The 45,368-nt window shown below is 67.4% G+C and carries 49 protein-coding genes and 2 pseudogenes; 21 read left to right on the top strand and 30 right to left on the bottom strand.

Features of this window, described 5'->3' with window-relative positions; genetic code table 11:
- Positions 1 to 34: 34 nt before the first annotated feature.
- A complete protein-coding gene (locus HX774_RS17160) occupies positions 35 to 733 on the bottom strand; it encodes a murein L,D-transpeptidase catalytic domain-containing protein (protein WP_178828687.1) in 699 nt (232 codons plus the stop codon).
- 127 nt (positions 734 to 860) lie between these two features.
- On the opposite strand from HX774_RS17160, the gene HX774_RS17165 reads away from it, so the two are divergent.
- On the top strand, positions 861 to 2,177 hold the full coding sequence (locus tag HX774_RS17165) for an amidohydrolase family protein (protein WP_178828688.1): 1,317 nt from the start codon (positions 861 to 863) through the stop codon (positions 2,175 to 2,177).
- 45 nt (positions 2,178 to 2,222) lie between these two features.
- Positions 2,223 to 2,729, top strand: a complete 507-nt coding sequence (locus HX774_RS17170; RefSeq protein ID WP_178828689.1) for a DUF4136 domain-containing protein — start codon at positions 2,223 to 2,225, stop codon at positions 2,727 to 2,729.
- A gap of 4 nt (positions 2,730 to 2,733) precedes the next feature.
- Here the strand turns inward: HX774_RS17170 and HX774_RS17175 are convergent, their stop codons facing one another.
- The 7 genes from HX774_RS17175 to HX774_RS17205 form a co-directional block, all read right to left on the bottom strand.
- Positions 2,734 to 5,028 (bottom strand): CHASE2 domain-containing protein, encoded by a 2,295-nt coding sequence (locus tag HX774_RS17175; protein WP_178828690.1) that lies wholly within the window; start codon positions 5,026 to 5,028, stop codon positions 2,734 to 2,736.
- A gap of 3 nt (positions 5,029 to 5,031) precedes the next feature.
- A complete protein-coding gene (locus tag HX774_RS17180) occupies positions 5,032 to 6,399 on the bottom strand; it encodes a FecR domain-containing protein (RefSeq protein WP_178828691.1) in 1,368 nt (455 codons plus the stop codon).
- 11 nt (positions 6,400 to 6,410) lie between these two features.
- Positions 6,411 to 7,139: a response regulator transcription factor gene (locus HX774_RS17185; protein ID WP_114817859.1), complete on the bottom strand. Its 729-nt coding sequence runs from the start codon at positions 7,137 to 7,139 to the stop codon at positions 6,411 to 6,413.
- Between the two features lie 124 nt (positions 7,140 to 7,263).
- On the bottom strand, positions 7,264 to 8,283 hold the full coding sequence (gene lpxK, locus HX774_RS17190) for a tetraacyldisaccharide 4'-kinase (RefSeq protein WP_178828692.1): 1,020 nt from the start codon (positions 8,281 to 8,283) through the stop codon (positions 7,264 to 7,266).
- Positions 8,280 to 9,581 carry a 3-deoxy-D-manno-octulosonic acid transferase gene (locus HX774_RS17195; RefSeq protein ID WP_178828693.1) on the bottom strand — a complete coding sequence of 434 codons (1,302 nt, stop codon included), beginning with the start codon at positions 9,579 to 9,581 and terminating at the stop codon, positions 8,280 to 8,282. The genes lpxK and HX774_RS17195 overlap by 4 nt, the downstream gene beginning before the upstream one ends.
- 3 nt (positions 9,582 to 9,584) lie before the next feature.
- A complete protein-coding gene (locus HX774_RS17200; RefSeq protein ID WP_178828694.1) occupies positions 9,585 to 10,271 on the bottom strand; it encodes a lysophospholipid acyltransferase family protein in 687 nt (228 codons plus the stop codon).
- The gene (locus HX774_RS17205; protein ID WP_178828695.1) at positions 10,268 to 12,133 is read right to left on the bottom strand and encodes an ABC transporter ATP-binding protein; all 1,866 of its coding nucleotides are present in this window, start codon (positions 12,131 to 12,133) and stop codon (positions 10,268 to 10,270) included. The genes HX774_RS17200 and HX774_RS17205 overlap by 4 nt, the downstream gene beginning before the upstream one ends.
- Before the next feature lie 90 nt (positions 12,134 to 12,223).
- On the opposite strand from HX774_RS17205, the gene HX774_RS17210 reads away from it, so the two are divergent.
- On the top strand, positions 12,224 to 12,889 hold the full coding sequence (locus HX774_RS17210) for a beta-lactamase hydrolase domain-containing protein (protein WP_178828726.1): 666 nt from the start codon (positions 12,224 to 12,226) through the stop codon (positions 12,887 to 12,889).
- On the opposite strand, the gene HX774_RS17215 is transcribed toward HX774_RS17210, so the two are convergent.
- The 15 genes from HX774_RS17215 to folE form a co-directional block, all read right to left on the bottom strand.
- Entirely contained in the window at positions 12,890 to 13,090 is a 201-nt protein-coding gene (locus HX774_RS17215) for a hypothetical protein (RefSeq protein WP_114817865.1), read from the bottom strand.
- Positions 13,087 to 13,269, bottom strand: a complete 183-nt coding sequence (locus tag HX774_RS17220) for a hypothetical protein (protein ID WP_114817866.1) — start codon at positions 13,267 to 13,269, stop codon at positions 13,087 to 13,089. The genes HX774_RS17215 and HX774_RS17220 overlap by 4 nt, the downstream gene beginning before the upstream one ends.
- Before the next feature lie 98 nt (positions 13,270 to 13,367).
- Complete coding sequence (locus HX774_RS17225; protein WP_178828696.1) at positions 13,368 to 13,619, bottom strand: DUF4170 domain-containing protein; 252 nt, start codon at positions 13,617 to 13,619, stop codon at positions 13,368 to 13,370.
- A 14-nt stretch (positions 13,620 to 13,633) separates the two neighbouring features.
- Positions 13,634 to 14,428, bottom strand: a complete 795-nt coding sequence (locus tag HX774_RS17230) for a 3'(2'),5'-bisphosphate nucleotidase CysQ (RefSeq protein ID WP_178828697.1) — start codon at positions 14,426 to 14,428, stop codon at positions 13,634 to 13,636.
- Positions 14,425 to 15,771, bottom strand: a complete 1,347-nt coding sequence (locus HX774_RS17235) for a TldD/PmbA family protein (RefSeq protein WP_178828698.1) — start codon at positions 15,769 to 15,771, stop codon at positions 14,425 to 14,427. The genes HX774_RS17230 and HX774_RS17235 overlap by 4 nt, the downstream gene beginning before the upstream one ends.
- 43 nt (positions 15,772 to 15,814) lie before the next feature.
- Complete coding sequence (locus tag HX774_RS17240; RefSeq protein ID WP_178828699.1) at positions 15,815 to 16,210, bottom strand: MAPEG family protein; 396 nt, start codon at positions 16,208 to 16,210, stop codon at positions 15,815 to 15,817.
- Between the two features lie 2 nt (positions 16,211 to 16,212).
- Positions 16,213 to 18,048, bottom strand: coding sequence for a M14 family metallopeptidase (locus HX774_RS17245; RefSeq protein WP_178828700.1), 1,836 nt, complete (start codon positions 18,046 to 18,048; stop codon positions 16,213 to 16,215).
- Between the two features lie 108 nt (positions 18,049 to 18,156).
- Entirely contained in the window at positions 18,157 to 19,686 is a 1,530-nt protein-coding gene (locus HX774_RS17250; protein ID WP_178828701.1) for a UbiD family decarboxylase, read from the bottom strand.
- 10 nt (positions 19,687 to 19,696) lie between these two features.
- Positions 19,697 to 20,335 carry a Pr6Pr family membrane protein gene (locus tag HX774_RS17255; protein ID WP_178828702.1) on the bottom strand — a complete coding sequence of 213 codons (639 nt, stop codon included), beginning with the start codon at positions 20,333 to 20,335 and terminating at the stop codon, positions 19,697 to 19,699.
- Entirely contained in the window at positions 20,335 to 20,583 is a 249-nt protein-coding gene (locus HX774_RS17260) for a helix-turn-helix domain-containing protein (RefSeq protein ID WP_178828703.1), read from the bottom strand. Before HX774_RS17260 ends, HX774_RS17255 begins: the two co-directional genes overlap by 1 nt.
- Before the next feature lie 38 nt (positions 20,584 to 20,621).
- A complete protein-coding gene (locus HX774_RS17265; protein WP_178828704.1) occupies positions 20,622 to 21,476 on the bottom strand; it encodes an aldo/keto reductase in 855 nt (284 codons plus the stop codon).
- 46 nt (positions 21,477 to 21,522) lie between these two features.
- The gene (locus HX774_RS17270; RefSeq protein WP_178828705.1) at positions 21,523 to 22,389 is read right to left on the bottom strand and encodes an alpha/beta fold hydrolase; all 867 of its coding nucleotides are present in this window, start codon (positions 22,387 to 22,389) and stop codon (positions 21,523 to 21,525) included.
- Positions 22,390 to 22,440: 51 nt separating this feature from the next.
- Positions 22,441 to 23,241 carry a hypothetical protein gene (locus tag HX774_RS17275; RefSeq protein ID WP_178828706.1) on the bottom strand — a complete coding sequence of 267 codons (801 nt, stop codon included), beginning with the start codon at positions 23,239 to 23,241 and terminating at the stop codon, positions 22,441 to 22,443.
- Positions 23,242 to 23,380: 139 nt separating this feature from the next.
- Positions 23,381 to 23,821 carry a biopolymer transporter ExbD gene (locus HX774_RS17280; protein ID WP_114817878.1) on the bottom strand — a complete coding sequence of 147 codons (441 nt, stop codon included), beginning with the start codon at positions 23,819 to 23,821 and terminating at the stop codon, positions 23,381 to 23,383.
- 201 nt (positions 23,822 to 24,022) lie between these two features.
- The gene (gene folE, locus HX774_RS17285) at positions 24,023 to 24,640 is read right to left on the bottom strand and encodes a GTP cyclohydrolase I FolE (protein WP_178828707.1); all 618 of its coding nucleotides are present in this window, start codon (positions 24,638 to 24,640) and stop codon (positions 24,023 to 24,025) included.
- Positions 24,641 to 24,766: 126 nt separating this feature from the next.
- Here folE and cysS point away from each other — a divergent pair, with 126 nt between their 5' ends.
- Positions 24,767 to 26,218 (top strand): cysteine--tRNA ligase, encoded by a 1,452-nt coding sequence (gene cysS / locus HX774_RS17290; protein WP_178828708.1) that lies wholly within the window; start codon positions 24,767 to 24,769, stop codon positions 26,216 to 26,218.
- A 192-nt stretch (positions 26,219 to 26,410) separates the two neighbouring features.
- On the opposite strand, the gene HX774_RS17295 is transcribed toward cysS, so the two are convergent.
- Positions 26,411 to 27,694 carry a lytic murein transglycosylase gene (locus HX774_RS17295; protein ID WP_178828709.1) on the bottom strand — a complete coding sequence of 428 codons (1,284 nt, stop codon included), beginning with the start codon at positions 27,692 to 27,694 and terminating at the stop codon, positions 26,411 to 26,413.
- A 368-nt stretch (positions 27,695 to 28,062) separates the two neighbouring features.
- On the opposite strand from HX774_RS17295, the gene ykgO reads away from it, so the two are divergent.
- From ykgO to HX774_RS17320, 5 genes and pseudogenes are all read left to right on the top strand, one after another.
- Complete coding sequence (gene ykgO / locus HX774_RS17300; protein WP_006274063.1) at positions 28,063 to 28,188, top strand: type B 50S ribosomal protein L36; 126 nt, start codon at positions 28,063 to 28,065, stop codon at positions 28,186 to 28,188.
- A 219-nt stretch (positions 28,189 to 28,407) separates the two neighbouring features.
- Complete coding sequence (locus HX774_RS17305) at positions 28,408 to 28,686, top strand: DUF2312 domain-containing protein (protein ID WP_114817882.1); 279 nt, start codon at positions 28,408 to 28,410, stop codon at positions 28,684 to 28,686.
- A gap of 209 nt (positions 28,687 to 28,895) precedes the next feature.
- Positions 28,896 to 29,195: a hypothetical protein gene (locus HX774_RS17310; RefSeq protein WP_370523735.1), complete on the top strand. Its 300-nt coding sequence runs from the start codon at positions 28,896 to 28,898 to the stop codon at positions 29,193 to 29,195.
- Positions 29,196 to 29,757: 562 nt separating this feature from the next.
- Positions 29,758 to 30,623, top strand: a pseudogene (locus HX774_RS20435) (hypothetical protein).
- Between the two features lie 281 nt (positions 30,624 to 30,904).
- Positions 30,905 to 31,348: an acetyltransferase gene (locus HX774_RS17320; RefSeq protein ID WP_178828711.1), complete on the top strand. Its 444-nt coding sequence runs from the start codon at positions 30,905 to 30,907 to the stop codon at positions 31,346 to 31,348.
- Positions 31,349 to 31,400: 52 nt separating this feature from the next.
- Here HX774_RS17320 and HX774_RS17325 read toward each other — a convergent pair whose 3' ends face one another.
- From HX774_RS17325 to HX774_RS17340, 4 genes are all read right to left on the bottom strand, one after another.
- Positions 31,401 to 31,595, bottom strand: coding sequence for a hypothetical protein (locus tag HX774_RS17325; RefSeq protein ID WP_114818010.1), 195 nt, complete (start codon positions 31,593 to 31,595; stop codon positions 31,401 to 31,403).
- A gap of 32 nt (positions 31,596 to 31,627) precedes the next feature.
- Positions 31,628 to 32,395 (bottom strand): 7-alpha-hydroxysteroid dehydrogenase, encoded by a 768-nt coding sequence (hdhA, locus tag HX774_RS17330; RefSeq protein WP_178828712.1) that lies wholly within the window; start codon positions 32,393 to 32,395, stop codon positions 31,628 to 31,630.
- 67 nt (positions 32,396 to 32,462) lie between these two features.
- A complete protein-coding gene (locus HX774_RS17335) occupies positions 32,463 to 33,920 on the bottom strand; it encodes a sigma-54 dependent transcriptional regulator (protein WP_178828713.1) in 1,458 nt (485 codons plus the stop codon).
- Between the two features lie 114 nt (positions 33,921 to 34,034).
- Positions 34,035 to 35,837 (bottom strand): DUF4153 domain-containing protein, encoded by a 1,803-nt coding sequence (locus tag HX774_RS17340; protein ID WP_178828714.1) that lies wholly within the window; start codon positions 35,835 to 35,837, stop codon positions 34,035 to 34,037.
- A 188-nt stretch (positions 35,838 to 36,025) separates the two neighbouring features.
- On the opposite strand from HX774_RS17340, the gene HX774_RS17345 reads away from it, so the two are divergent.
- The 11 genes from HX774_RS17345 to HX774_RS17395 all read left to right on the top strand — a co-directional run bounded on the left by HX774_RS17345 (position 36,026) and on the right by HX774_RS17395 (position 44,058).
- Complete coding sequence (locus HX774_RS17345) at positions 36,026 to 37,834, top strand: M3 family oligoendopeptidase (RefSeq protein WP_178828715.1); 1,809 nt, start codon at positions 36,026 to 36,028, stop codon at positions 37,832 to 37,834.
- Positions 37,835 to 37,922: 88 nt separating this feature from the next.
- A complete protein-coding gene (locus HX774_RS17350) occupies positions 37,923 to 38,171 on the top strand; it encodes an aa3-type cytochrome c oxidase subunit IV (protein WP_114818006.1) in 249 nt (82 codons plus the stop codon).
- 230 nt (positions 38,172 to 38,401) lie between these two features.
- Positions 38,402 to 39,535 (top strand): Re/Si-specific NAD(P)(+) transhydrogenase subunit alpha, encoded by a 1,134-nt coding sequence (locus tag HX774_RS17355; RefSeq protein ID WP_178828716.1) that lies wholly within the window; start codon positions 38,402 to 38,404, stop codon positions 39,533 to 39,535.
- The gene (locus HX774_RS17360) at positions 39,535 to 39,861 is read left to right on the top strand and encodes an NAD(P) transhydrogenase subunit alpha (protein ID WP_178828717.1); all 327 of its coding nucleotides are present in this window, start codon (positions 39,535 to 39,537) and stop codon (positions 39,859 to 39,861) included. Before HX774_RS17355 ends, HX774_RS17360 begins: the two co-directional genes overlap by 1 nt.
- Entirely contained in the window at positions 39,858 to 40,142 is a 285-nt protein-coding gene (locus HX774_RS17365; RefSeq protein WP_114818002.1) for a hypothetical protein, read from the top strand. Before HX774_RS17360 ends, HX774_RS17365 begins: the two co-directional genes overlap by 4 nt.
- A gap of 11 nt (positions 40,143 to 40,153) precedes the next feature.
- Positions 40,154 to 40,531, top strand: coding sequence for a hypothetical protein (locus HX774_RS17370; protein ID WP_178828718.1), 378 nt, complete (start codon positions 40,154 to 40,156; stop codon positions 40,529 to 40,531).
- Between the two features lie 42 nt (positions 40,532 to 40,573).
- Positions 40,574 to 41,995: an NAD(P)(+) transhydrogenase (Re/Si-specific) subunit beta gene (locus tag HX774_RS17375; protein WP_178828719.1), complete on the top strand. Its 1,422-nt coding sequence runs from the start codon at positions 40,574 to 40,576 to the stop codon at positions 41,993 to 41,995.
- On the top strand, positions 41,992 to 42,711 hold the full coding sequence (locus tag HX774_RS17380; RefSeq protein WP_178828720.1) for a hypothetical protein: 720 nt from the start codon (positions 41,992 to 41,994) through the stop codon (positions 42,709 to 42,711). Before HX774_RS17375 ends, HX774_RS17380 begins: the two co-directional genes overlap by 4 nt.
- Before the next feature lie 104 nt (positions 42,712 to 42,815).
- Positions 42,816 to 43,193 carry a hypothetical protein gene (locus tag HX774_RS17385; RefSeq protein ID WP_178828721.1) on the top strand — a complete coding sequence of 126 codons (378 nt, stop codon included), beginning with the start codon at positions 42,816 to 42,818 and terminating at the stop codon, positions 43,191 to 43,193.
- A gap of 66 nt (positions 43,194 to 43,259) precedes the next feature.
- Positions 43,260 to 43,649 (top strand): cupin domain-containing protein, encoded by a 390-nt coding sequence (locus HX774_RS17390; protein WP_178828722.1) that lies wholly within the window; start codon positions 43,260 to 43,262, stop codon positions 43,647 to 43,649.
- On the top strand, positions 43,642 to 44,058 hold the full coding sequence (locus tag HX774_RS17395) for a DUF1801 domain-containing protein (protein WP_178828723.1): 417 nt from the start codon (positions 43,642 to 43,644) through the stop codon (positions 44,056 to 44,058). The genes HX774_RS17390 and HX774_RS17395 overlap by 8 nt, the downstream gene beginning before the upstream one ends.
- A gap of 30 nt (positions 44,059 to 44,088) precedes the next feature.
- On the opposite strand, the gene HX774_RS17400 is transcribed toward HX774_RS17395, so the two are convergent.
- A complete protein-coding gene (locus HX774_RS17400) occupies positions 44,089 to 44,667 on the bottom strand; it encodes an HdeD family acid-resistance protein (RefSeq protein ID WP_178828724.1) in 579 nt (192 codons plus the stop codon).
- A gap of 71 nt (positions 44,668 to 44,738) precedes the next feature.
- A complete protein-coding gene (locus HX774_RS17405; RefSeq protein WP_178828725.1) occupies positions 44,739 to 44,987 on the bottom strand; it encodes a hypothetical protein in 249 nt (82 codons plus the stop codon).
- Between the two features lie 114 nt (positions 44,988 to 45,101).
- On the opposite strand from HX774_RS17405, the pseudogene HX774_RS17410 reads away from it, so the two are divergent.
- Positions 45,102 to 45,368 (top strand): annotated as a pseudogene (locus tag HX774_RS17410) (DNA-binding transcriptional regulator); the annotation flags it as partial.

The raw sequence follows: 45,368 nt of genomic DNA on the forward strand, positions 1-45,368 counted from the left end.
CCTCGGGACAAGCCCGAGGGCGACGATAAAACGATCAGGCCATGGCGAACAGCAGCCGGCCCTCGCCCATGCGTTCGCGCAGGGGCGCCAGGTCGGCGTGCGACACCGAGAAGCAGCCGTAGGACCGGCCCAGCTTGCCTTCGCGGGCCAGGAAGGCCGGGTCGGCGTAGTCGGCGCCGTGGATGATGATGGCCCGCTCGCGCGCCCGGTTGTTGGAATACTCCAGCCCGTCCAGCAGCACGTTCGGCCCCTGTTGCGAGCCCCAGCTGGCGCCCGCCGTGGCGTAGGCGCCGATGGACGACATATGGCTGTCCATCTGGTTCGAGAAGCGCTGGGCGAAGCCCGAGTGCGCCGGGTCCGAGCCGCGCCCGTGGCTGGTGCGATAAGCCGTGACCCAGCCGCCTTCCAGATCGACCTCGTAGAAGCGGTCCTCGCCCGAGAACTTCTTGAAATCGACCAGATACATTCGGTCGCGCTTGGAGATCTTGTGTCCGTGAGTGTCCAGCGCGGCCTGGGCGCGCTCCATCAGGTCCTTGCGCACGATGCCGTGCGGGTCGATGGCGGGGCCGGTCGCCCTGGCCACGGAAACCGTCTGCGGCGTCACGGTCGGGACCGGAACGACAGGAAGGCTGGCAGGCGCGGCGCCGGCGAGCTGAACGGTAGAGGCGGCGGAAGAACATCCCGCCAGCAGGGCCGAACCGCCCAAGATCAAGCCACGTCTGGAAAGCCGCATGCGACGCCCCTCGCACGATTAAACAACTGTGACGGCTTGTTTCACGAAGGGGCGTAACGACGCAACCTGAGCCTTGGCGAAAGCCGCGAAGGGCGTAAGGTGAAATCTGGAGTTCTGGGAGGGACCGATGAAGAAACTGGCTCTGATTGTGACCGCTGCCGTTCTGGCCGCCACCTCGGCCCAGGCGCGACAAGCCCCTGCGGTCGCTGCCGTTTCGGCGGAACAGCCGACCACGTTCGTCCAAGTCGGGCGGCTTTTGGCCGATCCCGCCAACGGTCGCGTGCTGCGCGATAAAACTCTCGTGATCAGAGGGAACCAGATCGTCGAAATCCGCGACGGCTTCGTCGGCGACGGAAAAGTGGTCGATCTGCGCGGCGCCTTCGTCCTACCGGGTCTGATCGACAGCCACGTCCACCTGACTGGCGAATCCAGCCCCAATTCGCGGCTGGACGGGGTGACGCAGTCGGACGCGACCCAGGCCATGGTCGGCGCTCGTTTCGCGCGCCGCACCCTGAACGCCGGTTTCACCACGGTGGCCGACCTGGGCGCCAGCAACGAAGCCATCTTCGCCCTGCGGGACGCGGTGCGGCGCGGCGATGTGCCGGGGCCGCGCATCATCGCCTCGGGTTCGGCCGTGTCGATCCATGGCGGTCACGGCGACGCCAACGGCTATCGCGACGACATCCTTCACCTGATGTCGCCCGAGAGCATCTGCTCGGGACCTGAGGACTGCATGCGGGCGGTGCGCCTTCAGGTTCGCAGCGGCGCCGACATCATCAAGATCACCGCCACCGGCGGCGTCCTGTCCAACACCGCCGCCGGTCTGGCCCAGCAGTTCAGCGAGGACGAACTGGCCGCCATCGTCGCCTCGGCCCACCGCATGGGACGCCAGGTCACGGCCCACGCCCACGGGGTCGACGGCATCAACGCCTTCCTCAAGGCGGGCGGGGATTCCATCGAGCACGGCACCTATCTGGACGACGAGTCCATGCGGCTGTTCAAGGCGCACAACGCCTGGCTGGTCCCGACCCTGATGGCCGGCGACTATGTGGCCCGCATCGCCGCCAGCCCGGACAACTTCTTCACCCCGGCCCAGACCGCCAAGGCGCTGGAAGCCGGACCCAAGATGCTGGACATGGCCCGCCGCGCCCATGCCGGCGGCGTCCGTATCGCCTTCGGCACCGACACCGGCGTCTCGGCCCATGGCGACAACGCCCAGGAGTTCGCCCTGCTGGTCCGCGCCGGCCTGACCCCGCTGGAGGCCATCCAGTCCGCCACAGTCGGCGCTGCCGAACACCTGAAGATCTCGAACGAGGCCGGTCGTCTGGCGCCGGGCATGCCCGCCGACCTGATCGCCGTCTCGGGCGACCCGCTGAGCGACGTGACCGAACTGGAACGCGTCCGCTTCGTGATGAAGAACGGTCAGGTCTTCCGTCAGGACTGACCTGACGGCCATGGCTCGACCGTGTTCTGCGGGCTAGAGTGAGCCATGGCCCGTTCTTCCTCCCTCTTGATCGCCCTGGCCGCCGCCGCCCTGTCCGGGTGCGCCACGGGGCCGCGCATTGACGTCACCCCGCCTCCGGCGTTCCAACCCGGCGCGGCGACCTATCGGCTGGCGGTCCCCGACGCCGGAGCGCCGGATGTCACCGCCGCAACGGCCGCCGTGCGGCGCCAACTCCAGGCAAGGGGCTGGCGTGAGGGCGACAAGAGCGCCGACTGGCTGATCGAGATCGCCTATGGCGTGCGGCCCCAGCGTACCGGCGCCTTCACCGACGACGCGGCGCGTCAGGGCGAATGGACGGCGTCGCCGGTCCTGCCGCAATGGTGGTCGGCCCGGCGCAAGACCCATGTCCTCAGCCTGACCCTGAACGGACCCGGCGCCGCGCCGACCGCCTATCAGGCCCAGGCCGTGACCGTGGTTGGGGATCGTCAGACGGACGCCGCCCTGGACGCCCTGGCCCAGGCCGTGGTCGCGGAACTGCCCGCGGCCCCATGAACCCCTAGGCCGCATCCGCCTCGATGAACCGGGGCAGGGTGAGAACGAAGGTGGCGCCGACAAGCCCCGCCTCATAGATCACCTGACCGCCGTGACGCCGGGCCACCGTCCGCACGAAGGCCAGGCCCAGACCGGACCCGCGCGCATCGGCGTCGCCGTGACCGAAGGGCTGGAACAGACGCCGCTGCGCTTCTTCGGACAATCCAGGGCCTTGATCGCTGATCCGCACGATCAGGGTCGGACGCCCATCCTCTTCGCCGCCCTCAAGGGCGCAGGTGATGACGCCGTCCGCCGGACCGTATTTGAGCGCGTTGTCGAGTAGGTTGGTCAGCAACCGCCGCAGCAGGGCCGGGTCGCCCTGAACCAGATGCTCTTCCTCGCTGTCGGGCGTCTGGATGGTCACGCCCTTGGCTGAGGCCTGGGGCCACAGAGTGTCGGCGGCGTCCATCAGCACCTGGCCCAGATCCAGGACCAGGCTGCGATAGGGCTGGGACTCGGCTCGAGCCAGCTGGACATAGCCCTCGGCCAGATCCAGCGTCTGCCGGGCATAGTCGCCGATGCGCCGCTCGAAAGCGGGGTCGGCGCGGTCCTGTCTGCCTTCCAGCAGGGTCAGGATCGAGACCTGGGGCGCGCGCATGTCGTGGCTGAGCAGTTGCAGGGCCTGTTCGCGCTGGCGCTCGGCGACGCGGAAGCCGGTCATGTCGGCGAAGCGGACGATGTGGCCCACGGGTCGGCCTTCGGCGTCGGTCAATGGCGCCGCCGCCACCTTCAACACCTGACCGCCGGGGGCCAGGATATCGCCCAGGTCGTTCGCCTCGTCCGCGATGAAGCGACGCCATGACGGCTCGCCCAGCGTCAGGAACAGGTCGCCCAGACCGGCCTCCGTGCAGAGGGCGGCGCCGAACAGGGCGTGGGCCCGATCATTGGCCACCAGCACGCGCCCGTCGGGCGCAGCGACGACGGTGGCGTCGGGCAGGCTGCGCAGGGCGTCGGCGATGAAGCGGTCGAGGTCGCGCAACTGCTTCAGGGCCGCACGCAGGGTGTCCACCTGTTTGGCGACGACGTCGCCGTGACGCGGGGCGATGACGGCGGGGGTCAGGCCGGCGATCGGGATGGGCGCGGCCTCGCGCTGAAACGCCTCGACCTCGCTCTGCATATAGGCCGAGGCGGCGGCCAGGCGACGCCAGCTCCAGAAGGGATAGGCCGTGGCCAGGCCCGCGATGGCCGCAGCCGGCGGAAACCACAGGCCTGCGCTGAGAAAGGCGACGGCGCTGAGGCCCAGCGTCAGGACGATCAGCCCCGCCCCCAGCATCATATTGGCCAAGGGGCGCAGCACCAGAAAACCGCCGATCAGCAGGGCCAGCGGCAGCAAGGACAACCCCAGCACCCAGGGCGGGCTGAGCGTGCGCGGACCGCCGCCCTCCAGCAGGGTCTGCAGCAGGGCGGCCTGGATCTCGACACCGGGGCTCAGTTCGCCGTGCGGCGCGGCGGGCGTGGCGTAGCGGTCCCCCATTCCGGGCGCCGTGGCCCCGACCAGAACCAGCCTGTCCTTCAGGAAGTCGGCGGGCACCTCGCCATTCAGCACGTCGACGAAGGACAGGGTGCGGAACCGTCCAGGCGGGCCGCGATAGGCGATGGCTTCAGGCGTGGCGGCGATCAGGGCCTCGCCGCTTTCCGCGTCCGGGCGCGGCGCGGACGGCGCGACCCCCGCCGTCTCGGCCAGGGGCACGACCAACTGCGGCCAGCTGTGAGCGCCCGCCTGCATGTAAAGCGGCACGCGGCGGATCACGCCGTCGCCGTCGACGATCATGTTGACGTGGCCCAGGCTGGCTGCGGCGCGGGCCAGATCGGACGCCGGTTCGCTGACCTGCCAGGCGGCGCCGTTCTGGCCGGGGGCCTCGACCAGAAGGGGCAGGTGAACGTCGCGCGCGCGGGCCAGGGCGGCGGCCAGGGCGGCGTCGCCGGCTTCGGGCTCGGTGAACAGGACATCATAGGCCACGGCGCGGGGCTGGGCCTGGGTCAGACGGTCGATCAGGGCGGCGTGGACCGTCCGCGTCCAGGGCCAGCGGCCGAGCGCGTTCAGGCTGCGGTCGTCGATGGCGATGATGACGATGGACGGGTCGGCGGGGCCGTCCTGCAACCGGATCAGGCCGTCATAGACCAGGTTGTCGGCGCGGTCGGCGGCGGGGCTGAGCGCCAGCCAGCCGACCAGCAGGGCCGTGACCGCCGCCACCAGCCCCCATTCGATCAGGGCGCGTCGGCCTGTCAGGCCAGCGCCGAGCCAGCCTCGCGCCGGCACGGATCAGCGCCCGATGCGAAGTTGCTGGGGCTCTGACCAGGCCTGGAGCAGGCGGCCGAAGCGATGACGCGACCCCTGGACCCGCCAGGTATAGACGCCGGGCGGCAGGTCGCTGAGGGTGAAGGCCTGCTCGGCGACGCCCGGTTGATCAACCAGAGGCGGTCCTCCGGCCCGGCCCTCGGCGTCTTCACGCGACAGCTGGAAGCGGAAGCTGGCCTCGCCCTCGCCCTCGGCCTCCCAGCGGAAGCGATAGAAGCGGCGGTTGTCGCGGGTCTCGCTGCTCGAGGTCAGGCCGCCGACGCCGTTGCGGGCGCGGATGAAGCTGTAGGTGGTGTTGCGGCCTTCCATGCCTTCAGGCGACAGGGCGCCGAGACGCAGGAAGTAGGCGCCGTCCGCCAGATCGCCAAACGACAGGTGCGGCGTGTTCGGCGCGCTGTCGGCCTCGGCGAAGGCGTCGATCATGCCGGCATCCGTGGCCAGACGCCCGCGATAGCCGGCGGCGCCGTCCAGCGGCGTCAGGGTGAAGTCCACGACCGGGCCGGACTGAACCTCGTCGGGCAGCGCCAGGGCGGGCGCCGGCAGCAGAGGCAGCAGGCGTGTATCCGTCAGGCTGGTCGACACTCCCTGATCGGCGACGGCGACGGCTTCGCTCAGGCCATCGCCCGAATCGACTTCGACGACGCCCTTGATGACCTCGGTGGCCGATCGGTCGGCGGCGTCGTTGAAGGCGACGCGGAACTCGGTGCCGCGTACGGCGGAGACGGAGACGGGGGTGCGGACCACGAAGCCGCCGGGACGCCGACGCGGCGTGACCTGGGATTCAGCCCGGCCGGCTTCAACGGTCATGGCGTGATCCACCGCCCCGTTGAGTGCGTAGCGCCGCAAGCGGGAAAGACGAACGCGGCTGTTGGAGGGTACGACCACATGGCTGCCGTCCGACAGGGCCAGTCGGACAAAGGCGTTGGCGCCGGTGGTCAGGACGGCGTCCTCGGACACCGCCTGCCCCTGCGTCGGGGGCGCCGCGCGTCCGCTCTGGCTCAGGGTGACGGCGCCTCTGAAGCTGGAGATGCGGGCCTGATCGGGATCGGCGCGCAGCAGCGACACCGGAATGGCCAGGGTGCGCCCGACGGGCAGACGGCGCGGGTTGGCCACGCGATTGTCGCGCTGAACCCGGCGATAGTCGGAGGGGCGGTTCAGATAGGCCTCAGCCAGATCAATCAGGGTGTCGCCGGGCCGCACCACATAGTCGAGCGTCTCGACCGGCGCGACGGCTGGCGCGGATCGAGGCGCGGCTCTGTTCTGGGCGAAGCTGGGAGAAGCCGTGAGCAGCGCCGCCGTCAGGCCGACGATGATCATCCGGTTTCTGTTCATGGTGTCGCCTCTTATGCGTCCTCGGACGCGATGTCGCCCATGAGGGCCTCAACGGCGCTGACGCGTTCCAGACGATACCCGTAGCTGTAAATGGGCGTCAGGCGGAAGCCCTGTTCGGGGCGCAGCTCAAGCTTGGTGCGGATGCGCGAGATGTGCATGTCCAGCGAGCGGCTGTTCAGATTGGGCTCATTGCCCCAGACGGTCTCGAGAATATAGGTCCGCGACAGGGCGCGGTGCAGGTTGCGGAACAGCAGCTGGGCCAGGGCATATTCCTTGGCCGTCAGAACCACGGTCTTGCCGTTGCGCGTCACGGCGCTGGACGAGTCGTGGAAGACGGTGTCGCCGTGGATTTCGGCGCCGGGCGTCGAAGGCTGGGCGTAGGCGCGGCGCATCAGGGCGTTGATGCGCGCCTCCAGCACGGCGGGCGACAGGGGCTTGGGCAGGTAGTCGTCGGCCCCGGCGTTCAGACCGGCGACGATGTCCTCGTCCTCGGCGCGGCTCGTGACCAGCAGCATGGGCGGCGGCGGCTTCAGATTGGTCCGCGCCCAGGCCAGCACTTCCAGACCCGAACGATCAGGCAGGTTCCAGTCCACAATCAGAAGGTCGAAGGTATCCTTGCGCAGCGCCGAGATCAGCGCCTGCGCCCGCGAGAAAAGCACGGGACGATAGCCGGCCGCCTGCGCCACGCTGGAAATGGTCTCCAGCTGGACTGGGTCGTCGTCTAGAACTGCGATCTTCATTTTACTGGACGCTCCGAGAGGTCATTCACCCATAACGCTTAAGGTCGGGCTTGGGGCCGAAGACCAAGGTCAGGATTGTAAAATCTCGTCACTTTGGGATGGTTTTGCCCATCAAGATCCATTTTCAGGGAAGGCTAAGGCTGAGATTCCGCGTCAGGAAGGTTTGAAACGCCGCCTCGTCGGCGAATTGCGCCGTGACGGGCCAGGCGACGATCCTTTGACGCCATTCCGGCGGCAGCCGCACCCAGTCCTTCTCCGTCGTGACCAGACCGGCCTCGTACAGAGCCGCCCGATCCGTCAGCAGGGCGAAGTCGCGCTCTGACAAGGCCGCGTGGTCGGGGAAGGGCACGAACTCCTTGAGGTCGCAACCGGCGGCGATCAGCGACCGCTCCACCTTCCACGGCTTGGCGATGCCGGCGAAGCCGACCTGCGGCCCGGACGGCGGCGCGACGGCGGGCTCCAGCCGAGCGATGAAGACGGGCAGATCCCCAAAGGCTTCGATCAGTTCCGGGTCGGCCTCGGCCAGGTCGGCAGGCAGCAGGATGACGACCGCATCGGCGCGCGCCAACCCGGCCTTCAGCGGCTCGCGCATCGGGCCAGAGGGAAACACCGAGCCGTCGCCGAACGGCCATTCGTCGCCGCGCGTCTCGCCGTCCACGACGATCAGGCTGAGGTTCTTGTTCAGCATCGGGTTCTGATGGGCGTCGTCCAGCACCAGGGCCTCGGCGCCCGCAGCCACGGCGGCGCGCGCTCCGGCCACGCGGTCGCGCGCGATCCAGGCGGGGGCGTCGGCGGCCAGCATCAGCGGTTCGTCGCCCACCTCGGCGGCGGTGTGGAGGCTCAGATCCACCTGAACCGGGCCATCCAGCGTCCCGCCGTAGCCGCGCGACAGGGCGGCGGCCTTGATCCCTTGAGCGTGCAGCAGGCGCAGCACCTCGCGCGCGATCGGCGTCTTGCCGGAACCGCCGACCGTCAGATTGCCGATGGAGATGACGGGCGCGCCGGGATCAACCGGCGTGGCGCGAGCGATGCGGCGGGCGGTGACGCCGGCCCAGATCCAGGACGCGGGCTTCAGCAGCATCCGCGCCACCGGCGCATGGCGGCGGTCGCGGCTGTACCACCAGCGGGGGGTGTTCAGCTTCATCGACGGCCTCGTGAGGGGGCGGCGGGCAGGTGGGCCTGAAGCGCCAGCCACAGCCGGTCCAGCCCGGCGGCGGCCTCGGCGGCGGCGCGGCGGGCGCGCTCGCCCATGTCGCGCGCGGCGTCGGGATCGGCCAGCAGCGGCCCGACGATACCCGGCAGTTCTGAAGGCGACAGCACGGAAACCAGTCCGCCGGATTGCTTCAGCATCCGCGTCACGGCGGCCCAGTTGCTGGCGTCGGGGCCGGTGACGACCGGCTTGCCCAGACGGGCCGGCTCCAGCGGATTGTGCCCGCCGACGGCGCCGCCGCCCAGCGCCGGCGCGAACGACCCGCCCATGACCACCACATCAGCCAGCCGCATGAACAGGCCCAGTTCGCCGAGCGTGTCGGCCAGATAGATGTCGGTCTGATCCGTGATCGGCTGGCGCTGGCTGCGTCGGGCGAAGCTGTAGCCGTCCTGGCTCAGGGATCGGGCGATCTCGTCGGCGCGATCCGGGTGGCGCGGCACGACGATCAGGAACAGCCGGTCGGCCAGATGATCCAGCGCGCCGACGATGGCCATTTCCTCGTGCTCGTGGGTGCTGGCGGCGACCACGACGGGGCGGTCGTCGATCAGGGCCGACAGACGGCCGAACTCGCCCTGGTCATAGGGCAGGGGCTCGCCCGACAGCTTCAGGTTCACCTGACCGTCAACGCGGGCGCCCAGCAATGTCAGCCGGTCGGCGCTGGCCTGATCCTGGGGCCAGACGTGGGCGAAGCAGGCCATCAGGGCGCGGGCCATGCCGGGGGCCTTCTTCCATCCCTCGGCGGTCTTGTCGGTGATGCGGGCGCTGACGAGGGCCAGGGCGACGCCTCGCTTCTTCGCCGCCATCAGCAGATTGGGCCACAGCTCGCTCTCGACAAAGACGCCGACGGTGGGCCGCCAGTGGTCGAGGAAGGCGGCGACGGCGCCGGGACTGTCCACGGGTGCGAATTGGTGGATGACGCCGGGCGGCAGGCGCTTGGCCAGAACCTGGGCCGAGGTCAGCGTCCCGGTCGTGACCAGAACCGTCACATCGGGCCGGTCCTTACGGATGCGCTCGGCCAGCGGCAGGATGGACAGAGCCTCGCCGACGCTGACGCCGTGAATCCAGATCAGCGGCCCGGCGGGGCGGGCGACGCCGGCCAGCCCCAGGCGCTCGTCGACCCGCTGCGGGTCCTCCTTGCCCTGCTTGACGCGGGCGTCGAGCAGGCGCGGGGCCAGGGGCTCGATCAGGCGGGTCAGCAGGCGATAGGCGATCAGGGCGGGGCTGAAGATCACGGCCTAGATCCGCTCCAGGCCGACGATGGCGTCGGCGCGGGCTTCGACCGCCGTCAGCCGTTCGGTCCAGTCGGCGACGACCTCGGACATCTCGGCGCCTTCGGGATACCAGGCCTTGTCCCAGACGATGGCGCCCTTGCCGAAGGGCAGGGGCAGGACGGCGCGGTCCCAGCTGTTCAACCGGATGGCGGGCTTGCACGAAAGACCGATGAACAGGACCGGCGCGCCTGACAGCTTGGCCATCAGGGGCAGGCCCTCGGCCATCTGACGCGAGGGGCCGCGCGGACCGTCGGGGGTGACGGCCAGACCGCCGACCTTCAACTGTTTCAGACCGTCGCGCAGGGCCTGGGTGCCGCCCTTGGAACTGGCCGCCTTGTCCTTCTTGGCCGAGGAGCCGCGCACGGCGGGAATGCCTAGACGCGCCACGGCCTTGGTGAAGAACTCGCCGTCCGGGCTGAGCGAGACCAGCCCCTTGATCGGCTGCGCCCGTTTCATCGGCCAACTGGCAGGGCCAAGCGCCAGCCGCGAGTGCCAGAAGGCGCACAGCACGCCGCCGCCCTCGGCCCAGACCTCTTCGGCCGCCTGCTCGTTCTCATGCGTCCAGCGGATGGTGGCGTAGCAGAACCGCATCCATTCCGAGAGGAGCCAGGCCATCGAAGTCTGGACGACGGGGTTGCGCAGCGGCCTCATGCGCCGGTCTCGTCGGGCAGGGGCGAGGCGGTGACGGGAAGCGGGCCGTCCAGCGACTGCTGCCGCGCCAGTCGGGCGTAGAGGCCGCCCTTTTTGACCAGGCTGGCGTGGGTGCCCTGCTCGACCACTCGGCCGGCCTCGATGACATAGATGCGGTCGGCGTTCTGCACCGTGGACAGGCGGTGGGCGATCATCAGGGTGGCGCGGCCGTGCATCAGCCGCTCCAGCGCCGCCTGGACCAGGGCCTCGCTCTCGGTGTCCAGCGCGCTGGTGGCCTCGTCCAGCAACAGGATCGGGGCGTCCTTCAGGAAGGCGCGGGCGATGGCGACGCGCTGGCGCTGACCGCCCGACAGCCGCATCCCCCCCTCGCCGACGCGGGTCGCGTAGCCCTCGGGCAGGGCGGTGATGAAGTCGTGGGCGGCGGCAGACCGGGCGGCTTCGATGATCTGTTCGGCCGAGGCGCCCTTGCGGCCATAGGCGATGTTGGCGGCGATGGTGTCGTCAAACAGGAAGGGCTCCTGCGTCACCAGGGCGATATGGTCGCGCAGGGACTGCAGCTTCAGCTCGCGGATATCGCGGCCGTTGATCGTCACCGCTCCGGCGGTCACGTCATAGAAGCGCGGCAGCAACGACAGGATGGTCGACTTGCCCCCGCCCGACGGCCCGACCAGGGCGATGGTCTCGCCCGGCGCGACGTGCAGGCTGACGTCGGACAGGGTCGGTGCGCCGCCGTCCTCGCCTGTCTGATAGGCGAAGGAGACGTGATCGAAGGCGACCGTGACCGGGCCGGTCTCCAGCGCGATGGCCTCGGCCGCTTCACGGATTTCCGGCTCGATGTCGAGGGCGGTGAACAGGCGGCGCGCGGCGGTCAGGCCCTCGCTGAGGACCGTGGTCAGGTTCGTCACCTGACGCAGGGCCTGTCCGGCCAGCAGCAACATGCCGATGAAGGAGGCGAAGGCACCGACCGTCATCTGACCCTGGCTGGCGCTCCATCCGGCATAGGCCATGACGGCGGCGACGATGCCGTAGGCGACGATGTCGCTGGCCGGTCCGGCGAAGGCGCGGCTGTCGGCGCCCTTGATGATGTGGCGCTGGCGTCGGGCGATGACCTCGCCGACGCGGGCTTCCTCGGCAGCCTCGCGGTTCTCGATCTTGATGACGCGGACGCCGTCCAGGTTCTCCATCAGGGCGCTGGACAGGGCCTCGGTCTCGACCATGGCGCCGCGCGCGGCCTTGCGTGACTTCTGGCCGAAGCGGCGGATGATCCAGCTGACCACCGGCACGCCCAGCAGAACGATCAGGGTCAGCGGCAGGTCGATGAAGCCCATGGCGATGATGACGCCCAGCAGCATCAGGGCGTTCTGGGTGTAGTTGACCACGCCCGAGGTGAAGGCTTCGCGCACCAGGTTGGCGTCGAACAGGACGGACGAGACGAAGCTGCCCGAATGCTGGCCGCGCAGCCGCGACAGGTCGGCCCGGATCATGCCCGAGAACAGCTGCTTCTGGATGTCGCCGACAATGCCGTGACCCAGCCGGTTCACCAGGGCCGATTGCGCCGCCATGGCCAGTGACCGGATGACGGCCACCACAATGATGACCAGGGGGATGAGGATAAGCACCTTGTCCGCCGGAATGCTGACCAGGCCCCAGATATTCACCGGCCCTTCGTGCTTGGTGAACAGCAGGTCGATCGCCGGTTCCAGGAACTTCAGCAGCAGGGCGGTCAAGCCGCCCGACAGCGCCGCGCAGAACATGGAGGCGAAGAAGGCCGGCTTGTGCCGGGCCAGGTAGTCGCGCCATATCCGGCCCAGAAGCGGCCGCAGAGGTTCGCGGGTGTTGGATGCGGGCGCGGGGGTGGTCATGGCTCTCGGTCGAACGGGTTGGACGCCAAGTCAAGCCGCACGGCGAAGCCTGCAGGTGACGCGGTGCGGTTTCGTCGCTATCTGCGGCTTATGCAGCGCTATGATCTGACCACGGCGATGGGCCGATTCAAGGCGCATTGGGCCTATTTCTGGGCCGACCACGCCTTCCTGCGCACGGCCTTCACCAACGCTCATTGGCTTGGACCGGACCTCGTGCGCACCAATCAGCCGTCGCCTGGCCAGCTGGCCTATTGGAAGCGGCGCGGGATCAAGACGGTCATCAACCTGCGCGGCCAGCGCGACGAGGCCTATTACTGGCTGGAAAAGCACGCCTGCGAGCGGCTGGGCCTGACCCTGATCGACGCCCCGCTGGACTCGCGCGATCCGCCGGGCCGCGACCGCATCCACCGGGCGCGCGAACTGTTCCAGACGATTGAGTATCCGGCCCTGATCCACTGCAAGTCGGGCGCGGACCGGGCTGGGATGATGGCGGTGCTTTATCGCCACTTCCATCTGGGCGAGCCGATCTCGGCGGCCATGTCGGAACTGGGCAAGCGCACCCTGCACAGCCGAGAGGGCCTGACCGGCGTGCTGGACCATGTGCTGGAGAAATACGTGGCCGAGGTCGAGCCGACCGGCGTCAGCTTCGAAGACTGGATCGACAGCGACGCCTATGACCCCAAGGCCATCCGCGCCGAGTTCAAGGCCGGCTGGTGGGGCAAGCTGGTCGTCGACCGCCTGTTGAAGCGCGAGTAGTCAGCCCCAGGGACCGCGCTTGGGACCGTGATGCGCGGTCTCGGCGTCCCGTCGGGCCTTGCGGTCAGCCTCCCACTGGCGGAACCAGCGCGCATAGTTGCGCTCGCGGCCCAGGACGATCAGCCACAGGGCCAGAACGCTGACCAGGGAGAGGACGCCGAACAGCTGCTGTCCGTCGATGGTGTAGCCGAACAGGGTCAAGGTCGGGGCTCCGGGTCGTGGGGGCGGCTATGGGGTTCGGCCGGGGTGATCGGATCGTTCCAAGCCGTGTCCTGATCCTCGCCCGGACGCGGCGTGTGCGCGGGTCCCTTGCGCACGACCCAGACGATAGCGACGACGGCCAGGATCACCAACAACAGGACGATCAGGGTGGGCAGCATGTCGGTGACCTCTCCAGAAACGCCAAAGGCGGCTGACGAGAAAGCGCGTCAGCCGCCTGTGCGGTTCCGAAACGTCGCCGTGAGGCGCGCGCGATGGATCAGACGTCGGAGCGCGGGTCGATCAACTTGTGCGCGTGCAGGATGAAGTAGCGCATGTGGGCGTTGTCGACCGTGGCCTGGGCGCGGGCCTTCCAGGCCTGCTTGGCTTCGTCATAGCTGCCGAAGGCGCCGACGAACTCGACCTGGGTCAGATCGCGAAAGACCGGCTCGGCCGGGTGGCGCATCTCGCCGCCGATGACGAGGTGAAGCAGTTGCGGATCGTGGGCGTCAGCCATGGAGAGGGGGTCCATTGCGAGAGGGAGGTTCAGATGGCGAGCGGGATAGGCGCTGTGCGCCTCACGATCAACGGGTGAAGGGCCGGAGCGGCGCAGATCAGGCTGGTTTGTCGCGGATCGCGACGATTAAAGCACCATGGGCGCCCCATATGGTCGCTGACCCTGGCCCCGGCCTCCTCGGCGATCAGGGCGCCGGCGCAGACGTCCCAGTCCCATTTGGGGCTGATGGCGATGGCCGCGTCAAAGGCCCCGGCGGCGACCAGGGCCATGCGATAGGCCAGGGCGTTGCGCTTGGTGAAGCGCATCTCCGGCCAGGGCTCGGCCCATTCGCGCGCCTCCATCAGCCGGGCGTCGGCCAGAAGCTCGGCGTCCTCCAGGGTGTCGGTGTCCGAGGCGCTGATCGGGCGACCCTGCAACCGGGCGCCGCCGCCCAGCGTGGCCTCGAACATCTCGCCCAGCATGGGGGCGTGGATGACGGCGGCGACGGGGCGGCCATCCTCGACCACGGCGATGGGCACGCACCACCACGGCTTGTTCTTTATATAGGCGACGGTGCCGTCGATCGGATCGACCACGAAGATGCGCTTCTTCGACAGACGGTCGGCGTTGTCGGCCGTCTCCTCCGACAGCCAGCCATAGTCGGGCCGCGCCGTCAGCAGGGTGTCCCGCAGCAGTTGATCCACCGCCAGATCGGCGCTGGTGACGGGCGAGCCGCCCTCCTTGGACCAGACCTTCAGCCCCGCCTCGCGATGCTCCAGCGCCAGCTTGCCCGCCGCCAGGGCGGCGTCGCGGATCAGGTCGAGGTCGGAAGCGAGATCAGTCATTTGCCGGCGATAGCCACCGCGTCGAACATCAGGGAGGGGCTGTTGAAGGAACCCCGGAACTCCAGATCCGACCCGCGCACCAGTCGGGCGTAGAGGTCGATCAAATTGCCCGCCACGGTCACTTCGCTGACCGGATAGGCGATCTCCCCGTCCTCGAACCAGAAGCCTGAGACCCCCGCCGACCAGTCGCCGTTATTGGCGTTCAGCGAAGGGCCGAACATTGAGGTGATCAGCAGGCCCGACCCGGCCTCGGCCATCAGGCCCGCCTTATCGCGCTCGCCCGGCGCCAGATGCAGGTTGTGGGTCGAGACGCCGGACGGCCCGGCCAGACCGCGTGAGGCGTGGCCGGTCGAGGCCATCCCCAGCTGGGCGGCGGCGGCGCTGTTCAGCAGCCAGGTGGTGATGACGCCGTCCTCGACGATGTTGCGGCGTTCGACCGCCACGCCCTCGTCATCGAACGGGGTCGAGCCCAGGCCGCGCAGGCGGAACGGATCGTCGATCATGTCCACGCCCGCGGGCAGGACCCGCTGGCCCAGCTTGTCCTTCAGGAAGGAGCTGCCGCGCGCGATGGCCGGGCCGGAAATGGCGCCCAGCAGAGGCGACAGCACCTGGGTGGCGATGCGGTTCTCGAAGATGACCGGGGCGGTGGTCGAGGCGATCTTGCGCGGGCCGACGCGGGCTGCGGCGCGCTCGCCGGCTTTCAGGCCGATCTCGGCGGCGCCCGGCAGGTCGGACAGATAGCGGGTGGCCCGGCTCTCGCCGCCGCGCTCCATGGCCCCGTCCTTTTCAGCGATGACGCCGACGCCCAGCGAGAAGGCGCTGCCCTTATGGCGACCGTCAAAACCGTGAGATGTGACCAGCCGCCATTCGCTGGCCGACCAGGAAGCGTGCCCGCCCTCCGACCGGGCCACGCCCTCGACCGACAGGGCGGCGGCCTCGGCCTCGGCGGCGGCGGTTTCCAGCGCCTCGGCGGTGCGCTCGGACGGGTCGAACAGGTCGAGGTCGGCGTGCGGGCCCTTCGCCAGCCGGTCCCGCGGCGCCAGACCGGCATAGGGGTCTTCGGGCGCCAGCCGGGCCATGGCCACGGCGCGCTCCACCAGACGGGCGCGGGTGGCGTCGGACAGGTCCGAGGCGGACACCGTCGCCTGACGTCGCCCGACAAAGACACGCAGCCCCAGGTCGCGGGCCTCCTCGCGCTCGACCTCTTCCAGCTCGGCGTTGCGCACGCCGACGGACAGGGAGGCGCGGTGGGCGGAGACCGCCTCTGCGGCGTCGGCGCCGGCCTTCAGCGCGGCGGCGACCAGATCATGGAGGATGTCGGGGGAAGGCGTCTTATCGGACATGCCCCGATATGGCGGACCCGACCCGGCATCGCAACAAGAAGGCTTAGATCACCGACCAGGCGATCAGGCTGACCGAGGCCACCAGCAGGGCCAGCCAGGTCAGAACCATGCCCGTCACTCGGCCCAGCGACGGCCCCTGCTGGAACAGCAGACCCAGGGCGTGGATGACCCGGCCCGCGAACAGCACGCCGCCGACGCCGTGGATCAGCAGGGGCGGCGCGCCGACGAATGCCAGCAGGATCAGGCCGCAGATGCCCGCCGGGATGTATTCCGCCGCGTTGCCAAAGGCGCGAACGGCGGGCGTCATCTCGGGATTTCCGCCGTCCCCGAACTCGATCAGATGCCGACGCCGATGGCTGACCACCACGCTGGACAGGACCAGCAGCAGCAGGATCAGCAGCCCGCCCCACAGGGTCGCGGCCTGAATCGAAGGGACCATGCTCACTTCTCCCGTCCGACCGGATAGAGGCGGAAGCGCTGATCATAGAAGGGCGTGCGCTCATAGAACCAGGCCAGACGGGCGTCGCCGTCGGCGGCGAAGGCGGGCTCGGCCGCCAGCTTGGCCTCGAACTCGGCCTTCAGGGCCGGATCGGCGGCCAGCATCTTCTCGGCCAGGGGGGCGATGGCGTAGGCCTCGATATATTCGACGCGGTTCAGCACCTCGGGGAACATGCCCCAGGCGAAGAAGCTCTCGCTCGACTGCGGCTCCAGCAGCAGGATGGCGACGTCGCCCATCGGCTGATCGGTCGGCACGCGCACCGAACCGACGGGGAAGGTCCAGTCCTGGGCCTCGGCGCGAACCTCGCTGACCGTGATCGGCACATGGCCTTCATTGGTGCGGCCCGACACCTTGGGATCGACCAGACGCAGCATGTCGACGGCCACCGTGCGCGGCGCGTCCAGGGTCTCCATCTGCACGCCGTGCATCTTCAATCGCTCGATCAGGTCGGCGCGATAGGACGGCACCCAGTAGGCGGTCGGGCGCTTCAGCGTCAGCGTCGGGCTCGAACCGAAGTAGGGCACCTGCCACAGCTCCGGGTCCGGCTGGCCCAGCCAGCGCAGTTCGGGACGGCCCGAGGCGGCGCTGTCATAGGTGTCATAAAGGATGCCCTTGAACGGGCGCATCCGCGTCGGCTGCTCATCGCCCTTGAAGTTGGCGGGCAGTTCGGCGGGGCGCAGGGCGCGGTCGGCGCTGATGGCGGCGCGCAGGGCCTGGGATTTCTCGGCCAGAACCTTCAGGGCTTCTTCCAGGAAGACATAGGTGCCCAGCACCCGCTGCTCATGCGGCTTCAGGCTGTGATTCTCGATCAGGATGGTCGGGACGTGGGCCGCCGAGCCCCAGCCGTTGGAATAGCGCTCGCCCAGACCGCCGTCGTTCATCCCCTTCTTGGGGGCGCGGTCGTCGATGGCGAAGACCAGTTCGCCGGGGATGTGGCCTTGCGCCTCCAGGGCGGCGTTCATCTCGGGCTTGAAGGCCTCGTCCAGCCACCTGGCGATGGCCGGGCTGCGGCTCCAGACCCCGTCCTCGCCGTTGTAGCCATAGGTGACGTCGTATTGATAATCGATACCGTCGGTGACGTGGATGTCGACGTAGAGGTCGGGCTGATACTTGTGGATCAGGCCCATGACGGCCTGCATCTCGGCCTGATCCAGCTTCATGAAGTCGCGGTTCAGGTTCTGGTTGGTCGCCGTGTGACGCCAGCCCTGGTTGCGCGGCCCGCGCTGGTTGGGCCGCGAATAGGGGCCGGTGCGCTCATGCCCGTCCACGCTCAAGATCGGGATCAGGATCAGGTTGGCCCGGTCCAGCAGGCCGTCCTTGCCGTAAAACGCCATGTCGCGCAGCAGCATCATGCCCGCGTCCTTGCCGTCGATTTCGCCCGGATGGATGCCGGCCTGGGCCAGCAGCATGGGCTTGGACGGGTCCAGCGTCGCCCCATCCTTGGACGCGATCACCGCATAGAGGGGACGGCCCTCCGGCGAGACGCCGAACTGTTCGATACGGATCAGGTCGCTGGCCGCGTCCAGCCGGTCGAACCAGGCGCGCGTGTCGGCATAGGAGGGCGAGAAGTCATGCGCCGCGTCCGCCTCGAAGGCCGTGACCCAGGGATCGGACGCATCGCGCAGCAGGGCCTTGGACGCCCCGTCCCACGCGGGCGCGGGCGGCAGGAAGGCCTGATCCCACGGCGCGACGTTCTGAATGGAAGCGGGCGGGGTCTGGGACATGGCGGGACTCGCAAGCGTCAGCAGCAGGGCGGCGGCCAGGAGGCGATGCGACATGAGGGCTCCAGAACCACGCAAAAAAACGAAGCGCGACCTTAACCCTCTTCGCCTCGATTTCCAGACCGTGTGAACCCTATGTCCAGAACCGCGCCCCGATGCGAGCCGCTATTTCCAGATCGGCGTCTTGTCGCCCGGCAAGCCCAGACGGTCCCACAGGTCGTTGACCCGCTCGACCACGGCCTCGTCCATGCGGATTTCCTCGCCCCATTCGCGCTTGGTCTCGGGCTCCCACTTGTCGGTGGCGTCCAGGCCGATCTTGGACCCCAGGCCGCTTTCGGGCGAGGCGAAGTCCAGATAGTCGATGGGGGTGTTCTCGATGACGGTGATGTCGCGGGCCGGGTCCATCTTGGTCGAGATGGCCCACATCACGTCCTTCCAGTCGCGGGCGTTGATGTCGTGGTCCACCACGATGATCCACTTGGTGTACATGAACTGCCGCAGATAGCTCCAGCAGCCCATCATCACCCGCTTGGCGTGACCCGGATAGGCCTTCTTCATCGACACTACGGCGATGCGATAGCTGCACCCCTCGGGCGGCAGCCAGAAGTCGACGATCTCGGGGAACTGCTGCCGGATCAGCGGGATGAAGACCTCGTTCAGCGCCTCGCCCAGCACGCTGGGCTCATCCGGCGGACGGCCGGTGAAGGTGGTCAGATAGATGGGATCTTTCCGCATGGTGATGGCCGTCACCTGGAAGACCGGGAACTTCTCGACCGAGTTGTAATAGCCGGTGTGGTCGCCGTAGGGGCCTTCGTCCTCGAACTCGTCCAGCAGAACATGGCCTTCCAGCACGATCTCGGCGTTGGCCGGCACCATCAGCGGCACGGTCTTGCATGGGACCAGCTCGGCCTTGGAGCCGCGCATCAGGCCGGCGAACTGATACTCCGACAGGGTGTCCGGCACCGGGGTCACAGCGGCCAGGATCGTGCCGGGGTCGGCGCCGAGCACGACGGCGCAGGGCAGGGGCTCCCGCTTGCCCGCCTTCTTGTGCCGGGCATAGTGCTGGGCTCCGCCCCGATGCGCCAGCCAGCGCATGATGGCCTTGTCCTTGCCTAGGACCTGCATCCGATAGATGCCCAGGTTGAAGTCGTCCTCGCGGTCGTCTGACGGCCCCTTGGTCACGACCAGGCCCCAGGTGATCAGGGGCGCGGGCTCGCCGGGCCAGCAGCCTTGAATGGGAAGTGACGTCAGGTCGATCTGATCGCCCTTCAGCACCACCTCCTGTACCGGGGCCTTCTTCACCGTCTTGGGCCGCATCGACATGACGGTCTTGGCCAGGGGCAGCATCTCCATGGCGTCGGAGAAGCCGCGCGGCGGCGTCGGATTGCGCAGGAAGGCCAGCAGTTCGCCGACCTCGCGCAACTCGCCCGCTGTCGTCCGCGTCTTGCCCTCCAGCGTCACGCCCATGGCGACCCGCTTCACCGTGCCGAACAGGTTGGCCAGGCAGGGGATGGGGCTGATCGAGCCGTCCGGCATGACCGGCTTCTCGAACAGGACCGCCGGGCCGCCGTTCCTCAGCAGCCGGGTCTGGATCTCGGTCATCTCCAGATGGGTGGAGACGGGTTCGGACACGCGAACCAGTTCGCCGTCGGCTTCGAGGACAGCGATGAAATCGCGCAGGGACTTGTAGGCCATGCGCTGACGCTTAGGCGGCAATCGTGCGTCTGTCACGCCGTCCAAACGTGCGGTCAATCGCCACGACGGTCAGGCCGACGATCAGAAAGAAGACCAGCAGGCCGACGAAGTTCAGCAGCACCCGCCCCAGACCCAGAGCGCCGACGTCCACGAAGGGATAGGGCCACCAGCCGCTGAGCGCGCCGTGGATCAGGGTCCAACCGCCATAGATCAGCGGAAAGATCAGCCACTTCGCCGGGTCCTTCCAGTTCAGACGACCCTTGGGCGCGAACAGCAGCCAGTCCAGAACAAAGGCGGCGGGCATGACGTAGTGCAGCAGGCTGTTGCCCAGCAGGGCCAGGCCTTGCGGGTTCCAGGTCGGGGCCAGCAGGAAGTGGTACACCACACCGACCACCACGATATACATGGCCATGGCCGCCCGCACACCCTCGCCCGCAAACCAGCGCCCGGGCCGGCTGTTCGGCGCCACGACCGGCGCCGTCAGGGCCAGGGCCACCAGAATATTGCTCAGGATGGTGAAGTAGCTGAAGAAGTTCAGCGTCAGCTCGCCCGCGCTGCTGTCGGGATTATCCGCCAGCGTCACCGCGTACTGCAAGGCCACGGCGAACCAGCCGACGCAGGCGAAGACCGCGCGATAGAGGCGGGCCATCAGTATTCAGGCCTGTCGGCCGCCAGCGCCCACACCGGTAGGTGCAGGGCGCGGGTGGCGGCGTCGATGCCTGCGGAATCCAGATGCTCGCGCCCCGCCTCGACCCGGCGCAGGGCCTCGGGCGTCAGGTGGAGGGCGGCGGCGAGATCGGCTGATGCGACGCCCCTCTGATCCCGCCAGCGCCGGATGCGGGCGCCGATCAGGGCGTCTGTCGGATCAATCCCCGGAAAGCCCAGAACCGAACCCATGACGTCCTCCGACGCTTGCGTCCTATGACGCTGTTGGATCAGGCATCCTGATCCCATTGGAAGGCCGCGTCCAGCCAGTCGCCCAGGCGGCCGTCGGCACGGGCCAAGGCGTGGATGCGCGCCATCTCCTCCGCCGACAGTTCGAAGTCGAAGATGTCGAAATTCTCGGCCGCGCGGCTCTCCTTGGCGGTGCGCGGAATGGCGATGACGCCCTGCTGGATGATCCAGCGCAGCACGACCTGACCATTCGCCTTGCCGTGGGCCTTGGCGATCTCGCCGATCACCGCGTCCTCGGCGATCTTGCCCTGAGCCAGCGGCGACCAGGCGGTGATGGACGAGCCGAGCTCGCGCGCCGTTTCGATCAGGGTCTTCTGCGACAGATAGGGGTGATACTCGACTTGATTGGTGATCAGCGGCGCCTTGGACAGAGCCGCCGCCTCGCGGAACAGGCTTGAGGGGAAGTTCGACAGGCCGATATGCCTGGTGAAGCCCTTCTCCTGGGCTTCGTTCAGGGCGCCGATGGTCTCCGCCAGCGACGGCGTCGGCTTGGGCCAGTGCAGCAGCAGCAGGTCCGGCGTCAGGCCCAGGCTGATCGCGGATTCTTCAGCTTGTCGCAGCAGAGCGTCGCGATGGAAGTGCTCGACCCAGATCTTGGTAGTGACGAAGATGTCGTCGCGCGTCGCGATCCCTTCGGCCACAGCGTCGGCGATGCCGTCGCCCACGGCCTTCTCGTTCTTGTAGATCCAGGCCGTGTCGATGTGGCGATAGCCGATGCGCAGGGCCTCGCGCACCATGCGCCGCGCGTCGTCGCCCTCCAGCTGCCAGGTGCCGAAGCCGAGAAGCGGAATCTCCACGCCAGAGGCGACGACAGTGGGCTGGTCGGAATAGGACATGGGAGGCTCCGCGAGGTCGGGGGGAGCGCTCGATATAGGAGCCGGATCAGCCTTCGCCATTGTCCAGCCAGTGGAAAATCCGGTCCCACAGCGGCTCCATCCCCTTGCGGAAGGCGCCCTCGTGGCCGATCCGCCGCGCGCCGAAGTCGGACGGCGCGTGGACGCTGATCTCGGACGGAGCCTTGGGATAGACGCTCAACAGGTCGCGCGCGCTGTTCGGCGTGGCGATAGGATCGTCGGTGAAGATCCACGACCGGATCGGCGCCGTCACCGCCTCGTAATGATGCGGTCGCAGCGTCGTCTCCAGCTCGCGCGAGAAGTATTCCCGCTTCAGGCACCAGCGCCGCCAGGTGGTGAAGACCCCGCGCGGCAGGTCGGTCCCGGCCCACAGGCCGCCGCCCTTGATATAGCCGTGCCGCATCAGGCTGAACGGCCCGAATCCCAGCCAGAAGAAGAGCTCCATCGGATTGTAGGATCGGTGATGCCCGCCCCACCAGCCGGTGCCCACCGAGACGAAGGCGTGGCGGGCGATCCGGTCCTGATTGGCCATGAAACCCAGGAAATGCCCGCCGACGCTGTGGCCGACATGGACGACGCGCAGGCCCGGCGCCGCCGCGATCAGGGCGTCCAGGGCGGCGGGCATGTCCAGCCGCCCCCAGTCGGGATAGTCCATCGCCATGGCCTTCAGGTCCTCGGGCCGCGACCCGGCTATGCCCCGGAAATCATAGGTCAGCACCGCCGCGCCCTGATCCGCCAGATGCCGGGCGAACCGCTCGTAAAAGCCTTTGGGAAACCCGGTCCCCGACGACACCAGCACGGCCACCCTCGGCTCAGCCGCCGAGATCAACCGCATCGACAACGGATAGCCGTCGGCGGCGAGGGCGGTGAAGTCGCGGGTCACGAGCTCGGTCATAGGGTCCGTCCTGATTGGAAACGAACTCTAGGCGATTGACGCGAGGTGAGGTCAAGGCTTGACGGGGGCGGACGCCCTCACCGGGCCGAGCGCCAGCAGGCCGTCGAACTTCCCGTCCTGCTGGGGCGCCAAGACAAGGCCGCGCAGCGTCGGGTCGTCGGATTCGGGAATCGGCGCGTTTCCGCATTCGTCCAGGCACATCCATGCCTCTCCGCCTTGACGCGCGAGGGACAGGGACAGGGTCTCCTCTGGCCGGATATGGGCGGCGGCGGGCAAGCCCAGCGGCGAGCCGATCCGGCGAACCTTTTCCGCGTGGACCCGGCCGACCAGAACCATCACCCGCGCCTTTGGCCGCGCCATGGCCTGTCGTCCCCAGAGAACGGCGCGGTCCATCTCCGCATAGGACTGACGGAAGCCCTCGACGCGGGGGCTGTCCGGCACGGAGGCGACCAGGGTCACATCCTCGCCCGCCTTCGCCATGGCGCGTATCCGCAGCAACAGCTCCAGCATGGCGCCGCTTCCGCGCCCGTCATGGTGGACGAAGGGGCCGTACTCGTAGGCGGCGAGGGCGGCGCGCGCCGCCGTGTCGCTGTCGGCGGCCATGAAGGCGTCCAGCGTCGGCTGCATCTGCACCGGATATTCGACCGAAACCGTCACCGGCCCCTGTTCCAGAGCGACGCAGACCAGCTCGGCAAAGGCGGCGGGCGCCTCGGTCGTGCCGTGGGTCTCGCCGACGAAGACATAGCGGACGTCGTCGCGCCACAGGACCTCGGCGCCGGCGATGGGGCGGCAGTCGGAGGCTCCGTCGAGGACGGCGACGTGCAGGCTGGCGGCCAGCAAAGCTGCGATCATGGCAATTTCCCCCGAAACTCACAGCCCGCATCAAGAACGGCGGCGGGGATCAGGGCAAGCGCCCTGTTGAGGCGCGGCCAAAGAAAAAGGGTCGCCCGGTGGGGCGACCCTTGTCCTGACGCTCTGCGAAAGAGAGGTCTTAGCTGATGTCTTCGTTCAGAAGGCCGACCTTGTAGAAGCCGTTTTCCTGAAGCTTGTTCATGACTTCCATGAACTGGTTGTACTTCACTTCCGGCTGGGCGCGGACGAAGACGCGCTCTTCGCGGCAGTCCGTCGTCACGTCCTGAGCGGCGCAGACGTCGGCCGGCAGGGTGGCGACCGAGGTTTCCTGTTCGGCGATGTAGATTTCGCCCGATTCCTGGATCGTGATGTACACGGGTTCCTTGGGCTTCTCGTCCGTCACGCTCGGCACCGCCGGCGGCAGGTCCAGCTTGATCGACACGGTGGCCAGAGGCGCGGCGACCATGAAGATGATCAGCAGAACCAGCATGATGTCGACGAACGGCGTGACGTTGATGTCCGCGTTCTGTTCGATCGTTTTGCCACCCTGGCCCGCGGGACCGGAAAGTTTAGAGCCCATACGCCGTCGTCTCCCATCACAGCCCGCGTTCTCTGGCGAGCAGCACTCAAAGGTATGGTTGGTGTCTTGGCGTCCCGCGCCGGGCTTGTAAAGCCGTCTTGCGTGACGAATTCGCGTCATCGGGCAATAAGATTGCAAAACCGGCCGCTTCGCATCTGCGAAACGACCGGATCAAACCCTTTGAGACTCTGCTCTTTGTCCTCAGCCCCGCGCCAGCTTCAGGAAGCGGTCGGCCAGGGCCGGGTCGGTCTTGAAGGCGCCGGTGAAGCGGGTGGTGATGGTGGTGACGTGGCGGTGATGCACCCCGCGCGTGGTCATGCACTGGTGCGCCGCGTCCAGCAGGACGGCCACGCCGCGCGGCTGCAGGTGCGATTCGATGGCCTCGATGATGTCGTTGGTCAGCGTCTCCTGGTTCTGCAGGCGACGGGCGAAGATCTCGACCACGCGCGCCAGCTTGGAGATGCCCACGACCTTTTCGCCCGGCAGGTAGGCGACATAGGCCTTGCCCAGGAAGGGAGCCATGTGGTGCTCGCAGTGGCTCTCGATCTCGATGTCGCGCAGGATAACCATGTCGTCATAGCCGGTCACGTCCTCGAAGGTGCGCGACAGCTCCTTGCCCGCATCGGCGTCATAACCGTCGAACCATTCGGCATAGGCGTCGACCACGCGCTTAGGCGTGTCGATCAGGCCGGGGCGCGCCGGGTTGTCGCCCGCCCAGGCGATCAGGGTGCGCACGGCCTCCAGCGCCTGTTCGCGGCTGGGGCGCACGACGGCGGTTTCATCGGTGACGAGGACGGGCTTGGCGGGCGAAGTGCTCATGAACTGATCCAGCGGGGCGGGGAGACCGCCAAGGCTACCTTTTACCAATCCGTTCGGACTGTGTATCAGGCCGCTATATGGGACACGCCGTCCGTCCCGCAAGAAAACTCGCAAAGACTGTCACCCATGCCGTTGCATATCCACGACACCCTTCGCCGTGAAAAGCGCGCTTTCGAGCCGCGCGATCCGAACCGGGTGACGCTCTATGTCTGCGGCCCCACGGTCTATGACTACGCCCATATCGGCAACGCCCGCCCGCCGGTGGTGTTCGACGTCCTGGTGCGCCTGCTGCGCCGGACCTATGGCCCGGACAAGGTCGTCTACGCCCGCAACGTCACCGACGTGGACGACAAGATCAACGCCAAGGCGGCGAAGGAAGGCGTGCCGATCGGCGAGATCACGGCGCGGTATGAGGCCGCCTATCTGGCCGACATGGGCCTGCTGAACGTCAGCCCGCCCGACATCGCCCCGCACGTCACCGACTACATCGACGCCATCACGGCCCAGATCCAGGCTATCATCGACGCCGGCAACGCCTACGCCGCCGAGGGTCATGTCCTGTTCGACGTCTCCTCCTATCCGTCCTACGGCGCGCTGTCGGGGCGCAATCTGGACGACATGATCGCCGGCGCCCGCGTCGAGGTCGCGCCCTACAAGAAGAACCCCCACGACTTCGTCCTGTGGAAGCCGTCCAAGGCGGACGAGCCGTCCTGGCCGTCGCCCTGGGGAGAGGGGCGTCCCGGCTGGCACATCGAATGCTCGGCCATGATCGAGAAGACCCTGGGTCTGCCCATCGACATCCACGGCGGCGGCATCGACCTGATCTTCCCCCACCATGAGAACGAGATCGCCCAGGGCGTATGCGCCCACGGCCACGCCCATGGCGATCAGGCGCACGACGAATACGCCCACTACTGGATGCACAACGGCTTCCTGACCGTGGACGCCGAGAAGATGTCCAAGTCGATCGGCAACGTCCTACTGCTGCATGATCTGGTCCAGGCCATGCCGGGCGAGGTCGTGCGCTGGGCCCTGCTGAGCGCCCACTATCGTCAGCCTCTGGACTGGAACCAGACCCTGCTGGAGCAGAGCCGCAAGAACCTCGACCGTCTCTACGGCGTCCTGCGCGACGCCGACGCAGCCCTGGCCGACTTCGACGAGGCCACGCTGGATGAGGCTGAGATGGAACTGGCCGAGAATGCGATGGACCCGGTGCTGGACGCGCTGGAGGACGACCTGAACACGCCCGGCGCCATCGCCCAGCTGTTCGGTCTTGGCAACGCCCTGCGGGACCTGTTGAACGACGCCGAGGCCGACATCAACGACGTCGCTATGGCCCGCTGGAGCCTGACCGAAGCCGCCGGCCTGCTCGGCGTGCTGGCCCTGACGCCGGACGAATGGTTCGAGGGCGGCGATCCTGCGCTCAAGGCCGAGGTCGAGGCCCTGCTGGAACAACGCGCCGCCGCTCGCGCCGACAAGAACTGGGGCGAAGCCGACCGCATCCGCGACCGCCTCAACGAACTGAACGTCGTCGTCATGGACGGCCCGCAAGGCGCCACCTGGCGCATGAAGGGCTGATTCTTCCCTTCTCCCCTTGAGGGAGAAGGTGGCCCGTCAGGGCCGGATGAGGGGTGTGGGCACGACTTTTGAATGTCGTGGATCAGACGTTGCGGTCTTGATCGGATGGGAGGTGCTTACACCCCTCATCCGTCAGCCCTCGGATCAAGTCCGAGGACTGCCACCTTCTCCCACAAGGGGAGAAGGGAGTCGCTACCGCGCCCGCCTGATCAGCTCGTCCGCCAGCGCGTCCGTCAGATAGCCGTCCGCCACCCGCCCGTTGGCCTGCTGCCAGCGGCGCAGGGCCGCGCGCGTGTTCGACCCGATCACGCCGTCCACGCCCTGGGTGTCGAAGCCCATGCGCGTCAGGGCCGTCTGGGCGCCGACGCGCTGTTCGCGGGTCAGCGGGCCGTCATTGGGCCAGGTCGCCGTCAGCGGCGGCTTGCCCGCCACCCCGTCGGCGATCAGGCCGATGGCCAGGGCATAGCTGACCGAGTTGTTGTAGCGCCGGATCACATAGTGGTTGGGCAGGGCCAGGAAGACCGGCCCCTTGGCCCCCTGCGGCAGCAGGATGGTCGCGCCCTCGGCGGCTTCATCGGCGTTCAGCGCGCCGCCGTTGGCCAGACGCACGCCGCGCGCCGACCACCAGGCCCAGTCATGCTTGGGCCCCTCGGCCTGGCTGTAGTCGAAGTCGGCGGGCAGGATGACCTCATACGCCCAGCCCTGACCGCGCTTCCATCCGGCCTGGGCCAGCAGATTCGCCGCCGAGGCCAGGGCGTCGGCGTCCGAGCCCCAGATGTCGACCTTGCCGTCGCCGTTCTGATCCACGCCCAGCTTCAGATAGTTGTCGGGCATGAACTGGGTCTGGCCCATGGCGCCCGCCCAACTGCCTTTCAGGCCGCTGCGGCTGCGGCGACCATCGACAACGATGTCGAGCGCATTCTTCAACTGGTCCTCGGCCCAGGCGCGGCGGCGACCGTCATAGGCCAGGGTCGCCAGCGAGCGAATGACGTCAAAATCGCCCTGAACCTGACCAAAGGCGCTTTCCTGCGCCCAGACGCCCAGCAGGATCTCGGTCGGCACGCCGAATCGCTGCGTCACCTCCCATGGCACGCGGTCCACGCGCTGACGCGCCATGGCGATTCGGGCCGGGGCGGTGGCGCTCTGGATATAGGCGCCGGCGGGGCGCGAGAACTCGGGCTGGTTGCGGTCCAGGCGGATGACGCTGGCGTTCGGCGTGACGCCGTTCAGCTCACGCGAATACTCCCACTTCCGCGCGCCGCCGAGCCGATCGAGGAAGCTTTTCTTCCAGGCCTCGAAGCTGGCCTGGTCATAGGCGTCGGCCATGTCCGTGGCGGCGGGCGGCGTCGATGGCGGGGTCGCCGGCGCAGGCTCGACGACGGCGGGCGGAACAGGCTGCGGCTGAGGCGGCGACGGAACCATGGGCGCGCAGGCCGCCACAGAACCAATCAGGACAAGACGATAGGCGATACGCATGAGCACAGGCTAACGCCCCCAAATTCCACGACCAATCACAAGCGCGCGAAGCGGAAAGGGGTTTCCGTGAAAAGGGTTAAGTCGCCGCTAACCCTTTTCGACAGTGGCCGATTAACGAACGGCGTTTTACATTTCTGCTCCCTTGGACACGGCCTGGTGGCGGAGGGGCGACGCGCCGGACGTGCATGTCCGGAGACCCTCCGTTCGACCCGGAGGCCAGGCCTCCAGCGGAATCCCGGTGCGGAATGTTGACGAAAGGCGAGGGCCTCTCTATACGCACCGCTCCGCCGCAAGGTCCTTCTCGCAAGGACCCGCGCATTTGTTTTTGACCGCCCTCACGGGCCTCCAATTCTTCGGGACGTCCGACCATGAAGGTCCGTAGCTCGCTTAAGTCGCTCAAGGGTCGCCACCGCGACTGCAAGATCGTTCGCCGCAAGGGCGTGGTCTATGTGATCAACAAGACCGACCCGCGCTTCAAAGCCAAGCAAGGCTAAAACCTGTCGGCGCCGGTTTCGGCGCTGCGGTTGCGATATTCAAAGGCTGTGGACCCTGTCCGCAGCCTTTTTCGTGTCTCGACGTCAGGCTGCTGGAACGCGGCGATTCGGCCTCTTCAGCGGTTCGGGCGATTCCTTTCTTGCCCTTTCGGCCCCCTGTCTGCTTGAGAGTGGGTTCACGGTCGCCCGTCGGCCAATTCAAGTTTCGGAGCTTTCTTCATGGCCGACGACGCCCCCGCCTTTGACGCTTCCTCGGACGTCCTGACCGCCACGGCCCAGGGCCGTCTGCGCTCGATCATCGAGCGCCTGGAGCGCCTCGAAGAGGACAAGCAGGCCGTCATGGTCGACATGAAGGAGGTCTTCGCTGAGGCCAAGGGCGAGGGCTATGACGTCAAGGTCCTGCGCAAGGTCCTGCGCCTGCGCAAACAGGACAAGGCCAAGCGTCAGGAAGAAGAAGCCATCCTCGACCTCTATCTGTCGGCCCTCGGCGAGATCTGAGGGAGGCGGGCCTGAAGCGCACCCCCTTCAAGCCCCCCAGCGACCGCCCTTCACGCTCCAGCAGCCTGAAGGGCGGCGACGCATCCAAGCTGCGCTCCAGCGGGTTCAAGAGCAGCGGCTTGAAGGGCGACAACGCCAACAAGCCTGGCGCCTCTAATCTGCGCTCAAGTAGTCCGAAGGACGGTAACGCACTCAAAAAGAAGCCGCTGTTGAGCCCTTGGGAACAGCAGCGTGAGGCCGCTAGGCGGGCGGCGCTCAACGCTCTGAAACGCGCCCGCCGCTCGGCCGAGAAGGCGGGCGTTTCGCTGTCCGAATGGGAGGGCGACTTCCTCGATTCGGTCGGCGAGCGAATCCAGACCCACGGCCGCGCCTTCGCCGACCCCGAGAAAGGCGCTCCCGGTCAGGCCTTCTCGACCATGCAGGGTCGCAAGCTCAAGGAAATCACCGCCAAGGCCAACGGCGAAGAAACCCGCCCTTGGATGCGCAAGGCGAAGAAGACGGAGGAGTGAGGAATCGCTTTCGCTGCTGCCGCCGTCATTCCGGGACGCGCAGCGAACCCGGAATCCAGACGGATGATGCTTCCCATCGCCCCTTGGCGCCGCCGGGGTGACGGCTTGTGCCGCGCTTGGCGATGACTTCTTCCAACTGCGGACATCGAATCGTCAGCGCCCATCAGTCCTCCGCTGGACAAGCCATTGGGTCCAGAACACGCTCACACCCCGTGCCCCAAAGGACAGCGGTCAGCGCCGTGACTGCAATAAAACCGCCCAAAACAACCGCGACCGCTACAGCCAGGACGCGAACAAATTTGCGAAGCTGACGCCTACTGTCGGGATCAACGGTTTCTGCGACAACATCGCCGAACTTGACCGCACCCCAGCCGAGCGCAGCTAACGCAAAGAGAACGGCGAGCAGCTGGAAAACACCTGTCATCTGCCAATGATTAGCTAGCGGATGGTCGTCCCGTATTCACAAAACTCTGCTTCCCACCCTTAGGCGAACTTCGGTTCACGCCCATGGCGGACCTCCACGGTCCCATTGGCAGAGGCCGTTGAGGCTGTATGGTCGGCCATGGCTCGCGACCCCACACCTTACTATCGCGTCTTCACCACTAGGTTTGACCGTGAGGTCAGATGGGATGAACTGGATGGTGTTCTTGGCCCTCTATCAGCGCTGGACACGAAAGCCGTGGATGCGTCCTTCGCAGAGTTCGATGCTGCGCTGACGGCTTCGTTCGAAACTCCCGCCGCTCAGGCGCCAGCCACGGGCTGGGAAGTCAGTGAACAACCTGACACGGCTATTACACTCCTGTTGGACCAGTCCGGCTCGATGCGCGGCGCCCCTATGGCGCTTGCCGCTGCGGCAATTGCGCAAGCTGTTCGGAGACTGAGGGCTGCGGGCTGTCGAGTCGAAGTCCTCGGGTTTACTACCGCTTCGTGGAGGGGTGGCAGACCGCGCAGACGATGGAAATGGCGGCTCAGACCGCGTCACCCGGGCCGACTTTGCGAACTCCTCCATGTCGTCTATCGCGACGGCGACGACGAAGGCAGCGAGATTTCCGGCGCTGCGATCAGGTCGATGCTCAGGCCGGACCTTCCCAAGGAGAACATCGACGGTGAAGCCGTTGTCTGGGCCGCAAGTCGCCTTCTGGTTAGGTCGGAGGCCGCAAAGACCCTGCTGGTTCTCTCCGATGGATCCCAGTGGACGACTCAACTCAACAGGCGAATGGCGCAATGTATCTGGACGCTCATCTGCAGTCGGTTTTGGATAGCATCCGTCGGGAGGGCCAAATCCAAATCGGGGCCGTTGGGATCGGCTACGATGTGAGCGGATGGTATCCAGAGTCGATCTCTGTCCAGTCTGTAGGTGATTTAGCTTCGAGTTTGAACGCCTTCATCGACCGACTTCTTAGCGTTACACCCGCTAGAGCTCATTGAATCCAACGACCGCTTCCCACCCTGAGCTGACATCCAGCCTGTCCGCTTCACCGCGCCCTACCTGGTCACCCACGGTCCCGCCCCGCCGGTCTTGATGTGGGCGGCCTGCTTGCGCCGGAAGCGGCCGCCGCGCTGCGGTTCGGGGTTCCCGGCGTCATTCCGGGAGGCGAAGCGAACCCGGAACCCAGGCACTTCCTTGTTCCTCCGCCCGGTGCGGTGTATGCGGCGAGGGCTGCTTTCGACCCATGGCGGACGAAAGGAGGTGCGGGTAAAGACGCAGCATGTTGGATTTTCGCCCTTCCTTCCCGTCCGATCTGCCTCGCGTCATGGAGATCTGGCGCGCGGCCGTTGACGCGACCCACGACTTCCTTGCCGCAGACGACCGCGACGCCATCGAGGCTGAGCTTCTAGGCTTTTTCCCGCAGGTATCTCTGCGCCTTGCCGTTGATGGTTCTGATACGCCGCTCGGCTTCATGTTCTTGCATGAAGGGCATCTGGAGGCGCTTTTTGTGGACCCGGATCAACATGGCAGAGGTATTGGCAAAGCCCTTGTTCATAAGGCTCTTGCCGCGCATCCAGACCTGACGGTCGATGTGAACGCGCAGAATCCGAAGGCCCTCGGTTTTTACGAACATCTAGGCTTCGAACGTATCGGGCGATCTGCTCAGGATGGTCAGGGCAGGCCTTATCCGCTCATACATCTCCGGCGCCGGGCCGATAGCTGAGAGGACCCTCCGCCCACAGCAGACGTTCGCCCTGTCCGCTTGACCGCTCGCCCTACTTGCTCATCCACGGGCGCGCCGCGCCGGTCTTGATGCGGGCGGCCTGTTCGCGCTGGAAGCGACCGCCGCGCGGCGGTTTGGGGCGGGCGTCGAGCGCTTCCTTCTTTTGGCGAAGCGCGCGTTGCAGGGGCGTTTCGCCCGGACCCTCGGCGGCGGCTGCGGCGGGGGTGTCGTCGTGAAGATCGCTCATGCCGACAGCCTAGCACGTCGAAAGGGTAGGGGTCAGTCCAGTTCCTGAACCCCGCCGCCCGAGACGGTCAGGACCTGGCCGCTGACCCAGGACGCGGCGGGCGAGCACAGGAAGAGGGCGGCGTTGGCGATGTCCTGGGTCTCGCCCAGTCGCCCCAGCGGCGTGTGCTTCAGCATGGCGGCCTCGATCTGGGGCGTCAGCACCTTGGCCAGGGCGTCGGTCTTGATCGCCCCCGGCGCGATGGCGTTGACGCGGATGCCCTTGGGGCCCAGGTCGAAGGCGACGTTGCGGGTCAGGTGATTGACCGCCGCCTTGGACGATCCATAGGACGCCATGCGGCTGTTCTTGTTCTCGCCGGCCATCGAGGAAATGTTCAGGATCGCCCCGCCGCCCGCCTGCACCATGTGGGGCGCGACCATCTGCATGAAGCGGAACATGGCGAAAACGTTGAGCTGGAACGCCCATTCGAAATCGCGCATCGGCATGTCGAAGGGCTTGGGCCCGCCGCCGCCGGCGTTGTTGGCCAGAAGGGTGATCTTGCCGAAGGCCTGAAGCGCGGCGTCGATCACGGCCTGTCGCTGGGCTTCGTCGGTGACGTTGCATTCCAGGGCAATGGCCCGGCCGCCCGCCGCCACGATGCCCTCGGCCACCGCGTGTGCGCCGTCCTTCTTTAGGTCGGTGACCACCACGGCGGCCCCGGCCTGCGCAAAGGTCTCGGCGATGCCGCGACCGATGCCGGCGGCGCCGCCGGTGACGATGGCGACGTCGCCGTCCAGCCGAAATGCGCTCTCGATAGCCATGGCGTCCTCTGTCCAGCCCAAGGGGGTTCAGAGGTAAAGCTCAGCTTGCGAGTTCAGGTTCCGCGCCTCAGCCCGCTTCCTTCAGCTGCTCTTCCAGCCCCTGTTCGCGGACCTTGCGGTACAGGGTCGAGCGGCCGATGCCGAGGCGCCGCGCGATCTCGCTCATGTGGCCGGAATAGACCTCGATGGCGTGCTGGATCAGGTCGCGTTCGATCTCTTCCAGGGTGCGCAGGTGGCCGCGCGCGTCGATGATGCGTACAGGACTGTCAGGCTGGGCCTCGCCGGTCGCTTCGCTGGCGGGAGTCTCAGCGCGGTCGTGCGAGATGACGCCGCCCGAGGTCAGCGGCATGGCCACGCCCGAGATGGCCGGGAAGTCGTGCGGCTGCAGCAACGGCGAATCCGCCAGCACCAGGGCGCGATAGATGGCGTTTTCCAGCTGGCGCACATTGCCGGGCCAGTCGAAGGCCTGCAGCAGGGCCATGGTCTCGACGGCGCAGCCGGCGACCCGCTTGCCTTCTTCGACATTGAAGCGGGCGATGAAGTGCTCCACCAGGGCCGGAATGTCCTCGCGCCGTTCGCGCAGGGCCGGCGCCTCGATCGGGAAGACGTTCAGGCGGTAGAACAGGTCCTCGCGGAAGGCGCCTTCCTTGACCTGCTGGGCCGGGTCGCGATTGGTGGCCGAGACGATGCGGACGTCGACCTTGACCGCGCGCTTGGCGCCGACCGGGTCGATCTCGCCTTCCTGCAGGGCGCGCAGCAGCTTGACCTGCATGTCCAGCGGCAGCTCGCCGATCTCGTCCAGGAACAGGGTGCCGCCGTTGGCCTCCATGAACTTGCCGAGGTGCTTGTCGGTGGCGCCGGTAAAGCTGCCCTTCTCGTGACCGAACAGGATGGATTCGACCAGATTGGCGGGCAGGGCGCCGCAGTTGACGGCCACGAAGGGCTTGCCGGCTCGGTCCGAGGCGCCGTGCAGGGCGCGGGCGATGACCTCTTTACCGACGCCGCTTTCGCCGGTGATCAGCACCGGGATGCCGGACTTGGCGGCGCGCACGCCCAGAGCCTTGACCATGCGCATCGGCGGGCTGTCGCCGACGATGTCGTCAAACGAGGTCCGGCCCGAAACGTGTTTCTTCAGACGACCGATCTCGGCCGAAAGCTGCGTCAATTGCAGGGCGTTGCGCACCCCGATCAGCAGCCGCTCCGGCCCCACCGGCTTGACGAAGAAGTCCTGGGCCCCGGCCTGCATGGCCTTGACCACGGTCTCGATGCCGCCGTTGGCCGTCAGGACGATGACCGGCACAGCCACGCCCGCCGTGCGGATTTCCGCCAGCGTCTCCAGACCCGACAGGCCCGGCATGACGAGATCCAGCAGGACCACATCGGCGCCGCCGCCCTTGGTTAGGCGGTCGATAGCCTCACCCCCGCTCTCGGCGTGGAGGACGGCATAGCCTTCGCGGTCCAGCACCGCCTGAATCAGGCGGCGCTGCGTGGGATCATCGTCGACGACCAGAACGGTCTTGGCCATGTGAAACACACCCTAAAACATCACCGTCACGGCCGTCCTCGTTGCTCGGGATCGGCTCGCTTCCAGCTGACCCATAACAGGCAGGGGGTGAAGATCGGGTTTCGGAGAACTGAGTCAGGGGTTAACGGCGACGGGGGCGGGGCAGTCCTGTTCGGGCGTGAAACGAGCCTCGCCGCGCGGGGTGGAAAGGTCGGGCCAGGCCGGGGCGACCGGCGCGGTTTGCGGGTTCTTCAGCAGTTCGCGCACGTCGTTTGAACCCGATCCGCAGAAGACGACCCGATAGTCGCCCTGATGCGTCCAGGCCCCGTCCGGCCCTTGCGCGAATAGGGCGATGCGGAAGCGGTCGGCCAGCAGCACCTCGGTCTTGCCGTCGCCGTTCAGATCGCGGGCGGTCGCCAGACATTCGGCGGCGTCCTCGCAGTCATATCGAGGATCGTCCCGCCGCACCGGCGTCACGAACCCAGGGGGCAAGGTCGCGCCTTCGGGCCAGACGCCGACGCGCGGCGTCCGGGGCGGAAGGGAGTCGTCCTTCTGCTTCAGATCATAGCGATTGTCCGTCGCCTGCGCCTGTTTGGCCCGGCGCGCGATCTCGGCGTTTGACGACTTGGCCAGATCGGCCAGGGCCGCGCGACCCGGCTTGCCGGCCTCAAAGCGCAGGAAGCCGTAATCGAACTGGGCCGCGTTGACGGCCCCCCGCTTCAGCCGCGCGACCTGATCCCCTACCGACAGGCGGGCGGGGTCCAGCAGGGGGCTGAACAGGGCCAGGATGACCGCGACGGTCAGCACCGCGGCGGCGACATTGGTCCGCTCCAGCGGCTTCATCCACGCCGTCTTCTTCCAGAAGGGCGACAGCGCCGCCCAGCCGTAACCCGCCGCGTAGATGACCCCGACTAGGGCGCAGGCCGAGGCGATGATCCGGTCGGGGGTCAGGCCATGCTGGCCTATGCGAAGGCTTAAGCCCCATATGGCGATCAGGATCAGCGGCGTCAGCAGGACGGAGGCGACCCGTACGGCGACGCGCAACACCACCGGCGGCAGATTGTCTTCTCGCCCGTCCTGGTAGGCGGTGTTGATCAGGATGATCAGGGCCGCCGCCGCTGACAGCACCAGGGCCGTGGCGCTGCCCGTCTTCCACAATCCGTCCAGCCCGGTGAAGGGCAGGGCCAGCAGGAAGCCCGCCACCAGCACCGTGATGACCAGCAGTAGACAGGACAGCAGCATCAGGGCCACAGTCCGCACGCCCCGGATCAGACCGCTGCGCACGTCGGTCAACTGCACCGCGACCGCGAAGACCAGGCAGGTGACGGGGATGGAGAACCATTCCTCGCCGATCAGGTCGGACAGGAAATCGAGGCTGATGACCCGGAACAGGGCCGCGCCCAGGAACAGCAGCAGCCAGAAGGCGCCGGTGAAGCCCAGCGACAGGGCCAACTGCACCCCCGCCTTCCACGCCGTGTCGAAATAGTCGTCGAAGTCGGCGATCCATCGTCGTGACGCGACCGCCGGAACGATCAGGTGATGGGCGATGAACAATGCGGCGGCGGCGAAGGCGATGACTGGGAAACGCAGATAGGGCGGATAGAAGCGTCCGTCCGTCGCCTGCTGCGCCACGTCGTGCCAGCCCAGCAGCATCAGCATGGCGGCGGAGATCAGCCCCCAGATCGCCAGCGCCTTGACCGACAACCGCCCGACCCCCGCCAGCAGCATGACCGGCGTAAAGCTGACGGCCAGGATCAGCGCCCCGAACAAGGGCGGATAGGTGGCGGGCCAGGTCAGGGCGTCATGCGAGGCGCCGCTGCGATACAGGGCGTAGAGCAGCAGCCCCTGAACCAGCCCGATCCCCAGACGCGCGACCGCCAGCCCCTTCGTCCCGCCTAGCGAGGCGCGTCCGGTCTGATCGTTGTACGGGTCGGTCATGGCATGGCCCCTTGCGCTTGGCGGACAGGGTGGACCGGGACGGCGAGAAGGGAAAGCGCCCACCTCATCCTTCCTTCTCCCGCAAGGGGAGAAGGGCGCTTGGCTTGCGATCGTTCTTTAGGCTGCTTGAGCATCTCTACCCGCCGCGCCCGCTTGCGCCCGCCCGTCCGCGCCCCCACAACTTGACCATGAACGCCCCCATCAAGACCCCCGACCTGACCGACGCCCCGCTGTGGGACCTGTCCGACCTCTACGCCTCGCGCGAGGATGCGCGCATCCTCGCCGACCTCGACCGCGCCAAGGCCCTGGTCGACCAGATGAACGCCTTCCAGGGCCAACTGGTCGGCCAGCGCGGCGACGCGGCGGCGCTGGGCGCGGCGCTGGATCAGACCATAGCCCTCTACGAACAGGCGGCGGACGTCATGGGCGGCTTGGGCGCCTACGCCTTCCTCGCCGCCTCGACGGCGCGCGACGATGCGGGCGCGCAGGGCTTCGAGGCCAATATCCGCGAGAAGATGACGGTCATCGCCACGCCGACCGTCTGGCTGACGCTGGAGATCAATCAGCTGGAGGAGGCCGAGATCGTTGCGGCGCTTTCCGCTCATCCGGCCGCCGCGCGCTGGTCGCCCTGGCTGCGCCGGGTGCGGGCGATGAAGCCGCATGAACTATCGTCCGAGCTTGAGACCTTCATCGCCGAGCGCGGCCCGATTCAGGCCCAGTGGCCTCGCCTGTTCGACGAAACCCTGGCCGCCCTGCGGGCTGACGCCGACGGCGAAAGCCTGACCCTGTCCGAGGCGCTCAACCGCCTCAGCGACGCCGACGCCGCCAAGCGCGCGTCCGCCGCCGAGGGCCTGTCGAAGGCCTTCGCCGACAAGGCCCAGACCATGGCCATGGTCATGAACACCGTCGCCGCCGACAAGGCGCTGGAAGACAAGTGGCGCGGCTTCAAACGCCCCGCCGACAGCCGCCATCTGGGCAACGAAGTCGACGGCGAGAGCGTCGACGCCATGGCCGAGGCCGTGGCCGAAGCCTATCCGCGCATCTCGCACCGCTATTACGCGCTCAAGGCCAAGGCCATGGGCCGGACGACGCTGAACCACTGGGACCGCAACGCCCCCATCGAGGCGACGCCGCCGCGCACCTATGACTGGAAACAGGCGCGCAAGGTGGTGTTGGCCAGCTTCAATGATCTGGGCGGTGACTTCGCGGAGCGCGCGGCCTGGTTCTTCGACCGGCCGTGGATCGACGCACGGGCGCGACCCGGCAAGCAGTCCGGCGCCTACGCCCACCCGGTGACGGCGGACCGCCATCCCTACGTCTTCCTGAACTGGATGGGCGAGCGGCGAGACCTGCTGACCCTGGCCCACGAACTGGGCCACGGGGTGCATCAGACCCTGGCGGCGGCGCAAGGCAGCTTGCTGGCCGACACGCCGCTGACCTTGGCCGAGACGGCGTCGATCTTCGCCGAGGGCCTGACCTTCGACCGCCTGCTGGCCGAGGCGACGCCCCAGGACCAGCGCGCCCTTCTGGCCGGTCGCATCGAGGACGGCCTGAACACGGTGGTGCGCCAGATCGCCTTCCACCGCTTCGAGACCCGCTTCCACCACGAACGCGCGGCGGGCGAGGTCCCGGTCGAACGCATCGGCGAAATCTGGATGCAGGAGTTGGGCGCCAGCCTCGGCCCGGCGGTTACGCTGAACCCCGGCTATGAAAACTGGTGGGCCTACGTCAGCCACTTCGTCCACTCGCCCTTCTACGTCTATACCTACGCCTTCGGCGACCTGCTGGTCGCGGCCCTGATGGAGACGCGCGCCAAGGACCCTGAGGCCTTCACGCCGCTGTATCGCGACCTGCTGTCGGGCGGCGGGGCTCATACCTATGTCGAGGCGCTGAAGCCCTTCGGCCTGAACCCGCGCGACCCGGCCTTCTGGACCATCGGCACCCGGCGCCTGGAACGCCTAGTCGATCAATTCGAGGCCCTGTCGGCCCAAGACTGAGCGAGGCAAGACGCCGCGTGGGCTTGAGCCCCACGCGGGCGTCGCTATAAGAGCCGTCGAAATCTTGACTCTTTTTCGGAAGACCTGAATGGCCGACCAGCACGCAGACCACGCCGAACACGCCTATGTGCACGGCTCGATGGAAATCTCGGAACAGGTTTCGACCTGGCATCTGTTCCTCTTCCTGGCCAAGTGGGGCTCGCTGGCCATGGCCGCGGTCCTGCTGCTGCTGACCGTCTGGTTCGCGGTAGGCGCGGGCTTCCTGGCTGGCGCGATCAGTGCTGTGGCGCTCTGTGTGGTCGGCTTCTTCGCCCTACGTTCCAAGCCCGCCCACTGACGACCGCGCCGCGCTTGCGGCGCTGCGATATTTGAAAAGCCCGCCGGACCCCGCGTTCGACGGGCTTTTCTTTTGGAATTAGGCGCGGGCCGCGGCACGATTTTGCCTCTCCTTGCGTCAAGAGGCGGCGCTGGCGCAAAGAAATCACGCAGTTGCAGCAATTTCGACTTTGACGCGCCCTTCGCCTTCGTCCTAACGTTCGGGCTCTGGGGGACTTGGGAGGGATTCGCTTGGCTGTCGCCATCGCCGTGACCCGCGAGCGCCGTGAAGGCGAAACGCGTTGCGCTGTAACGCCGGAAACGGTGAAGAAGCTGATCGCCCTGGGCGCGACCGTCTCGGTCGAGGCCGGGACGGGCGTCGGTTCGTCCATTCCCGACGCTGACTACGCCGAGGCCGGCGCCACGGTGAAGCCCGACACCCGCGCGGTGCTGGAGGGCGCCGACATCGTGCTGAAGGTGCGCGGCCCGACGGCGCAGGAAACCAGCGCGCTCAAGCCTGGCGCCATCGTCGTCGCCATGCTGGACGCTTATCGCGAGAAGGATACGGTCGAGGCGCTGAAGGGCGCCGGCGTCACCGCCTTCGCCATGGAATTCGTGCCACGCATCACCCGCGCCCAGGTCATGGACGTGCTGTCGTCCCAGGCCAATCTGGCCGGATATCGTGCGGTGATCGAGGCGGCCTACGCCTTCGGCAAGGGCTTCCCGATGATGATGACGGCGGCGGGCACGGTCGCCCCGGCCAAGGTCTTCGTCATGGGCGTCGGCGTCGCGGGCTTGCAGGCCATCGCCACGGCCCGGCGTCTGGGCGCGGTCGTCACCGCCACCGACGTCCGTCCGGCCACCAAGGAACAGGTCGAGAGCCTCGGCGCTAAGTTCCTGGCCGTCGAGGACGAAGAGTTCAAGAACGCGCAAACCGCTGGCGGCTACGCCAAGCCGATGAGCCCCGAGTACCAGGCCAAGCAGGCCGCTCTAACCGGCGAACACATCAGGAAGCAGGACATCGTCATCACCACCGCCCTGATCCCCGGTCGCGCGGCGCCGGTGCTGGTCAGCGCCGAGCAGGTGGCGTCGATGAAGCCCGGCTCGGTCCTGATCGATCTGGCGGTCGAGGCGGGCGGCAATGTCGCGGGCGCCAAGGCGGGCGAGGTCGTGACCACGGCGAACGGCGCCTCCATCGTCGGCTACACCAACCTGCCGGGCCGGATCGCAGCCGACGCCAGCGCCCTCTACGCCCGCAACCTGACCGCCTTCGTCGGGTTGATGCTGAAGGACGGCGTCGTGACGCTGGATCTGGAAGACGAAATCCTCAAGGCCGCCGTCGTGACGCACGGCGGAGCTGTGGTGCATGAAGGAGTGAAGGGCTGATGGAACACGTCGATCCCACCGTCTTCCGCCTGGCCATCTTCGTGCTGGCGATCTTCGTCGGCTATTACGTGGTGTGGAGCGTGACGCCGGCGCTGCACACGCCGCTTATGGCTGTGACCAACGCCATTTCCAGCGTCATCGTCGTCGGCGGCCTGATCGCCGCAGCCGCGCTTAGCCCCGAGGCTGCAGGGCCGAACGCCTGGATCGCCAAGGGCGCGGGTGTGGCGGCGGTGACGCTCGCCAGCGTCAACATCTTCGGCGGCTTCATGGTCACGCGACGGATGCTGGCCATGTACAAGAAGAAAGAAAGGCCCAAGGCCTCGTGATTTTTTCGCCGGTTCTGTTCGCCTTCTATGTCTCCTGGGCCGTCACCGGCCTGGGCGTGGCCCTGTGGATCTGGAGCTGGGTGCGGGTCAAGGACCCCATCGGCAAGCTGCGGTTTCAGGACTGTGGCGTGGTGCTGGTCTTCGCCGCCGTGCTGACGCGGATCGTCATCCAGAACCGCGAGATGACCGTCTTCGACTGGGCCATGATATTCCTGGGGCCGCTGTTCATCGCCGCCGCGCTGTGGCGACTGTCCCGCACCCAAGGTCTGACCAAACGCTAAGAGTAATCGTGATGAAAACCACCCTGATTTTCGCCGCCGTCCTGACCGCCGCCGTCGCCGCATCGGGCGCCGCCTCGGCCCAGAAGACCGAAGAGGTCGGCCAGAACCCTTACGGCGGCCTGCACTGGTCCGTCGCCGCGCCGCAGGGCGCCAACTGGGCGCTCCAGTGCCAGTTCGCGCCCGTGACCGTGCGCGGCATCCACATGAACCGCATCAACCACACCGGCACGGGCCGCATGGCCGGTCGCCTGCCGGGCGACAACGGCAGCTGCCGCGTGACCAAGACGGGCGGCGAGGGCGGCGTCGGCGTCGCCGTCGTCAAGAACGGCACGGCCACCTCGGCCGGCACCCGCGACGCGGCGACGCCGGCCGTCGTCAACGTCTTCTGACCTGAAATGACCGACTGACATGACCCTGGGGGAGGGGATCTGATGAACGCATCTTTAGCCGCGCTGGCCTATCTGGCTGCGGGGGTCCTGTTCATCCTCTCGCTCAGGGGCTTGTCCAGTCCCGAGACCAGCCGCCGGGGCAATAGCCTGGGCATGATCGGCATGGGTCTGGCTGTCGGCGTGACCCTGTTGACGCTGGGAACCTCGGGCGCGCTGGATATGGTGACGCTGGTCCTGATCGGCGGCGGCGTCGTGGTCGGCGGGGGCGCAGGCGCGCTGATCGCCAAGCGCGTGCCGATGACGGCCATGCCGCAACTGGTCGCGGCCTTCCACTCCCTGGTGGGTCTGGCCGCCTGTCTGGTGGCGGTCGGGGCCGTCTATGCGCCCGACGCCTTCGGCATCATGACCGCAGAGGGCGGCATCAAGACCCTGTCGATCGTTGAGCTGAGCCTGGGCGTGGCCATCGGGGCCATCACCTTCACCGGCTCGGTCATCGCCTTCGCCAAGCTGGACGGCCGGATGAGCGGCTCGCCCATCCTGCTGCCCGCTCGGCACCTGATCAACATCGGCCTGGCCCTGGCCCTCGTTTTCCTGATCGGGGTGCTGATCGGCACCGGCGGCACGGCCATCTGGGCCTTCTGGGGCGTCTTCGCCATTGCGCTCGTTCTCGGCGCGACCCTGATCATCCCCATCGGCGGCGCGGATATGCCCGTCGTGGTGTCGATGCTGAACTCCTATTCCGGCTGGGCCGCCGCGGCGCTCGGCTTCACGCTGGAGAACATCGCCCTGATCATCACCGGCGCCCTGGTCGGCTCGTCGGGCGCCATCCTCAGCTACATCATGTGCAAGGGCATGAACCGCAGCTTCATCAGCGTCATCCTGGGCGGCTTTGGCGGCGGTGACGCCGCAGCAGCCGGCGGCGGGGGCGCGGTCGAGACCCGCCCCGTCAAGCAGGGCTCGGCCGAAGACGCCGCCTTCATCATGAAGAACGCCTCCAAGGTCATCATCGTCCCCGGCTACGGCATGGCCGTGGCCCAGGCCCAGCACGCGCTTCGCGAAATGGCCGACAAGCTGAAGGAAGAGGGGGTCGAGGTGAAGTATGCCATCCACCCCGTCGCGGGCCGGATGCCGGGCCACATGAACGTCCTGCTGGCCGAGGCCAATGTGCCCTACGATGAGGTGTTCGAGCTGGAGGACATCAACTCCGAGTTCTCCTCCGCCGACGTGGCCTTCGTCATCGGCGCCAACGACGTCACCAACCCCGCCGCCAAGACCGACCCGCAATCACCCATCTACGGCATGCCGGTGCTGGACGTGGAGAAGGCCGGGACCGTCCTCTTCATCAAACGCGGCATGGCGGCGGGCTACGCCGGCGTCGAAAACGAGCTCTTCTTCCGCGACAACACCATGATGCTGTTCGCCGACGCCAAGAAGATGGTCGAGGGGATCGTGAAGGCGCTGTGAGCATCGTTCGCTGGCAGGACGAAGGGCAGCCGGGTCGGCCGATCTCGCTCGCGACGCTGCTGGGGATCGGCTTCTGTCTCTTTTGCTTCTTTGGCGGCTACAGGCTGATCGCATTCCTCTGGGTATGGGGGCAGAGCCCTGCGGCATGGTGGCCTTTGCTGGGGGCCGCTTCGGCCGTCGCCTTTTTTCTGGCGATGCTAGGGCCGTGCATCCTCCTTCCCTTGATGAAGCGCCTCAAAGTTCCAGGTCGTGTTGTGGCGGGCGTTCTTTGGGGATTGGGTATAGCCTGTGTTCTGGCAGTGGTCTGGGATTCCAGAAGCCGTGTCGAGATGCGCGGGCACGAGATCTGGGTGCGTAACGTCGTCGGCGGTGCTCAAGTCTATCGCCCGGCGGAGATCGTGTCCCTTCAGGTAAGTTGCCTGAACGGGCGGCGGAGTTCGCCGGAGCCCAGCCTGCGTCTTGAAATGAAGGACGGGCGTGAAATTGACCTCGCTGACATGTTCTCGCTTGGTCCAAATGGGCCAGAAACGGCGGCATGGCTCAATGCGGTGGAGGGCGTCGTGCAGGCAGCGCGGCATGCAGGAATCGCAAAGGCCTCGCGCCATCCCGAACAGGGATGGCTTCATTTTGATCGAGGTTGTGTGACGGGGTTCTCCGAGCGCTTTTCTGCCGACGATCGCGCGCGTGTGGCGGCCTTGTTTGCGTTTCCGTCGTGACGAGCCGAGGCTGTGCAGGACTTGACCGAGGCGGTCTCAAATCTAGCCCTTGGTCATGGGCGGCGGTTTTCCTACTGGCGGGGTCGCTTACGTCCTGTTCTGCCATGATCCCTGTTCACATCGGCGGCGGGCTGGAGCAGCCGACGGCGATTTTCGGCCTCGACCCGGCGCGGTCTGAGAAGGTCTGTGTCGGCGGTCTGACGATGCATGAGAAGTCGGACGACGTGGGGCGTCCCGTCTGGACTATCGGCGCGCGGGGCCGCGAGTGCCGTTCCCTGAAGCAGGTGGTCTATGGCTATGCGCCGGACGGGTTCGATACGGTCGTTCCGGCGGCGGTGTTGAAGTCGGGCGTTCGCTACACGGTGGTGGGCTATGGCCTGACCGGCGGGCCGCTGGCCCGAACGCCGTGGCGCGGTGGCGGCGACTTCGTCTTTGAGGATGGCCAATGGCGCCCAGCGCCGCCCTTCATGCCGGGACGTTGAGTCTGGCCGCGAACAGCGCCATCAAGCGTCAGAGCACTCACGGACGTTATGATGCAGGAGGGGGAGATGGATTTCAGCGCTGACGAAGTCATCGCCAACCTTTCGCTGACGCCGCATCCCGAGGGCGGGCATTTCCGGCCGATGGCGCGCGACCCAGGGCTGGCGGCCTGCGGGTCCGAAGCCTCTTCCGACTATCGGCTGCTGACTGGCGAGGCGGGCGACTGGCGTCTGGTCGAGACGACCGAAATCTGGGCCTTCTACATGGGGGCGCCGCTGGAGCTGGAGATCGTCACCGATCAAGGGCTTCGCCCGCTGGTTTTGAGTTCAGACTGCCCACAGGCGGCGGCGGCGCAGGGCGCGTGGCGCAGGTTGCGTAGTCTGGGCGACTGGACCCTGGCCAGTTGTTCGACGGCGCCGGGGCTGGCGGCGGATGCCGTGGAGACGCCGAGTGTCTGACCTCAAGACCCAGCCGACCGAGGCCTCGGTCGACGCCTTCCTGTCCGCCGTGGAACCAGCGCAACGGCGCGAGGACGCCTTGGCCGTCTGCGCCCTGATGCGCGAGGTGACGGGCGAGGCGCCGGTTCTGTGGGGGCCGTCCATCGTCGGCTTTGGCCGCTACACCTACGTCAACACGACGAAAAAGCCTGCTGACTGGCCCATCATCGGCTTCTCGCCGCGCAAGGCCGCGCTGACCCTCTACATCATGCCCGGCTTCCAGGCTCAGGCGGATCTGCTGGAGCGGCTGGGGCCGCACACGACCAGCGTGTCCTGCCTCTACATCAAGCGTCTGGACCGGATCGACATGGGGGCCTTGCGCGCGCTGTGCCAATGGTCGGTGGCCGAGATGAAGCGGCGCTATCCCTGATGATCGGGGTTTCCTCGGCCAGATCGAACGTCAGGCCGTCGCCAGCTTCCTGACCCTGAAGGCGAGGAAGATCAGCAGGCCGCCGAACAGGATGGCCCATGCCGCGATCAGCCACAGCAGGCCCATGGCCCCGCTGCCTGGCGCAAAGACCAGGATCAGGCCGAAAATCAGCGACAGGGCGCCCGCCGCGATCAGCGTCCATTCGTTCTCGATTTCCTTGCGCAGGCGAATGGCGCCGACGATCTCGATGATGCCGCGCAGGATCGACCAGAAGCCGATCAAATAGACCAGCACCAGGGCGGTCAGACCGGGCCAGACGAAGGCCAGGCCGCCGGCCAGGAGGCTGACCACGCCCGACAGGGCCAGCCACCAGCGCGGCGCGATCCCGCCGCCTCGGATCGCGGCGACTAGAGCCAGAATGCCGTCCGCCACGGCGTAGATTCCGTAGACAAGGATCAGGCTCAGCAGGCTGATCTGCGGCCAGACGAAGGTCGCAACGCCGAAGGCGATGGCGATGATCCCGCGCAGCAGCAACAGCCACCATGACCGATGAAGGGCCGATTTCACGATCCCTTCGAGCGAAGGCGCGGCGGTGTGGGACGACGTCATCAACAGTTCCCCGTCTGGCGTGAACTTAAAGGTCGCGCCTGGCCGAACGCCGTTAGGCTCCGCGAGTTCCCTCAGGCCGCCAGGCGCCAATCGGAATGGGCGGCGATAGGCGTAGCGTGGAACTCGTCCCACAGGGCGTCCTCGTCCGAGTAGCGGCTGCTGGCCGAGGCCGAGATGACGTCCACGACCTGTTCTTCCTGACGGTCCCAAATCACTGCGAGGTCCGAGGCGCCTTCGGCTTCGCACGGCACGATCATGTAGCGGTCGGCGAAGGTCTTGCGGGCGGGCTTTTGAACCGTCGGGGTGCGGGCGAAGGCCATGTGGTGATCTCCTGAAGCGATTGCCTCTTGCTGATGTTGAGAGGATGCGACAGCATTACGCCAGTTTCGGACGTAGGCTTGTGGAGAAGTTTCTTGCGGCACGACAAGGCGGCGATGGTCATCGATCTGGCGCGCGGCATGGCGGCCAGCGCCGAGGGGCTGACGCTGAACGAGATGGCGGGGCAGCTGCGTGTCGGTCGGCGCACGGCGGAGCGTATGCGTGACGCGGTACTGATGCTGTTCCCGCAGGTCGAGGAGGTGTCGGACCCGCCGACCAAGCGCTGGCGCATTCGCGGCGGCCTGTCGGCGTTCGAGCAGGCGCCGACCGCGACCGAGATGCTGGAGCTGACCAAGGCGGCGGCGGGTCTGCGGGGCGCGGGC

Origin of the sequence: Brevundimonas sp. P7753 (genome assembly GCF_013386595.1) — a bacterium.
In the GTDB taxonomy this organism is placed as follows: Bacteria; Pseudomonadota; Alphaproteobacteria; order Caulobacterales; family Caulobacteraceae; genus Brevundimonas; species Brevundimonas bullata.

What these genes read in the sequence shown, in the direction of transcription:
- ykgO (WP_006274063.1), top strand. Translation starts at nt 28,063, where the DNA reads ATGAAGGTCCGTAGCTCGCTTAAGTCGCTCAAGGGTCGCCACCGCGAC.
- HX774_RS17225 (WP_178828696.1), bottom strand. Translation starts at nt 13,619, where the DNA reads ATGGACCCCCTCTCCATGGCTGACGCCCACGATCCGCAACTGCTTCAC.
- HX774_RS17400 (WP_178828724.1), bottom strand. Translation starts at nt 44,667, where the DNA reads ATGACGTCGTCCCACACCGCCGCGCCTTCGCTCGAAGGGATCGTGAAA.
- lpxK (WP_178828692.1), bottom strand. Translation starts at nt 8,283, where the DNA reads ATGAAGCTGAACACCCCCCGCTGGTGGTACAGCCGCGACCGCCGCCAT.
- HX774_RS17240 (WP_178828699.1), bottom strand. Translation starts at nt 16,210, where the DNA reads ATGGTCCCTTCGATTCAGGCCGCGACCCTGTGGGGCGGGCTGCTGATC.
- HX774_RS17230 (WP_178828697.1), bottom strand. Translation starts at nt 14,428, where the DNA reads ATGACTGATCTCGCTTCCGACCTCGACCTGATCCGCGACGCCGCCCTG.
- HX774_RS17205 (WP_178828695.1), bottom strand. Translation starts at nt 12,133, where the DNA reads ATGACCACCCCCGCGCCCGCATCCAACACCCGCGAACCTCTGCGGCCG.
- HX774_RS17370 (WP_178828718.1), top strand. Translation starts at nt 40,154, where the DNA reads ATGAAAACCACCCTGATTTTCGCCGCCGTCCTGACCGCCGCCGTCGCC.
- HX774_RS17160 (WP_178828687.1), bottom strand. Translation starts at nt 733, where the DNA reads ATGCGGCTTTCCAGACGTGGCTTGATCTTGGGCGGTTCGGCCCTGCTG.
- hdhA (WP_178828712.1), bottom strand. Translation starts at nt 32,395, where the DNA reads ATGGCTATCGAGAGCGCATTTCGGCTGGACGGCGACGTCGCCATCGTC.
- HX774_RS17375 (WP_178828719.1), top strand. Translation starts at nt 40,574, where the DNA reads ATGAACGCATCTTTAGCCGCGCTGGCCTATCTGGCTGCGGGGGTCCTG.
- HX774_RS17250 (WP_178828701.1), bottom strand. Translation starts at nt 19,686, where the DNA reads ATGGCCTACAAGTCCCTGCGCGATTTCATCGCTGTCCTCGAAGCCGAC.
- HX774_RS17270 (WP_178828705.1), bottom strand. Translation starts at nt 22,389, where the DNA reads ATGACCGAGCTCGTGACCCGCGACTTCACCGCCCTCGCCGCCGACGGC.
- HX774_RS17305 (WP_114817882.1), top strand. Translation starts at nt 28,408, where the DNA reads ATGGCCGACGACGCCCCCGCCTTTGACGCTTCCTCGGACGTCCTGACC.
- HX774_RS17385 (WP_178828721.1), top strand. Translation starts at nt 42,816, where the DNA reads ATGATCCCTGTTCACATCGGCGGCGGGCTGGAGCAGCCGACGGCGATT.
- HX774_RS17220 (WP_114817866.1), bottom strand. Translation starts at nt 13,269, where the DNA reads ATGCTGCCCACCCTGATCGTCCTGTTGTTGGTGATCCTGGCCGTCGTC.
- folE (WP_178828707.1), bottom strand. Translation starts at nt 24,640, where the DNA reads ATGAGCACTTCGCCCGCCAAGCCCGTCCTCGTCACCGATGAAACCGCC.
- HX774_RS17280 (WP_114817878.1), bottom strand. Translation starts at nt 23,821, where the DNA reads ATGGGCTCTAAACTTTCCGGTCCCGCGGGCCAGGGTGGCAAAACGATC.
- HX774_RS17345 (WP_178828715.1), top strand. Translation starts at nt 36,026, where the DNA reads ATGAACGCCCCCATCAAGACCCCCGACCTGACCGACGCCCCGCTGTGG.
- HX774_RS17360 (WP_178828717.1), top strand. Translation starts at nt 39,535, where the DNA reads ATGGAACACGTCGATCCCACCGTCTTCCGCCTGGCCATCTTCGTGCTG.
- HX774_RS17165 (WP_178828688.1), top strand. Translation starts at nt 861, where the DNA reads ATGAAGAAACTGGCTCTGATTGTGACCGCTGCCGTTCTGGCCGCCACC.
- HX774_RS17390 (WP_178828722.1), top strand. Translation starts at nt 43,260, where the DNA reads ATGGATTTCAGCGCTGACGAAGTCATCGCCAACCTTTCGCTGACGCCG.
- HX774_RS17235 (WP_178828698.1), bottom strand. Translation starts at nt 15,771, where the DNA reads ATGTCCGATAAGACGCCTTCCCCCGACATCCTCCATGATCTGGTCGCC.
- HX774_RS17405 (WP_178828725.1), bottom strand. Translation starts at nt 44,987, where the DNA reads ATGGCCTTCGCCCGCACCCCGACGGTTCAAAAGCCCGCCCGCAAGACC.
- HX774_RS17180 (WP_178828691.1), bottom strand. Translation starts at nt 6,399, where the DNA reads ATGAACAGAAACCGGATGATCATCGTCGGCCTGACGGCGGCGCTGCTC.
- HX774_RS17320 (WP_178828711.1), top strand. Translation starts at nt 30,905, where the DNA reads ATGTTGGATTTTCGCCCTTCCTTCCCGTCCGATCTGCCTCGCGTCATG.
- HX774_RS17335 (WP_178828713.1), bottom strand. Translation starts at nt 33,920, where the DNA reads ATGGCCAAGACCGTTCTGGTCGTCGACGATGATCCCACGCAGCGCCGC.
- cysS (WP_178828708.1), top strand. Translation starts at nt 24,767, where the DNA reads ATGCCGTTGCATATCCACGACACCCTTCGCCGTGAAAAGCGCGCTTTC.
- HX774_RS17260 (WP_178828703.1), bottom strand. Translation starts at nt 20,583, where the DNA reads ATGGGTTCGGTTCTGGGCTTTCCGGGGATTGATCCGACAGACGCCCTG.
- HX774_RS17170 (WP_178828689.1), top strand. Translation starts at nt 2,223, where the DNA reads ATGGCCCGTTCTTCCTCCCTCTTGATCGCCCTGGCCGCCGCCGCCCTG.
- HX774_RS17295 (WP_178828709.1), bottom strand. Translation starts at nt 27,694, where the DNA reads ATGCGTATCGCCTATCGTCTTGTCCTGATTGGTTCTGTGGCGGCCTGC.
- HX774_RS17255 (WP_178828702.1), bottom strand. Translation starts at nt 20,335, where the DNA reads ATGGCCCGCCTCTATCGCGCGGTCTTCGCCTGCGTCGGCTGGTTCGCC.
- HX774_RS17340 (WP_178828714.1), bottom strand. Translation starts at nt 35,837, where the DNA reads ATGACCGACCCGTACAACGATCAGACCGGACGCGCCTCGCTAGGCGGG.
- HX774_RS17210 (WP_178828726.1), top strand. Translation starts at nt 12,224, where the DNA reads ATGCAGCGCTATGATCTGACCACGGCGATGGGCCGATTCAAGGCGCAT.
- HX774_RS17325 (WP_114818010.1), bottom strand. Translation starts at nt 31,595, where the DNA reads ATGAGCGATCTTCACGACGACACCCCCGCCGCAGCCGCCGCCGAGGGT.
- HX774_RS17275 (WP_178828706.1), bottom strand. Translation starts at nt 23,241, where the DNA reads ATGATCGCAGCTTTGCTGGCCGCCAGCCTGCACGTCGCCGTCCTCGAC.
- HX774_RS17350 (WP_114818006.1), top strand. Translation starts at nt 37,923, where the DNA reads ATGGCCGACCAGCACGCAGACCACGCCGAACACGCCTATGTGCACGGC.
- HX774_RS17265 (WP_178828704.1), bottom strand. Translation starts at nt 21,476, where the DNA reads ATGTCCTATTCCGACCAGCCCACTGTCGTCGCCTCTGGCGTGGAGATT.
- HX774_RS17245 (WP_178828700.1), bottom strand. Translation starts at nt 18,048, where the DNA reads ATGTCGCATCGCCTCCTGGCCGCCGCCCTGCTGCTGACGCTTGCGAGT.
- HX774_RS17200 (WP_178828694.1), bottom strand. Translation starts at nt 10,271, where the DNA reads ATGAGGCCGCTGCGCAACCCCGTCGTCCAGACTTCGATGGCCTGGCTC.
- HX774_RS17185 (WP_114817859.1), bottom strand. Translation starts at nt 7,139, where the DNA reads ATGAAGATCGCAGTTCTAGACGACGACCCAGTCCAGCTGGAGACCATT.